This window comes from Thermatribacter velox (genome assembly GCF_038396615.1).
In the GTDB taxonomy this organism is placed as follows: Bacteria; Atribacterota; Atribacteria; order Atribacterales; family Thermatribacteraceae; genus Thermatribacter; species Thermatribacter velox.
Genome location: NZ_CP121689.1, coordinates 230686 through 288356, shown reverse-complemented (window position 1 = coordinate 288356; position 57671 = coordinate 230686). Strand labels below are relative to the sequence as shown.

The window sequence follows — 57671 nt, the reverse complement described above, 5'->3', positions numbered from 1 at the left end:
GCTGGTGGGAACAGCAATCACAGGTCTTTCGACCAGACCACCCACCACGCTGGCCAGAGCGCCCTCCATCCCTGCTACCACTATAACCACTTTTGCACCCCTTATAACGTTTAGATGAGCAAGCAATCTGTGAATTCCTGCCACTCCCACATCAAATATCCTCTCCACCCGGTTTCCCATCATCTCAGCCGTCAGAGCCGCTTCCTCAGCCACCGGAATATCGGAAGTGCCTGCAGTAACTACAGCAATATAGGTATCGCTCACTTCGATTTTTCTCCGTCGGATAACTATCGCACGGGCCAGATGGTGATACTCGGCCTGGGAGCAAATTTCTTTTACTGCCTGATACGTCTTCTGGCTGGTCCTGGTCACCAGAATGTTGCTATCCTTTTTGAGCATTTCACTTACTATCTCCACCACCTGCTCTTCGGTCTTTCCTTCCCCATAAACTACCTCGGGGTAACCCTTTCTAAGTTCCCGGTGGTGGTCCACCTTGGCAAAGCCCAGGTCTTTAAAGGGCAATTCTTTTAGATTATCCAGCACTTCATCGATGGAAATCTCATCCCTTTTTAGCTGCTCAAGAAGCTGTCTCAGTTTTTCCTCGTCCATTGCACAACACCTCATTTAAACTTCCTGTTCGATACCCTTCCAAATCAAGAGCCACATATTTAAAACCCATCCCTTTAAAATTCCTGACTACCTCATCCAGAAGCTGAAATTGGAAAAACCTTCCCCGCTCAGAAGGGGCAACTTCTATTCTGGCCAACTCTTCGTGAAGTCTCACTCGTACCACCTTGAAGCCCAGATTTCTCAGGTAAAGTTCTGCTTTTTCTATTTTTTTCAGGTCTTCTACTCTTACTTTCTGTCCATAGGGGATTCTTGAAAGAAGGCAAGCATAAGCTGGTTTATCCCCGGTGGGAAGACTTAACTCCTTGGAAATAGTCCTTATTTCCTCCTTGGTAAAACCCACTTCACACAAAGGACTCTTTATCCCCAGCTCCCGCAAGGCTCTGAGCCCGGGCCGATAATCTTTCGAATCATCTGCGTTGGTTCCATCCGCCACCCAAGCTAATCCCTCTTTCTTGGCAAAACCCAATATCTCCTTAAATAGAGCCTTTTTACACAGATAACACCTCTCAGGAGGGTTGTTCTTAACCTCGGGTAGAATTTCTTCTTTGCGCTTTATTACGTGCTTTACCTGTAACTTTTGGGCAAGTACAACAGCCTCCTCAATTTCCCAGCGGGCATGGTAGGGTGTATCCACGGTGAAAGCCACCACCCGATCTCCGAGAGCCTGCCTGGCTGCATAGAGCAAAAACGTACTGTCCACTCCTCCTGAAAACGCCACCACCAAACTACCCAGAGTTTGCAAACTGGAAAGCAATTCTTGATATTTCTCTTCTCCAGTCATCGTATTGCCCCTTTCAAAACTCGAATCGCCTCTTCCACGGTAAATGGAACCTTCTCTTTAGGAAATCCCGCCCGCAAAAAAAGTTCAGATATCCTGGGAAAAACCAGATTAGCTTCAGCAAGTACTTCTTCTTCAAGGAGTAAATCCTTGCCTCCCTCTTTTAATACCCTCCCTTCTTTCAAAATGATCACCTTATCCGCCCACTCTGCAGCCAGGTCCACATCATGAGTTGCTATAAGCAGGGTTTTTCGATTTTTACAGAGCTCATCCAGCATCCAAAATAACTCCCGCTTTCCCTGGGGGTCAAGATACGTTCCCGGTTCATCCAAAACGACAATCTCAGGTTCCATAACCAGAACCCCGGCCAGAGCAACCTTTTTCTTCTCACCGTAGCTCAGATGATAGGGAATTCTATTCCTAAGGTGCCACACACCAACAAGCTTAAGCACCTCTTCAACTCTTTCTTTTATCTCTTTTTCCTGCATACCCAGATTGAAGAGCCCAAAAGCCACATCCTCCCAAACGGTAGAGGCAAAAACCTGGTCATCAGGATCCTGAAAAACAATACCCACTTTCCTTCTCACTGTCTGCTCTGTCTTTTTGGTCACTTCCTGACCATCTACGAATACCTTCCCTTTCTGAGGAAGAAAAACACCGTTTAGATGCATAATTAAGGTGGACTTCCCCGAGCCATTGGGACCAAGCAGCACGGTCTTTGTTCCCCAATCAATAGAGAAACTAACACCCTTCAGGGCTTCAGTACCATCGGGATACCGATAACTGAGGTCTTGCACTTCTATAACTCTTTTCACATTGCTCCACTCCGCTCAAACATAAAGATGACCACTGCCGCTCCTGCCCACAACACTCCCAAAATAATCTCTCCAAACTTCAAAGAACGGTGAAAATGGTTGCTTGCCATATAGCCAGCATATCCCCGAGAAAGCATGGCCTGGTAAACTCTCCCGCTGCGCTCATAAGAGCGAATTAGAGTCCCTCCCACAATTTCTCCCAAAACCTTAAAGGTCTTGCGGTGAAAAAGGTGCCTACCCCTCACATAACCCCGGGATTTGCGAGCCAGGTTCATTTTTTCCATCTCCTGTCTGAAGAGCTCAAAATACCTGAGAATAAACTCCATAAGCACGGTCATAACTTGCGGAAGGCCCAGACCCCTCAAACCCCTGATTATCCCGTCAGCACCCGTGGTAAGAATGAGCAGCGCCATAACTGAACAAGCCACTTCCATCTTTAAAAACAAAAGGAGCGCCCGTTGCAGACCTTCAAGCGTCAAACTCAAACCCCACAAGTTCAAAACTTCTTGTCCTGGAAAGGTGAAGGGCACAAAAATTATTATCAAAAGCTCAAAGGGAAGAGCTAAAGCAAGTCTTGCAAAAAATTCTCGCACTCTTACCCTTCCCAGAAAAACACCGAAAAGCACCACAAAAAAAGACCAGAAAAGTGATGGTGGTGTCTTCAAAGACACTACCATCACTATGAAAAACACACAACTCAGTATTTTCACTCTTTCATCCATGCGGTTAAGAACGCTCTTTTCTCGCTCAGAAAGACAACTCATCTACTATCTTTTTTGGCCATTGCTTTACCAATAGCCACAGTTATTCCAAAAGTAATCGCCACTCCTACAAGCCCCGCCAGAGAAGTAGCCAGCTTCTCATTATTTATCCCAGGAAAAGTGTAATCAGGAACCAGAAAAGGGAAACGCAACTCCACTGCCCGCTCGATAAAACCCTTGTCTTCAGCCACCCGCTCCAGGCCATCCGGGAAAGAGCTGGCAAAAGGTGAAAGCAACACCCCAACTACAAAAGCCACTAAAAGTCCTGCCAGAACAAATCCTATCTTTCGCACTCTCATCCCTCCCCAAAAAGTATTTCCGGCCTGGTTTTCTTCACATAACTTACTACAAGAAGCGTTATCGCTCCCTCACCCACCCCGATGAGTAGGTGCCAGAAAAGCATGGCTGGAAGAACTACCGAAAGAGGAATGGTTCCAGACACCGCAAGCTCTATCGATGCTGCCACTGCTGCTGCCACCACTGAAACCCAGCTTCCCAAAAAAAGTGCCCAGGGTTGCAAAGCGTTTTTTCTGTCCAGAAGCCGGTAAACATAATATCCCACCCAGGTAGCTATTAAAGCCATGTTCAATATGTTTGCACCCAGAGCGGTTACCCCGCCATCCATAAACACAAAGCACTGAACTATGAGAATGGTCGACATTATGACCATGGCCTCCAGAGGACCAGCGAGAACTGCGGCAAGGAGTGCTCCTATCAAATGTCCCGAAGTCCCTCCCGCCACGGGGAAGTTTATCATTTGTGCGGCAAATATGAAAGCTGCAACGACCCCCATAAGGGGAACTTTCCGATAATCGAATTCCCGTTTCAACCTGCTTATTCCATAGCTCAGAAAAATTGCACTTACTCCAACCGTGGTGACCCAGGTTTTGGTATCTAAAAATCCATCCGGTATGTGCATTTGTAAACCTCCTTTACCATCTCATAAACCTCATCCAGAGAAAGTCCATTTTCCCTGGCTATTTTTTGGCACTGCTCGTACTCCGGCTTAAACTTGAGCACTCGATTTCCCAGCAAACCAAGCTTTACCTCCACCTCACCATAGGGAGTCTGCACAGCTACCTTTTTCCTATCCATTAGCTTCCTTTCAACCTGGTACTTTCTTACTCCCAGGGTGGTTGTTTCTCGAAAAAGGATATCCGTGATTTTTTCTGCGTCCCCATCTCGACACAGAACGCTCACTTTAGTAGCCGGCCGGTTCTTTTTCATGATTACCGGAATAAGATAAACATCCAGTGCACCGCCCTCAAAAAGCTTCTCCATCACATACCCATACACCTCCGGACTCATATCATCTATGTTGGTTTCCACAACCACTGTTCCTTGCTCCTCCTCCCAGGAGGAATCCTTTTCCTCAATCTCCCCCAGAAACACTCGCAAAACATTTGGAAGGTCTTTACTGTCCCGCTTGCCAACACCATAACCTACCTTCAGTATTCGAAAACTCTTCTTTGCGGTGAATTCTTCAGCAAAGGTAACTGCTATGGCGGCTCCAGTAGGAGTAGTAAGCTCACCAGAGATACTCTCAGAAGTTATAGGCACTCCCCGTAAAAGCTCCGCAGTGGCTGGCGCAGGTACTGGAAGCCGGCCATGGGTACACTCCACAAATCCACTTCCTACTTCTATCGGTGAAAAGACGATTTTGTCCACCTCGAGTTTTTCTCTGCATATTGCAGCGCCTACTACATCCACAATGGAATCTAAGGCACCCACTTCGTGAAAATGTACTTCATCGATACTTTTTCCATGAACTTTAGCTTCTGCTTCGGCAAGCTTCGTAAATATTTCTAAGCTCCACTTTTTCACTCGCTCACTCAGAGCACTCTCTTCCACTATCCGCCTTATATCCTGGAAATTTCTGTGCGAATGAGAAGCATGATGGTGCTGCGTAACAACAACCTCCACCCTGGTCCCAGCTATGCCTTTTCTCTGGTCTTGATATACCTTTAACTGGTAGCCTGAGAGATCGAGTTTTTTGAGTTCCTCTCTCAGATAATCAGGGTCCACCCCCAGGTCAAGCATAGCACCCAGGTTCATATCCCCACTTATTCCCGAAAAACAATCATAGTAGAGAATTCTTCTGGCGATTGGAAAAACCCCCTTTAAAAACAAAAATCACGAAAACCCCTTCGGCTTTCGAGCCGGATAGGGACCTTCGTGATCCCGTTTCCTCAAAAATTATCTCTTTTTACCTGAAGTTTATACTTCTTTTATAAACTCTTTAATTCTCTCGACCAGTTTCCCAATCAGTACACTGACCGGCTGGCTCTCAACACCGATAAACTCAACGTGAGGCTGATTAACACACAGCAAAAATTTCCGAGCAGGGCTACTTATCACTGCCTCAGTTATCCCTGCGGTTACCTCACCCATCATAGAATCGGGAATGATTATTCCTACCGGGCCAGTTATCGCATCCACTTCTTTACCAGTAACTCGAATAGCATTTTCTCCAGTGGCTCCCCGCCTGGCTCCTGCTTTTAGCATATTAACAGTCGCCCCGGCATTTATGCCCAGGGCAATTATTTCCACCGCATCCCCGAGCTCTTTTTTCAAGCTTTCAATTATCTGGCAACCCAGGCCGCCACCCAGGCCATCAACCACTGCAATTTTCACAGAAGATTCTCTTCGCTCAACCCTTCGGGGTTTTATCGGCTACTTATCGCTTCAAATTTTATTTGAACACATTGACCCAGTCAAGGAAGAGGCTTAAAAAACGACTGTTATAAACTGCCAAAAATCTTCAAGAATCGGGAACAGAAATAGAAGAATTCAAACCAAACTGACTCGTGTACAGGCGATAATAAAACCCCTCTTTCTCAAGGAGCTCCTGATGGGTACCCTGCTCAACAATTTCTCCCTGGTTGATCACCAGGATCAGGTCAGCACTACGGATAGTACTGAGACGGTGGGCAATGACAAAACTGGTACGACCCCTCATCAGGTTGAGCATGGCCGATTGAACATGTTTTTCGGTCAGAACGTCAATATTGCTTGTGGCCTCATCCAGAATAAGAATGGCTGGGTCTTTCAAGATCACCCTGGCAATGGCCAAGAGCTGTCTCTGGCCTTGACTTAGATTCTCCCCTCCATCAGTAAGGATGGTATCGTAACCCTGAGGCAAGCCGAGGATAAATTGTTCCGCATTGGCCAGGCGGGCTGCCTCTTCCACTTCTTCATCGGTTGCTGATAGCCTCCCATAGCGGATGTTTTCGCGCACCGATTCGGAAAAGAGATAGGTATCTTGTAAAACCACTCCTAAAAGAGAACGAAGAGATTCTTTTTTAATCTTCCTGATGTCAACGCCATCTATCAATATTTCTCCACTATCCACCTCGTAAAACCTGGCCAGGAGGTTCACGATGGTGGTCTTACCCGCTCCGGTTGGCCCAACCAGAGCCACCATTTGTCCTGGCTTAACATGAAAACTTACGTTTTTAAGAACCGGTACTCCCCTCTGGTAAGAAAAAGAAACGTTACGGAATTCCACCTCACCCCTGATTTCCTTGAATTCTACAGCTTCTTCTGCATCCGGAGGCTCTGGTGACTCATCGATAACTCTGAATATTCTTTCCGCACTGGCCACAGCCGACTGAAGCATATTAAACTGGTTAGCCAACTCATTCAGGGGTCTGGTAAAATGCCTGGAATAGACGATAAAGCTGGCTATGGTGCCTATGCTCACTATTTCTCGCGTTGCAAACCATCCTCCAACCCCAGCAATGATTGCCAGGTTCAGGTTGTTGATAACATTCATAAACGGACCCATTACACCAGCATATATTTGCGCCCTTACTCCTGCCTCTCTGAGAGCCTGGTTTGCCTCTTCAAAGCGCTCCATTTCACTTTCTTCCCGAACAAAAGCCTTGACCACCCTGAGGCCAGAAATATTCTCTTCAACTATCCCATTAAGGTTGCCCAATATAGTCTGTTGTGCAAGAAAACCCCTGTGGGTATGCCGGGTCACCAAGCGAGTAACCAGAAGAGTAAGTGGTATACCTGCTATGCTAACTGCGGTCAACTCAGGGCTCATCCAGAGCATCAGCACTACCGCTCCCAGAATGGTGATTATTCCGGAGAACATCTGGGTAATGGTGTTGCTCAAAGAGTTGCTAATGTTGTCGACATCGTTGGTTAACCGACTCATCAGGTCACCGTGAGGCCTGGTGTCGAAAAAACGGAGCGGCAAGGCCTGCAAAGTATCAAAAAGGTCTTTCCGTAGCCGAGCAACACCCCGCTGAACCACATTAACCATGAGGTAGCCCTGAAGCCAGTAAAAGAGAGAGCTCAAAAGATACACAAAACCCATGAACACCAGAAGGCGTACCAGGCCTCTGAAATCTCTGGGAACGATGTATTCATCGATGGCTTTTCCAATGAAATAAGGGCCTGCCAGCATCAAAAGCGAAGAAAAGCCCACCAGGATAAAAACAACGATCAACTGCCACCGATAACCCTGAAAATATTGCCAGAGCCTTTTCAAGGCATTCAGGGAGTCTTCCGGTTTGCTGGTTACTACAGCAAAATGCCTCCCTGGACCCAGCCCAGGCACAGCCCTGGTTTCAGAAGAAGTGGAATCCGGCTTTCTATGGTCAAACGCCAACACCCTTCGCCTCTCTTTCCTGTAGTTCATACATCTCCCTGTAAATAGAGCAGGTATTCAGAAGTTCCTGGTGGGTACCCTGAGCCACCAACTCACCCCTATCAAGAACCAGAATTCTATCAGCATTCATCACGGTATAAATTCTTTGAGTGATAAGAAAGGTAGTGCACTTCTTACTTCGTCTTTTCAGGCCTTCCAGAATAAGCTGTTCAGTAACCAGATCGACAGCGCTGGTGCTATCATCGAGTATTAAAATGGCTGGGTTTTTCACAATTGCCCGGGCTATGGCAATGCGCTGCTTTTGGCCCCCTGAGAGGTTAACGCCCCGCTGGCCAAGAGGTGTGTCATAACCTTTGGGAAAACTCATGATGAAATCGTGGGCCTGGGCAATCTTGGCTGCCTCCATTATCTCCTCGAAAGAGGCATCCGGCCTTCCCCAACAGATGTTCTCCCGGATAGTACCTGAGAAAAGTACCGGCTCCTGAAGAGCCATACCGATAGCTGCTCTCAGGGTTTTGAGATCTTTTTTGCGGACATCTTCCCCGTCGACAAGGACTCTTCCTCCCGTTACATCGTAAAAGCGGGGAATAAGATGCACCAGAGTGGATTTTCCTGAACCAGTAGTGCCCACGATGGCCACCATTTCTCCAGGCCTTACAGAAAAAGAGATATTTCGGAGCACTGGTTCCCCTTCTCGCCCAGCGTAACTGAAAGAAACATTCTCAAATACTACCTCACCCTCCCTAATGGGTTTTGTGTCTGGATGGGGAGGATTGACTATATCCACGGGTTCTTGCAACACCTCTTGAACTCGGTTTGCAGAAGCGCCAGCCCTGCTTACGAAAATGAAAATGTGTCCGATCATCATTAGCGAAAAGAGAATCTGAGTTACATAGTTGGTCAAGGCCATTACTTCCCCAACCTGAATCGCGCCCCTCTGCACCAGAAGTCCCCCAAACCAGAGAACAGCAACAATGCTGAGATTCATAACCAGCATTATGAGGGGCATCAAAGTAATGATGGGAAGGAAAGCCTGCACGGTGGCTTTCATAAGCTCCTGATTAGCGGAATCAAAACGCGACTTTTCCCAGGAAGAGCGGACAAAAATCTTGACTAACCGGATACCGGCCAGATTTTCTCGAATGATGGTATTTATTCGATCTATTTTCTGCTGCACCAGAGCAAAAAGGGGTAAACCTCGCCTGAGTAAATAAAAGAAAACCGCAAGCTCAATAGCTACAGCAACCAGGAGTACTGGGGCAATCCGGTAGTTTATGGCAATGGCCATCACAATGCCTCCCACAAAAAGAAGTGGGGCTCTCACCATAATGCGCAAGGCCATGAGAACCAGGTTCTGAAGCTGGGTAATATCGTTAGTTATGCGAGTTATTAGAGTAGGAGGAGCAAAGCGGTCCAGACTGGAAAAAGAGAAAGACTGAACTTTGCGAAACACTGCAGACCGCAAGTCAGTTCCAAAACCCTGACTGGCACGACTTGCAAAAACAGTACAACCCACTCCGCCCAGCATACCCAGAAGAGCAATTCCCACCATGAGTATGCCGGTTCGGGAAATTAAGTGAACATCACCCTTCACAATTCCCACGTCGACCATTCGGGCCAAAAGACGGGGTTGCATCAAATCACAAATTACCTCCACCACCATAAGAAGCGGAGCTAAAAGAGCCTCCTTCCAGTAAGGCCGTAGATATGGTAAAAACTCCTGAAAAGCTGTTTTTCCCGAGCTATTTTCACTGCAAAGCGTTTTCGGTTTCATCGTTTAACCTCTTCAAATTGTCCCGTATTTTCATCAAAAACCCTTTAAGCAGCATTTTTTCTTCAGAAGTGAAACCTGAAAAGCACTCTTCATTTAGTTGTTTTTCGATTAGTTCCACTCTTTCACGAAGGCGTTGCCCTTTTTCAGTCAGATAAACCCTGGAAAACCTCATGTCCTGTTGGTCGGTTTTACGCTGCAGTAGCCCCGCTTTTTCCATTCTCCGAAGCATAATGGTTACCGTAGAAGGTCGCAGACCCAGGGCCTCAACTATTTCCTTCTGGGTCAGACCATCTTTTTCCCAGAGCAAAGCCAGGATGAGGGGTTGACCTTTATGTAGTCCAACCTTTCTGAATAAAAAGTGGGACCTGATGAAGTGTTGCCTTATTACCTGACGTAACAAACCGTGCAAGGAGTCTTCATTTTCGCCAAACACAAGCTCATCACCAATTATTTAGACGTCTAAATAAAATTGTAAAGAAAAAGGAACGCTTTGTCAAACCAAAAATGATTCTGAGCTAAAGACTAAAGAAAGAAAATTTAAAGCAATAAGCGAGTGATCACTCGCTTACCAGCTCTTGACCCAGAGAAAAAGCTTTATTGAGCAAGTCGTCTCTGTTTTTCACAGCGCCCAGTTCGTTAAAACCATTTCCACCAACAACGCCCCTCACTTCTATACCCAGAACTCCTCTGAGAAATTTAGCCAGAGAGTCCATAACCTCGGGATTATTACCTCCTCCCTGAGAGTAAACAAGTACCGCTCGCTTACCAGAATAAAGGGTGGGGCGAAGATCTGGACCCAAAAAGGCAAAAAGCCGATCCAAAAACAGTTTGGTTTGTGCACTTAGATAATCCATATAAATAGGAGAGCCAATCACCAATCCTTTAGCTTCTTTTATCGCCTTGTAAAGTTGCACCATATCATCCTGCTGACGACACTCCCCGTGTTCCTTACAGTAATTACAAGCCTGACAACCCCGGATGTTTAATTCGTTTAAAAAGTAAATCGAGGTTTGAGCTCCTTTAGAGGAAGCTCCGGATAAAACCCTTTCTACAAGAAGCTGGGTGTTTCCACCTTTTCTCGGACTCCCCACGAATCCCACTACCTGCATTGTATTCACCTCCCGTGAAAGTAAACTTAAAGTTTTATCTATATGCATTTTACATTTAATTAAACACATTTCCCAAAAAGTTCCTGTTGACAAACATTTTTTTCTATGTTTTAATTCAGCTAAACGTTTAGCTAAACGTTTAGCTGAGGAAAGGACAAATGCAGAAAAAAGAACGAACTCCAACCATCAAAGATGTAGCCAAACGAGCAGGTGTCTCAGTTGCTACGGTTTCTGCGGTTATCAACCGCAACCGTTTTGTAAGCAGTGAATTGGTAGAGAAAGTTTTTAAGGCTATTCAGGAACTGGGTTACCATCCCAATCGGATAGCCAGAGGCCTAAAAAAAAGACAAAGTTTTAACGTGGTTTATATAATACCTGACATTACCAACCCCATTTTTGCCAGTGTAACCAGAGGAATTCAGGACGTCATGGAAAAAAGCTGCTATGATGTCTCCATTTACAATACTGACTTTTCAGACAAAAAGCTCTTCCATCAACTCACCAATGTCCTGGAAAACAGACCAGACGGGATAATACTTAGTGCTTGGCACAGTCCTGAAATTAAAAGAGCCATATCCTTAATTCAGCAATTCAACATTCCCTTAGTGTTAGTCCACGCTCCCCGCAACGTGGAAGGAATCGATGCCATTTTTGTAGATGACGAAAACGGAGCTTTTGAAGCCGTAAACTATCTTCTAAGGTTGGGCCATCGTAAGGTTCTCTCCTTGGGAGTCAAAAACAGTACCACCAGCTCCCTGCGTGAGGCTGGCTATCGCAAAGCATTTAAAAAAATGGGCTTATCAATTGAAGAAAAATTAGTTCTTAAAAGCGACAGCTTTGCACCGCAGAGTGCCTGTTTAAGTATTTATAAAGCCCTTAAAAGCAACATCAACTTTACAGCAGTATTTGCACACAGTGACTCCCTGGCCGTGGGTGCCCTGGAAGCACTCAATGATAGAGGCATCCAGGTTCCTGAAGAAGTATCCGTGATGGGCTTTGACGGCACCTACTCCTTTTGTACCCTTCCCCGGCTGAGCACCATGCTCATACCCAACTATGAAATGGGCAAAAAAGCTGCAGAAATCCTTCTGAAAAGAATTGCTGGTAATAGTTCCGGTGTAATCAGAGAAGAAATAAAGCCCCGCATAGTAATACAAAAATCGACCCAAGCAACCCAGAAAAAACCATAAAGAAGGCGAGGTAAGGAAATTGAGCTACGAAATAAACCCTCAAGAAAGGTTCTACAAATGTCTCAACAGAGAAAAAGTTGATCATCCACCGGTTCTGGCTTATCACTTCTTGCTCCCCCGGGGCAAGTCAGAACGGGAACTCCGAAACGCTGGGTGCGTTTTAATAATGGGTGTTCCCATTTACGAAATAGCTTTCCCGTCTGAGATAACCGTGGAAGAGAAAAAAACCTGGAAAAATGGAGAAGCTCTAACCATAAGAACCTATTCCACACCCGTGGGTTCTTTGCAAGAAGTGTTTAAAATAGGACCCTATGGAAGTGAATGGAAACAGGAACACTTTATCAAACAACCTCAAGATTATCAAACCATGACCTATCTCCTAGAGAAGGCCATTTTCCGTGAAAAGATAGCGGATTTCTTACAAATCGCCCAAGAACTGGGTGAAGACGGTGTAGCGGTTCCCATGTTACCCCTGTTTGAGCGCTCGCCATTTCAGAAGCTACTGATCGATCTTGCTGGCCCTGAAAGAACTCTTCTGGACCTTTACGATCACCCCAAAGATTTGGAAATGTTCATTAATTGTTTATGCCAGAAAATGGAAGAAGCAATGCATATCTACCATTCCCTACCCGAAAAGAAACTGTTCTGGTGGGTAGATAACATTACCTCGGATTTCACCTCTCCTCGGCTTTTTGAGCAGTTTTGTCTTCCTATCTACCAGAAATACCTCACCCCCCTCCGCAAGGAGGGAATTACCTGCATGCTGCATCTTGACGGGAAATTATCAGCGTTGAAAGAGTTGATAAGCAAAGCCCCGATAGATGTTGTAGAATCCTTTACTATGCCTGAACAAGGGGGTGATCTGGAATTAGAAGAAGCTCACAAAGTGTGGAAAGATAAGGTGATAGCAGCCAACATTCCCGCGAATCTTGCCTATCGTCAAGAAAAAGAAATTGCCGAATTCTTCGAAAACTTGATGGGAAGGAGGTGCCTTAAAGAAAGGTTTGTTCTGGAACTCAGTGAAGATTTACCCCGCGAACACCTGGGGAAAGTGCTGTCAGCACTTTCAAAAACTTTGAGCAACTTACAAAAAGGAGGAGAGTGAGCCATGAAAAAAATCACAACCTTGATGCTCGCCATTTTGATGACTGTGATTCTCCTGGGAGTCAATGGGGCAAGTACCAAGGAAGAAATAACTATCTCCATGTGGACCCACGACAATCTCTATGTGGAATTTTTCACAAGAAGAGGCGAAGAGTGGGCCGCTATGCATCCGGAATACAAAATAAATTTTGAATTCACCCAGATACCTTACAACCAGCTCTGGCCCAAAATCCTCACCGCTCTCGCAGCTGGCAAAGGAGTGCCTGACCTAATCGGTATTGAGATAAACGCCTTCTCTCGCTTCATGAAAGGAGATATTGCCGAAAAAACCTTGGTAGATCTCACTCCGCTAATTGGAGAAGAAAGGGACAAATTCTTGCGCTGGGAACCTTATATGTATAAAGGAAAAATTTATGGTGTAGAAAGCGCACTCTGTCCAGTAGTTCTATACTACCGGAAATCGGTCTTCGATGAAGCAGGAATTGCTACTCCTCTTGAAACCTGGGAAGATTTTATTGAAGCAGGTCGCAAACTTAAAGAAAAAGGCCATTACATAGCAGCCGTTGAAAGCAGTGGAGACGCTCCCCATCACTTCCTTGCTCTTTATTACCAACAAGACGGAGTGCTCTTTGACAGCGAAGGCAATCTGATGGCCGAAGACGATCCCCGCGCAATCCGGGCTTTGCGTTTCCTCCAGGAAGGAGTTCAGGAAGGCATTCTGTGGCCCACTTCTTCTTACTATGATGCACCTCACTTCGCTGCTTTGAAAGAGGGTAAAGTGGTTGGCAATTACATGCCTGATTGGTGGTCAGTATATTACCAAAAACCCCAGGTGCCCGAGCAAGCTGGAGAATGGCGGATTCAGCTTCTACCCGCTTGGGAAGAAGGTGGCAGACGTAGTAGCACTGCTGGTGGAACCGGTTTTGCAATAACTAAATACTCCAAAAACCCGGAGCTGGTCTTTGATTTCCTGCACTACACCTACATGACCAAAGAAAACCAGATCAAGCGCTTCTTAGAGCTTCAGTACTTTCCGACTATGATTGAAGCTATTACCGATCCCCAAATCACCGAATTCTCAGATCCTTACTATGGAAATCAGAAAATTGGAAAGGTCTTTTCCGAAGCCGCTTTACAGATTCCGGTGCAATGGCAAAGCCCTTACTGGTCAGAAGCTATGCAAGCTCTCTACAAAGAAGCTGTCACCCCAGTAATAGCTGGCCAAAAAACTCCCGAACAAGGCTTGAAAGACGCAATCTCTAAAATTCGCAGTCTTATGAAATGACAAGTTCCACCCCCTCTGGTTTTTTTCAACCAGAGGGGGTAAGGAGGTAAAAATGTTGAAAAACATAGCCTGCCTTTGGCAAAACAAACAACACAGAATAGCTCCCTACCTTTTCATATCGCCTTTTTACATCCTCTTTGCTGTCTTTATGGTGTATCCCCTTTGTTTTGGTCTTTATCTCAGTCTACACGAGTGGTCAGGAATTGGCGAAATGACTTACGTAGGGCTGGGGAATTACGTGAACCTCCTTAAAGATCCGGATTTTCATCTGGCTTTTTCCAATACCCTCTGGTACATGGGAGCCAGTCTGGTGATTAACCTGGTCTTTTCCCTACTCCTTGCTGTGTTGCTTAACTCAGCTCTGATCAAGGCTAAGAAGTTATTCCGCACCATCTATTTCGTCCCTATAGTTACCTCAGTAGTTGCAGCCGCTATCGTATTCACACTTTTTTATGACCGAGATTATGGTCTGTTCAACGTGCTCTTTATGGCCTTAGGTAGAAAGCCCCTTGACTGGTTAGGGAGCACTTCACTTTCCAAACTGGCAGTAATAGGGCTTATTGCTTGGAGATGGACTGGTTTTAATATGGTTTACTTTCTGGCGGGATTACAATCCATACCCAGGTCACTTTATGAGGCCGCGGTAGTGGATGGAGCCAGCCCGTTGCAGAGCTTTTTGAAAATAACCCTTCCTCTTTTAAAGCCAGTAATTTTATTCGTGGTGGTCATAACTTTAATTGGTTCCATCCAAATCTTTGACGAACCCTATATCCTCACCGGTGGTGGTCCTGCCGACTCGAGCATGAGTTTGGTCATTTATCTTTTCCGCACTGGCATGGAATATCTCAACCTTGGTTATGCAGCCGCCATAGGCTTTATCATCTTTGGAATGACCTTTATCCTTTCCTGGATTCAGATCAACCTGATGGGTGGTTTTGAAGGTGAAAAAAGTTAGAGTAACGCAAGGCAAAATTCGATTAGATCAACCTGGGAGGAACAATTATGCCAACTAAAAACTTACCCGCTCAAATCTTCTTGCATCTTCTTCTCATTATGGGAGCCATATTCATGCTCCTTCCTCTTTTTTGGTGTGTTTCTTCTTCTTTCAAAGTTTCAGGAGAAATCTTCAACTACCCTCCCACCCTCTTTCCTAAGCAACCCATTCTCGACAATTACAAAGAGCTCTTTTCAAAATTCCCCTATGGAAGGTGGTATGTAAACAGCATCTTGGTTACCACTCTGCTTACCATTCTTTCTGTTTTCTTTTGCTCATTAGCCGGCTTTGCTTTTGCCAAATATCGTTTTGCCCTGCGCAAACCCCTCTTTGCAGTGGTTCTGGCTGCGCTTATCGTACCTTTTCAGGTAATTCTCATACCACTTTACGTGATTACCATTAAGTTGGGTTGGATGAACACCTATTACGCTCTGGTCATACCCTTCATGGCTTCGCCCTTTGGAATTTTCTTGATGCGCCAGTTTATGGTAGACAGCATACCCAACGAAGTTATGGAAAGCGCTCGTATCGACGGCTGTAGCGAATTTGCGATTTTTCTCAAATTCGCCTTGCCTTTAAGTAGGCCAGCACTCGGTGCTTTTGCCATTTACCAATTTGTGTTTTCCTGGAACAGTTTTCTCTGGCCCCTTATCGTTCTTAACGAAACGGAAAAATATACCCTTCCAGTCGGCTTACAAAGCCTTTTTGGGATTTTCTATTTGAAAGAATTCGGCACTCTTATGGCTGGATCGGCATTAATGATCATTCCAGTAGTGAGCTTGTTCGTTTTCATGCAGAAACACTTTGTTTCCGGATTGACTGTAGGTGCTGTTAAAGAGTGAGTCGCTTATGTAAATTCAATACACCAAAGGAGGTATTCTTGAATGTGTAAATTTCCTTCAAATTTCATTTTCGGGGTAGCCACTGCAGCCTATCAAATTGAGGGAGCATGGAACGAAGATGGAAAAGGAGAAAGCATCTGGGACCGCTTTGTTCACACTCCAGGAACCATCAAAGATGGAACCACAGGAGACGTAGCCTGTGACCACTATCACCGCTTTGAAGAAGACGTTGAACTCATGAAAAAGTTGGGAATAGATGCCTACCGCTTTTCCATCTCCTGGCCAAGAATATTTCCTGAAGGAAAAGGCCAAATAAATGAAAAAGGAGTAAGATTCTACCAGCAACTGATAGAGAAACTCAAGGCAGCCGGCATAAAACCAGCAGTTACCCTCTACCACTGGGACTTACCTCAGGCTCTTCAAGATAGGGGAGGATGGGAAAGCGAAGAAACAGTCGAAGCTTTCCAGGATTATGCAGCGTTTGTATTTCAACAGTTCGGCAAAGAGGTGTTTATGTGGATAACCCATAATGAGCCCTGGGTGGTAGCCTTTCCAGGGCACTACGAAGGCTGGATGGCACCGGGCAAAAAGGATTTCTTAGCTGCTTTACGTGTGAGCCGCAACCTCTCGCTTGCCCATGGTCTGGCAGTACAGGAATTTCGCAAGCAAGGTATTTCCAGTCCCATAGGAATTACACTTAACCTGTCTCCGGTCCATCCTGCATCAAAAAACGAGGAAGATCTCCTGGCTGCTAAGCGCTATGACGGATATTTGAATCGCTGGTTTCTTGACCCAGTATTCAAAGGCTTTTTTCCCGAAGACATGCTCGAATGGTATAAACAAAAGGGATTCGCTTTGCCCCAATTTAATGAGGAAGAAGCGAAATTGGTAACCCAACCTCTGGACTTTCTGGGTATCAACTACTATTCGCGTCACATAGTCAAAAAAGGGGGTCATCCCCTCTTAGAAATCGAGTTTGTCCACCCTGAAAACAGCAAATATTGTGAAATGGGCTGGGAGATATATCCTCCTGGCATGTATGAAATCATAAAGAGGGTAGCTGAGGATTACCATCCACACGAGATATACATTACCGAGAACGGAGTTTCTTTTGCCGATCAACCAAATCAGGAAGGCAAAATCGATGATGAAGAAAGGGTGGTGTTTCTTAGGGAACACCTCAAGGAACTGTATCGCGCCATCAGAGAAGGATATCCCGTAAAGGGATACTTTTTATGGTCACTTCTCGATAATTTCGAGTGGGCACAGGGCTATGCTCAGCGCTTTGGAATCATTTACACCGATTATCAAACTCTGCGCAGAATTCCCAAAAAAAGCTTTTACTGGTACCAGCGGGTGGTAAAAGAAAAAGCGTTGCCTTAGTAAATGCTGGTTTTGTGGGGAGCTAAATTCAAAAAGAAACGCTCCCCACAAAATCTTTTATTTACTTATTTAGCTTTTGCAAGGAAAAGAAGTAGGCTTTCAAGAAAACGCTCCCGGATTTTTCGGTCCTCCTCAAAACGTCTTTTGGTTTCCTCAGAAAGCTTCTCTGCAAAACCCGGTCCTCCAAACTCGACCAGTTCATCGCGATACACTTTGCACCATTCATCCACCATCTCTGGGGTTACCTCAAGATGAAATTGCAAAGCCAGAAGACTATTCCCCAGCAAAAAGGCCTGGTTTTTGCAATTCACTCCTTCTGCAAGGAGCGTAGCCCCTGAAGGCAAAGCAAAGGTATCACCATGCCATTGAAAAACCCAAAGTTCTTTAGGAAGTCCCTCAAAAAGCCAGAAATCTTTGCCTTCTGGAGTTAAATAAACTTTTGACCAACCAATTTCTTTAACTGTGTTTGGACCCACCCAGGCACCCATCGCCCTGGCAATGGTTTGAGCCCCAAGGCAAATACCCAGCGTGGGGATCTTCCGTGCATAAGCATCACGTATTAAGTTTTCAACCTGATAAAGATAGGGATAGCGCTCTTCCTCATAAGCTCCCATTGGACCGCCCAGGATTATCAATGCCTGATAACCCTCCAGAGAGTTGGGAAGAACTACTCCTTCCTCACTCATTACCCGTAAATCAAGCTCCCAACCTGCAGCAGAAAGAGCCGGGTACAAAAGACCCGGACCTTCACAAAGCACGTGCTGTATAATCAGCGCCTGCAACCGTCTCCCTCCCTAAGTCAGAATTACCTCAAATTGTAACCAACACAAAGAAACTGTCAACTTTGCTTTTGAGGTGCCACGAAGGAGCTTGTAAGCAGGTTCTTTGTCTTCTGTCCAGACTACCGGGAGGAGTTATTAAACATTAATCCCACTTCCTCTAACCCCGCCGACTCTGAAACAGAATCGGATGAAAAAGTAAATTCACACTCCAAGCATTGCTCGCTCCACAGCCTTGTGCCATCCCGAAAGGTATTGATTACGAAGTGCCAGATCCATCCGAGGCTCATAAAGCCGGGAAGTTAGCGACAATGCTTGCTCATCAAGTATTCCAACTTTTTGTGCTGCCAGCAAAGCCACACCCCTTGCCGAACATTCCTCTATACTGCTTACTGCAACCGGTACACGCAAAAGGTCGGCCTGAAACTGCATCAAAAAATCATTCCTGGTAGCCCCACCATCAGCTCGCAAAAGCTCGAAACGAAATCCTCCTTCCTTGGCAATGGCCTCAAAAAGATCAAAAACCTGATAAGCAATGGACTCAACTGCTGCCCTCGCAAAATGCCTCTTATCAACTCCCCGAGAAAGACCACAAATCAAAGCACGTGCACCGCTTTTCCAGTAAGGAGCTCCCAGTCCCACGAAAGCAGGCACAAGATACACTCCCTGATTATCATCCAGGGCTTTGGCTAATTGTTCCACTTCTTCATAAGCTGAATATAGCCCCACTTCCTCTATTAACCAGCGGATGGTATCTCCAGAGCTATGGATGTTACCTTCCAGCACAAAAGTCGGCTTTTCATTTACAAACCAACCAACCGAGGTAACCGCTGAGCGAGCGACATACTTTGTATTGCCGGTATTGACCATTATCGAAGTTCCTGTCCCATAAGTCGCTTTAACTGCCCCAAATTCATATCCCAGTTGACCATAAAGAGCAGCACTTGAGTCACCCATAACCGCAGCAATCGGTAAAGGATTAGGCAAAATACCTCCCAGATCCGTATATCCGAACAGGGCATCAGAAGGAAGAAGTTCAGGAAGAACCGAACGAGGTATGGAAAACAACTCCAAAATTTCTTCATCCCATTCCAAAGTATCAATATTTAAAAGCATGGTCCGACTGGCATTGGAGTAATCGGTGGCATGCATCTTTCCACCAGTAAAATTCCACACCAACCAGGAATCAATGGTCCCAACCAGAATCTCATCCCATTGCAATTCACGGCTTCCTGGCCAACTCTTAAGGTTACTAAAAATCCAGGCTATTTTACTTGCTGAAAAATAAGGATCGAGCAAAAGACCTGTTCTCTCTTTTACGAAATTCCCATAACCAGCTTCCCTCAAACTATCACAAAGCTCTTTTCCTCTCTGACACTGCCAAACGATAGCATTATAAATTGGCCTCCCTTCCCTGTCCCAGGCAACGACTGTTTCTCTCTGATTGGTAATACCAATAGCTCTTATTTTTTGCACATCCACTTCAGCTTTTTCTATTAGTTTCTTGCAAGCTTCGTAAGTACAATTAACGATTTCTACCGGGTCGTGTTCCACCCATCCAGGGCGAGGATAATACTGTTTATGATGAGCATTAGCTCGCTCTACAGGTCGACAACTTTCATCGAAAAGGATAGCCTTGGTCCCTGTAGTACTCTGGTCAATAACCAGAACATAAGACGCTGACAAGCTCATCACCCAACTTTCCCAAGAAAATCCATTACTGCACCCTTTATGCCTTCAGCATGGAAACCGTAATGCCTATATACTTCTTCCTGGGTTCCGGTAACCGGATACTCATCAGGAATACCCAGAATCTTTACCGCTACCGATGGCAGCTCGGAAAGACAGTGGGTAACCGCCTCTCCCAACCCTCCATACACGCTGTGTTCTTCAATGGTAACCACTCGCTGAATCTGCGAAGCCACTTCAATTATCAATTCTTCGTCGAGAGGCTTTATAAAGGGCATATCCAGAACGGTGGCATCAATGCCTGCCTCGGCAAGCAATCTGGCTGCCTCAAGAGCGTGCCATACTACCTCTCCGGTGGCTATTAAAACCACGTCTTGACCTTTTCTCAAAACCACTCCTCTCCCATAATTGAAAGTGCTCTTTGGACTATCATAGATAAGCGGAACCGGATTTCTACCCACTCTCAAATAAGCTGGGTTTTCCCTTTCGCAAAGCATCTTTATTATTGCGTTAGCCTGAAAAGCATCGGAAGGTAATATAACATCTATACCCGGTGTAGCCCTAAAGAGAGCTATATCGTGGAGAGTGTGATGGGTACTTCCAAGTGGTCCATAACTCACCCCTCCGCTTACCCCAATAATTTTAACGTTACTTCCCGTGTAGGCAACATCATTTTTAATTTGCTCAAAGCTGCGTGCAGAGTAAAAGCAAGCAGGACCAAAAACAAAAGCCTTTTTACCGGAAAGTGCCAGGCCAGCAGCTATTCCTACCGCTGACTGCTCTGCTATGCCCACTTCTACAGCCCTCTCAGGCATTTGGTCAAAAAACATACTTATCCCCGCAGAACCTCGAGCATCGGAAGTTACCACTACAACCCTGGGGTCAACCTGAGCAATCGAAAACAAAGCCTCGGCAATGGCATGTCTCAAAGCAATTTTATTCATTTTCCTCAAGCTCCCTCAACTTCGTACTTAGCTCTCCCAAAGCTTTCTCAAACTCCTCTTTGCTGGGAACCCGGTGATGCCAGCTCCGGTCGTTCTCCATAAAGGATACACCCTTCCCTTTTGTGGTGTGAGCGATAATCACATGAGGTTTATTTTTAGTCAAGGGTATTGCTTTAAAAATTTTCAATAACTCTTCAAAATTGTGTCCGTCAACATTCAGAACTTCCCAGCCAAAAGCACTCCACTTATTCATCAAATCTTCCAATCGCAAAATATCCTCAGTGCAGCCACTTATCTGAAGTTTATTTCTATCCACGATACCAATCAGGTTGTCCAGTTTGTAGTGAGCAGCAATTTGCGCCGCTTCCCAAACCGAGCCTTCTCCCAACTCGCCATCACCCATTAAGACATAAACTTTGTAACCTTTCTGATCCATCTTCCCAGCCATGGCCATACCAGCGCCTACTGCCAAGCCATGGCCCAGAGATCCAGTGTTAACTTCAACCCCGGGCACTTTGGTGGTAGGATGACCAGTCAAGCGAGAACCAAAACGGCAGTAGTTACGCAATTCTTCTCGGGGAAAGAAGCCCAGATCAGCCAACACGGCATAATAAGCCTCAACACTGTGCCCCTTACTGAGTATAAACCTGTCCCGTTCTTCCCAAAAGGGGCGGTGAGGGTCAAATCGCATAACTCCATAAAAGAGGCTCACCAAAATATCCAGCGAAGAAAGAGAACCTCCGATGTGGCCAGAACCAGCTTCGTAGATCATTTTGAGTACCTCGATTCTCAACTGAAGTGCTTTCCTCTCCAACTGTTTCATCAATGCGTTCCACGCCCTTTCTTTCAACAATTACAAAGTCGAAAAATAGCATGATACGGGCCATTTTCCGAAAATATTTTCAAATTTTGAAAACATTTTAAAAATAACCACCAGCGATGTCAACCATTGGATAAAAACCTAATCACCGAGGAACATCTCTCAGAATCAAAGTAGCGTCTTAGCTCTTGTGAATTCTTACTGAAATAAACTGTTTTTCCTCTGTTTAAAAATAAGATATAATTATGCAAAATGCTGAAAGGGATTAGATCAATCTGGTGAGTAAAAGACTCTTTTTGAGGTTCTTTGTACTTACAGTTTTAGGGTTCATCATTCTCGGCATCTTATCTATTAAGAATCCATCCGCCTCAGCTTCCCAACAACCCTGGAAAACCGCATTTGTTAGGCGGGGAGGTTTTCAGGTATCCTTTCCAGCGGACTGGGAGGAAATAATGGTACCACCAGATAGCCCTGATCCCTTCACGGCAGTAATCCTTATCAGCCCCTCTGATTCACCAGAAGATCATTTTCGAGAGCAGGTGGGAATCTCTATAGAGTATCGTGCTTATTCTTCGCTGAAAAGCTTCTTTGATACAGTAAGCCGGGAAGTTCGGAATACACCAGGAGTAACTCTCACCAATTCAGGAACCTCCACCATCGATGGTCAACCTGCTTACTGGCTTACTTACCTGTGGGAAAAAGAAGATGACGAAATTGAAGGCCTGGTTTATCTTCTGTATGGCAAAAACGCTTTCTTCCGCATTATATGCCTTTCTGAAAGCAAAAAGTTTGAAGAATACCAGCCACTTTTCCAAAACATAGCTCACAGTCTCATCCTAAACCCTCAATCTGAAAGTAACAACCCTCTTTCTTCACAAAGTCAATGAACTCTTGGTAAACTTCCTCCCGAGAAACCGTAGCACTATCCCCTATAACCACCAGCTTACTGCAGGCTCGGGTCAGAGCAACATTGAGCCGCCTGGTATCTTGCAAAAAACCCACTTCACCCTTCGAGTTACTTCGAACCAGCGAAAGTAAAATGATTTCCTTTTCTCTGCCCTGAAAGCCATCCACGGTACTCACGCGAACATCAGGCAAACTTTTTCTGATCAAGTTCACCTGGTCATCATAGGGAGTAATCACCCCTATCCAATCTTCGGGAACTCCCAGCTTCAGAAAGTCCCTCACTATCTCCTGCACTATACGTGCTTCCAGGGGGTTGTAATAGGAAGTGGAACCCGAATACTGCTTCTCTTCTTTCCCACTGCACAGCACAGTATCCATAAAAACAAGTGGTAATTCTGGATCCACAGCCACTTTCCAACGTGGATTTCCTCTCAGTGAAATCCCCAGCCGAGAGAGGGTACGCTGGGCAACGCTGGGATGGGCAACCAGGCGATTCTGGTAAAATTTCGAGTTAGGAAAAGCCATAATTTTTTCGTTCATGCGGTACTGCACCTTCAAAAAAGCAGAATGCTCAGGATAACACTCCATCATGCGCTCAAAAAGAGTTCTCGAAAGAACCGGCCGGGCTTCCTCACTGAGAATAGTGGGGGGAAGCTGCAAGTGATCGCCACTCATCACCAGTTTACGTCCCCTCAACAACGCCACCAGACAAGAGGGCTCAGTTGCTTGCGAACCTTCATCAATTACCACCACATCAAAACTTTTGTTTTTCAAAAGTTCGCTACCTGATCCAATATTGGTGCTCACCACCACTTGTGCATCACCGAGTATCTCCTGAATCGCCTGATTCTCAAGTTCCTGGGCTTCTTTAACCAGCTCACGAATACGTTCCTCTATTTTTAGCCAGCGAGCCATGGAGACAATTTTAGAAGCCGGCACCCCTCGCTTACTCTCTCCCTTTTTCGCTGCTTCCAGAATATCTTGATCTTCCATACCCCGTCGCCACTGGGGAAGTGGCTTGAGATGCCGCTCCTGTTCCCTGCGCAGGCGAAACACTTCTTCCCAAACTTTTTCAACCCGCCCATAAACCGGTAATTTCTTTACCATAAAAAACAGGGAATGTTCCTCGAGCTCCCGCTCCACCCGGGCAGGATGACCCACCCTCACCACCCGCACTCCCCGCTTCACAAGCCCGGAAAGCAGGTTGTCACAGGCAGTGTTTGAATCTGCAACAGCCAGAATCCTCCGCTCTCTCCGTACTTCCTGAACTATGTACTCAACCGCAGTCCGGGTTTTGCCAGTGCCTGGTGGTCCATGAATCAGAAAAAAGAGAGAGCTGTTCAAAGCCTTCTTAACCGCTTCCTGCTGAGAGGGATTAAGCTCGGTATCCACAAAGATGGGGCCAAAAGTGCTCTCTTCCCGAGGAAGCTCGTCTCCATAGCTTTCAAGTAAAACTCTTTTCAGCGGAAAAGAATCTTCGCTCTTCGCTGCAAAATCAAAAAGGGCTTCTTCCATGCGGCGGAAAGTGGTGTCATTCACATAAAGGTCAACTCTCAAAAACCCTTTTCCAGAAACCCAGCGAGGGGGGAAATCTGAAAAAGCTACAGTTATCGAGCGCGGGGTAAGCTCCACAACGGTAGCTTCGACTCCCTCTTTGAGGGGATTCTTGTTTTCTCTACTTACCAGAACCACATCGCCCACCCGGATTTCCAGGTCCCCAAAGGGTTGTGATCGACCCAGGCGAACAAGGTAAAATCCCCCTGCTTCTCTACCCAAGTAACGTCCGGAAAGCGAAAGCAGGGCTCTTCCTTTTTGTTCCCGTTCGCGAGGAGAAAGAGAGCATATCTCTTGCTTCATAGCTTCAATTTCCGCCTTGCGTTCCCAGGCAATGGCCCTCCGAAATTGCTGCAAATATTCTTCCAGTTTCACCAGTTGTCTCTTCCCACCTCAAAAAGATCAAAAGGTTCTTCCTCGACAAAGAGTGAGCGGTCCTTGGGAGGAGCATCGAAACCAATCAAGGTAGCGTCCAGGTAAAAGGTCTGTTCCTCGCTGAGATAAGAAGCTTCGACCAAAATAGCATCGGAGATCTTTTTACGTATAAAGTAGCGGCGCTCAAGGACTTCATTGTCCACAAAGGAATATTGCTCTTCAAAACCCACCGCAAAATCTTTGCTACCCAGATTAAGGCCAAAAATAACCTCATCAAAGCAACCTTGCAAGAGGTCATAGGCACCACGTACCCGAAGGTGGCTTTCCTCTTCTTTCCCCAGCGAAAATTCAAGCGACAGCGAATGTTCTCTCTCTGTATCAAAAGAAAAGGGAGAAGCAACGTTATCACTCAAAAAAGTATAGGTTGCCCCATAAGAAAAATCCGGATTCACTTCTTCAAGAAAGTGTACCTTACCACCCCACAAAAAGCGGTCCGGATAAAATCCAAAGCTGGTATAATGAGCAAGCAGAGAAATCCCCAGGTTTTCGTTATTCCAGTCCAGCGTACCCCGCACATCGAAACGGGCATCGGAAACCGATTCTTCCTTAAAAAAGCCATAACTCAAATCCAGTCCCCACGAAGCTCTTTCTTCTTCCCCATTAAAACGAGCCACTACCTGAAGAGGTCGACTCAGAAAGCCGTCTCTCGCATCGTCAAGAGGCTGGTTAAAGTAAGATAGTACTCCTCCTTGAAAGTGGTTTCCTTCATAGAAAATATACCCACCAAAACTGTCTTTGTCCTGCTGTCGAAAGTCATAAAAAAGGCTTCCCGTTAAAGGACTATTTTCCCAGAAAAGGTTACCGCTACCCAGAAAACCTGTTTTGGAAGTGTATTCGGCCTCAAAAAGCAACCGCCACTTCTCAGCGAAAAACAGCTCATAATTGCCCCCTATAAAAAACCCTTTCTCTCTCTGGTGGCCAATTTGAGGAAGAAAGCTCGAACCTTTGCGGCGCAGGTCTTTACTTAAGGCTGGCAAATAGAGAAGCCGGTGTTTGTTAATAAAAAAGCCCACTTCCTGCATCTCGATTCTCTCATTAGGATACACAGTAATCTCGTCAGCCCTGAAGCTGTAGGCAGGGGGCTCCTTTTGAGAACCAGTCAGAAGCAGGTCCTTTCCCCACCATTTCCCTTCCTGATAACGTATCTTGCTACCCCGGAAATAGAGCTTCCGTTGTGCATCAACTACGTAAAAAAGTTCTGCATCCTCTATCCAGCCGGCGTTCTTTTGAAAATCGAAAAAGAAACGCTTTGCTTTAGCCCGATTTTTACCCAGAACCACCTCTAAAGGCTCGGGAACCAGAAGTGTATGGTCAGAAAGAAAGTAGAGAAGCCGATAGGTAGAAAGCGCAAGGTCCTGCCAGGTGAGTTTCACTCCTCCCCGGGCTTCGATAACCTGGTTTACCTCGTCATAGGTTATCTCTCCAGCCTCAATGTGAATACCCTCCTGGGCACTGGAGCAGGAAACCCACACCAGTCCAAGAAAAACCAGAATCAGAACTCCCCAGCGCTTCATACTCTCAAGATTGGGCGCTCTTTTGAGCTTCGAGCTCCTTAATTCTCTGCTGCAGTTCCTCTATTTTGGCCTCTATTCTCTTTTTTTGCTCTTCAAGATTTTCCTTCTGAAACTCCAGCTCTTTAATCCGCTCTTCAAGACGCAGGATCTCCTCTTCCAATAAAGGCCGCCATTCTGGCTTCGAGTAATCGGGCGGAAGATAGGGCTTGTCCCATCGAAGCAACACTTCTTCACTAATCAAGCTGGGACTTATTGAAATTTTGGCAAAGTGTAGCGCGATATATTCTGTATCCTGATTAATAATCGGATTACCCTCTTTATCAAAGCGAGCAAAATAGATCTTTCCAGTAAACTCACGGTGAATTTTTTCCTCAAAACCCGGGTCATACTTCACAGGATACCATTTGTTGCCTTTATCGTCGACAAGGTAAGTGTTCTGGGTAAAATCCATGGGATACAAAGCAGGACCCTTCAGTTTACGTAATGTAACTTCAAAAACAAGATAGCGGTTTAAACCTTCTCTTTGAAGGTAATCCCGATGATACGCCTCCTCCTCTTCTGAGGAAAGAAGATTTTCACTCCCGTATTTGGCCACCCAGGCCTGCACCAGTTCCTCACTCCAGTACACTGCTTCTACTGAGAACGTATCACGGACCGTTTGCGTCCTCGTCCACTTAGCCAGCGTATCTCGGTATATGCGGTCATAATCAACCTTTGCCCAGGCTCCAGCTTGAAGGAAAACCAGCAAAATGCAAACAGTAACAAAAAGCAGTACCTTTCTGTAGCTCATTTGGATACCTCCTCGCCCCATTCTTCAAGGGGCCTGATTTCAACTTCCACCTGGGGAACTTCTTGAGTATCAAGGGAAGAAGGAGCTTGTTCGGTATCGGTATAAGAAGGAGTCTGCTCACCCCAGGGAGCTTCCTCAGCAGTAGGCACAAATTCCTGCGCTCCGCCAGGCACATACTCACCGGCTGCAAGTGGACCAGAAACCTTCACTTCTTTGGCTACCTCCACAAAAAGCTCAGTTCCCGCCTCCACCTTTGCCGGCTCACCTTGCACAAAAATACCAGCCACAGCTCCTATGGGGCCAAAAATAGCCAGCCCGGCGATACTTGCACCCACTGCATAGGCAACCGACTTGTTCTCCTGAATAGCTTTCTCTCCCATGGTAAGCTGAACCATGGTTCCGTCAATAGCCGGAACTTCCCCGAAGTCAATCTCGAGCAACCCAGGTTTTCCAAAACTGCCCCGGCGTTTCAATTTAGTAATAGTACCTACGCCTTTTGTTCCAGCTGGGATAACCAGAATATCTTCCACTTTCACATCTTCGACCACTGTAAAGGGTACTGCATCTCCCTTGTTGTTTCTTTCTGAGTGCAGCTCCGTATCAATGGATATCTTGACCAGAGTTCCTGCAGGCACAGTAACCGTGAAAGCCTTAATTTTGTTAATGTCCACACAGGTGCGGTACAGGTGGTCAACGCGCACTCCTATGGGCTGATCACTGGTAACTCCGAAAACCAGTCGTTCCAACTCGTCAAGCTCTGCTGTCAAAATACCACTTTCTGAAGGTTTGGCATTGAGGGTAAGGCGTACTGCCTTTATCTTAAACTCCAGCGAAGGCTCCTCAGGAGTACCCGTAAGAATGAAACGCTTCAGCGTGTCCACCCGCTCAGCAAGTGTCCCCGAAAGAGTATCTCCAATTAAATCTCTTTCAATTTGTTCAATACGCGTCAAAACCCCTCCACTTTGAGGCACTCCATAGAGAATGCGCTCCATTTTTTCGAGTTCTTCAACCAGGGGCGAAACCACTCTTTCCTGCGAAAAAACAACCGAAAAACTCATAAAAAGGAAAACCACGAGAAAGAGGATTACCCAGCTAATCTTTTTCAAGAATCGCACTGACCTCACTCCTTAAAATTATTGCCAGGGCATCAATCTACCACCACTATTATAACCCCTAATTCTTCTCGAGGGGAAAGGAAATTTTGAGTTCCCACACAACAACCAATAATAAAAAAGCCCCCTTTGCCAGAAAGGGGGCTTAAAATTAATATCAGATAATCCCGCTATTTTCTTTTCACCACGTTTCCATAGGCATCATACTCCACATAAGTGCCTGGAACTTCTTTCCCCGCTTTATATTCAACTTCGGCAAACTTTTTTTCTCCACTGGTGTTTGCATATTCGACCCAGAGGCCTTCCTTTAAATTCTGATGATAGTTACCTTCCCAGTGCTTATGACCACTTCCATAGTAAATGATCCATTTACCCTCTTTTAAGCCATTCGCGTAAGTTCCTTCAGATTTCAGTACGCCGTTTATAAAGTATTCTTTCCACACTCCGTCTTTCTTTCCATCCCGATAAGTGCCCTGAATCCTAACCTTGCCGTTTTCGTACCATTTAGTAAACAATCCGTGATAAACCTGTTTTCCGTCAACCTCGTAATAGGTGTACTCAAGTTTCTTGTTCCCACCGGGATACAATTCCTGAGCAACAAGTACTTCCTTGCCCTCAAATTGGTCGGGTAGCGACGTAACTTCTATGGGGGTTTCTTCTTTTTCTACCTCAACAGCCTCCTCAGAGGGTTGCTTTTCCTCAGCATAAACCGGTTCTTCAAAATTGACTTCTTCGCTCTCTCCAGTTGTCAGTTCTTCAGTAAGTAGCCTCTCAGAAAATTCTACAGACTCAGCTTCTTCTCCAGAAAGCACTTTCACCGTGTACTCCTTGTTAACTGGTTCCCTTGCTTGCGTTAAAAACACTTTGGAAACCCGATCGCGCACTTCAGCCACCATACCCTCAGCAACAGGAATAAGCTCCTGATCCAGGGTCTCTCCAGTTTTGGGATCCACAATGCTTTTTCCAGGTTTAAAAATGCGCACTCTACTGCCCACCTTTATTCCAGTAGCCTCACCCAGGTTAAGGTAAGCGGTCTTCCCGCTACTCTCCACCACATATCCCTCAAGAGGAATATCGGCAAGCTCTCCAATACCCTCGTCAATCTTGGAAACAAAATCGGCAACAATCTCGTCACAAAGTTCCTTTACGGCAGAAATAACACTCAAACTACTGTCAGAATACATCGAAACATCTCCAAAGCCCAGACCCACTTTGGAACGACTGGCTTTCTTTTGCTTCACAGCTGAGTAAAGAATTTCTCCCGTTGTTACATCCACAATACGTACCGTCAAGGTTGCCCGGATTGAAGATTTGCCCAAACTGACAGAACCCAATCTCAAACCGCCACCACCGCTTTTTGATATGTCGGTTATACTTCCTGTGATCACATAGTGCGCGCCAACCATGCGTCCCAGTTGAACGGCAGTCTGGGTATCTACCAAACCTGAAAAATGTTGAAAACTCTGTTCAGTTACCAAACTGGAAAGCTTACGACGTTCAAACACCCGAAAGCGCCCACTGTTAATGAGAGAATCAATCATGAGATCCGTCAGGGCATTGGGAAGGGTTTCCTCATACTGAAAACCGGGAACGGTTATGTCGAAACCAACCACTACTACTTTCGGTTTAACCTCGGCATTAGCAAAAGACGCAAAAGAAAAAATCAAGAAAGCAATTAATAGCAAAAAATGAGCCCGCTTGCACAACAAAATTATTCACCTCCCGAATTCTGACTTTCAATGCCTACCTTCACTTCAACCTTAGAAGGGCTTGTTGACTCCACAGGCTCTTCCCGCAAAGTGGCCATAATTTGTAAACCAGGCATCACTTTGACCTTTTTGGCCCAAACCGTGTAACCAGGCAGGCTGACGGTTATCTCTACGACACTGTCTTCATTGAGGAGAAGCTCACAAGGAGTGTTGCCGTAAAATATTCCTCCCACTTCTACATCAGCACCTGAAGGGTTGGAATTTACCACTATTTTTACTTTCTTGGGAGCTTCAGTGCTTGCCTGCCATTGCTTTGCTAAACGAGTGTCAAAACGATTAACCAGATTTTGAACTGCTTCGCGTAACAAGTTCTCAACCACGTTAAGAGACTCTTCTTCTACAGTTACCCCCAGAGATTTCAAGGGCAGACCTTCTCGAGAAAGTGAGCACTGGTCGGCAAAAAGCACCAAACCTCTTTCGGCATCTATGATTCGTAATCCCACAGTTACTGAAAAACTGCTACGTCGGGTTTTGATGCCATATCCCTGAAATTCGGTGGTCTTAGAAGCTACCTCTATAACATCACCCATGGCGAGATATCTTGCTCCCAGCATCTTTCCAAGCTGAATGGCATAAGCAGGATCGACTAACCCCGAAACACTGCTGAAGCCTATCTCAGTAAGCGATTTCTGCACAGTAAGGCGATCGGCAAGGGTGAATCGCCCCATAGAAAGAAGAGCATTTTCAAGGTATTGTAGTCCCATGTTACCGAGATCGGGCGTTTTTATATCAGAGTGATTTTCAAACCCCACCACCGCAATAACCGGATACTCCTGAGAACAACCAAAGGAGGTAAAAGAAGCAAGTAATAAAAAAGAAAGCAAAAAGGATACAAGCATTTTCATAAAAAATCTACCCCCCTTATTAAAGGTAAGTTTTACCCGAAGATAAGGTTATGTGTTTTCCAGAGGGAAAATAACCCTCAACCGTTAGCTCAAGGCTTTCCAGCCGACCATAGATTGGGTCCACCAGATAAAGAGTTTCAGTAGCCGAACGTACTTCTCCGGGATAAAGCGGGTCAGAATAAGTGGGAACACTTATTGAAAAACACTGGTTACCTGCAAAACAAGCTTCCATACTCGCCTGATTCATATAAAAAGTCTCTGTACTATAGTTGGCGTAAACTAATCGCACGTCTGCGCTGTAAGCATTTCTCTCCAGCACCTCAAGGCGCAGAACAACATTTGAAGAAGTAGGAGCTACTCCGCCACAGCCGGTTAAAAAAAGCACAGCAACCAGAAGCACCGAAAAAAGCAAAAGAAATTTTCGGTCCAAGCAAGACACCTCCTTTAAAGGATATCAATGCTTAAAAGTTTAAAAACCAGCGATGTCAAAATCTGTCGCCGTGGAAGAAAAATCGCAGGTTTTCATATAGTGAAATAGAAATTGTTGAAACAATCAGTCTCAAACACAAAGAGGGCAAATCCATCACAGGATTACCCATTACACCTGGCTTAATTGGTGCCACCAACGAAATTGCCCTAACTGAAAACTTGCAAATTATAGGTTACAGTAACGACGGTCTTGACCCGGAAGGTATTGCACTCGACCACGAAGGCAATTTCTGGATCTGTGATGAGTATGGTCCTTTCGTGGCCAAATTTGATAAAAAAGGCAAGCTCTTAAAAGAATACGCCACTGGCAATGGTTTGCCTGAAGTGTTAAAATACCGCATTCCTAATAGGGGATTTGAAGGCATCACTGTAGCACCAAACGGGAAAATCTATATTGCAGTGCAAAGTGTTTTAAACATAGAGGAAAAAACAGCTGTCACCGCCCAGTTCACAAGGATTGTGGAACTTGATCCTCTTACGGGTAAAACCAGGATGTATGCTTACCCCATTGATAGAGAAAATTATAATTCTCCCAAGGACGCCAAGATAGGCGATATCTTCGCTATCTCCAACGACAAGCTTCTTCTAATTGAACAGGGCAAAGACAAGGAAAAAAAGATGCGCAATATCATCTATCTCGTTGAATTACAAGGCGCCACAGATATTTCAAACTTAAAAATAGACGGGAAAGAACCAGAATTCATCACCGATAAGAATAAGCTCTCCACCATTAAGTTTGCATCCAAAACAATGATAATCGACTTAAGAACAAATGGATGGAAAGCCGAAAAAGCGGAAGGAATAGCCATGCTCCCTGACGGAAAAACCATAGTAGTGGCAAGCGATAACGATTTCGGTATTACCATTGATGTTCAGGATAGCGAAAATCAAGATACCGAAATTCTGGACTACACACTTTACCCGGACGGTAGCCTTAAACACAACAACAAAGTTGCCAAACCAGTTTTTCGAATCGTTCCCAACCCTGACGCGGTTGAAAGTAACACTCAACTCTGGCTTATCAAACTCCCCGAAACATTAAAATAATCTTGTTTTTGCTTTACAGCTTATCCACTCTTAACAGCGGGTGGATAAGCTGTGCTTCAAATAGCGGCGATATTTCAAACTCTGGAGTCATCGCCACAAGTAAGCAACCTGCGGTAAAAATTGCTTGTTCTGGACCACCATACTTTCCAGAACCTTTTCCTTGACAAACACCCCTCTTTTTGCTAAAATTTTCGCAAATTTGGAAATTTGGCAAAGAGGAGAAAAATGGCCACGCTTAAAGAAATCGCTCAAAAAGCAAATGTTTCGATTACTACTGTTTCCCACGTAATTAACGGTACAAGACCTGTCAGTGAAGCCCTGCGTCAAAAGGTCCTTAAGGCTATGGAAGAGCTGGGGATAGAAATACCTGTTAACAAAAAAAGGGCCCACTCTCACTTGATTGCCATGCTCATCGACGACATCTTTAACCCTTTCTTTACTGAAGTTTTTGCAGTTGCAGAAGCAACAGCTCGGAGCATGGATTATAACCTTCTCATCTTATCATCCATCAAGCAGGGCGAAGATATCCTGTATCTGAGAGATCTGGAAAACCGGAAAGTAGATGGGGTAATTGTGGCTACACGTCTTTCTCTCTCTCATCTAAAGAGAGCCTTTTCCACTCATCTACCCATGGTGTTTTTGGGTGGCAACCTGGAAGTTCCTTTTTCTGCCAGCGTCCTCCTTCCTGATGAGCAAGGATCTTATCTGGCTACCAAACATCTCACCGAACTTGGACACTCAAAGATTTTATGCGTGGGAGGCCCCAGGAAATTCTCCATCTTTCGAGATCGTTTCCGAGGCTATACAAAGGCGCTCGAAGAAGCTGGAATTACTGTGAATTCCCAACTAATGGTAGAAATACCGCTCACTTTCCAGGCAGCCTACCAGTTCGGCCTGGAGTTTCTGAGCAATGCTCACCAAAAAGTGACCGCAGTGTTTACCCACAATGACCCTACCGCATGCGGGATGATGAAAGCTGCCCAAAACCTGGGCATAAAGGTACCGGAAGAGCTTTCCATCGTTGGATTCGATAACACCTTTGTAACCAGGCTCACTAATCCCACTCTCACCTCAGTTAACATCCCCAAAAAACTCGTTGGAAAAAGGCTGGTAGAAATGCTCATTCGGCTCATCAGAGGAAACAACATTCCAAACTGTGTTATTGAAGAAGTTAGCCTGGACATCAAGGAATCAACAGCACCAGTAAATACAAGGTGAAAGGAGGACGCGTTATGGAAAAGACCAAGGTTACCATCATCGGTGCAGGAAGCGCTGTTTTCGGTCTTTCCACATTAGTTGGCATACTCCGTCATCCCAATTTGCGGGGTATCGAGTTATTCCTGCACGATATAAATGAGGAGGGGTTGCGAAAAATTCATCAATTAGCGGAAAAAATGAACCAGACTTTTGGCTCAGAAGTAACGGTGAAAAGCTCGACCCACAGAGCCTCAGCCCTTGAAGGCGCTTCTTTCGTTGTGCTTTCCATTGCTGTTGACCGAGAAAAATGTTGGAAGCTGGATCGGGAAATTGCTCTCAAATACGGAATCAACCACTATGCGGAAAATGGAGGCCCGGGGGCTTTCGCCCATACCGCCCGAAATCTTTCAGTTATCATGCCCATCCTGAAAGACATGGAAAAGTACTGTCCCGACGCCTGGCTTCTCAACTTTACCAACCCGGTTCCTAAAATATGCACAGCAGCATCCCTCTATACCCGGATAAAAACCATTGGCATCTGTCATCAAATAAACTTTGGCTACTACATTCTGGCCGGGCTTTTCAAAGAGGAACTGGGGTTGAAACTCCCTCGCGACTTTGGTTTTCGCTGGAACGACCAGTCCCTGGCTCTCTTTCGGATGATGAGCAAAAAGGGGAAAGAGCATTTCCAAATCCGGGCTTGGGGGCTCAACCATTTCACTTGGATGATCTCGGTAACCGACCGCAAGACTGGAGAAGATCTCTACCCTAAAATCCGGGAGAAGGTAAAAAAAGTTCCTTCCTTTTTCGAACCACTAACTATGGAAGTATTCCGCATCTTTGGGATTATGCCAGTACCAGGCGACTGTCATCTTTGTGAATATCTGCCCTACACTCACAGTGTAAATCGGAAAACCTGGGAAAGATACGACATTCAAATGTACGACTTTGAATGGGCCGAACAAAGCCGACAAAAAATGTGGGAAGAAATAGAAAAAATCCTGGAAGGCAAGACACCGCTTGAGAAGATGGAAGAAGTAGAAACTGAACGAGGCGAGTTTATCATTGCTGGAATCTTGAAAAACCTTAATTCCTACGAAGAAGCGGTCAACATACCCAACCGGGGATATATCGAAAATCTTCCCGAAGGCGTCATAGTGGAAGTGCCAGCTTTGCTTGGAAACACTGGCCCTCTGGGAATAGCTCTAGGGAAGCTACCTGAACCTATTGCTGAGCTCTGTCGCAGACAGGCACTAATTACAGAACTTACCGTACGGGCCATTGTAGAAGAAGACCGTTCTTTGGCCTTGCAGGCCTTTGCTTTGGACCCAATGATCGATGACCCAGCACTTGCTCGAGAGCTTCTTGAAGAATATTTAAAAACCTTTGATTCTTATCTTAAGTTCAAACTTTAAAGGGAGGTGAGAGAACGAGAACTCAATCATACATAAAGTACCACCCGTCTAATTAAACTACTTTGAAAGGGAGGGTAAAACATGAAGGGTAAATTATGGGTTTCTCTTCTGGTGTTAATCGTTCTGGGAGCATTCTTGACAACCGGTGTTTTAGCTCAAGAAAAGGTCACCATTCGTTGGCTCTTTGAAACCGACTTTGGCGGAGGATGGAAAGTACTCATCGAAAACTTTGAAAAAACTCATCCCAACATTAAGGTAGAAATGCAGGAAGGCCCTTCAGCAACCAACACCCGGGAAGACATGTACACCACTTCTTTTATGGCCGGAGAAAGTACCTATGACATGGCTTACGCTGACTTGATTTGGGTGCCCAAGTTCGCCGCTGCAGGCTGGATCATTCCTCTGGGAGATCGGTTAACTCCCTACGAAATTGCACAGTTCCTCCCCGGAGATATTGCAGGAGGAATGTACCAAGGAAAGCTTTATCGTATACCCAGCCAGTCCGACGCCGGCATGCTTTACTACCGCAAAGACCTCCTGGAGGAAGCAGGTTTTGAGCCACCGCTGACCTGGGACGATTTGGTAGAACAGGCACAGAAACTTCAGAATCCACCGGATCTATGGGGATTCGTATGGCAGGGCAACCAATATGAAGGTCTAATCTGTGACTATCTGGAGCTTCTCTGGGGAGCGGGAGGAGAACTCCTCGACGCAGAGGGTAAGGTAGTGCTCGACCAGGGTACCGCAGCAGTAGAAGCGTTACAGTTTATGTATGACGTGATCAACACCTACAAGATTTCTCCACCAGGGGTCACCACCTACCAGGAAGAAGAATCACGTCATGTGTTCCACAACGGACAGGCCGTGTTCCACCGCAACTGGCCCTATGTATGGACTCTGGCCCAGAAAGAAGACTCACCCATAAAGGGCAAAGTAGGTATCACTCCCATGGTTCATAAAGAAGGATTTCAGAGTGCAGCCACCCAGGGAGGCTGGGGATGGGTAATTTCCAAATTCAGCAAACACCAGGAAGAAGCCTGGGAATGGATTAAATTCGCCACCAGCTATGAATCGCAAAAAATTCTCCACTTCTATAATGGCTACATCCCCACCCGCCATGCTCTCTTTGCAGATCCCGATATTCTCAAGGAAAGCCCTCACTATCCAGATCTGTGGAGAGTACAAATTAATGCTCGAACCAGACCACAACATCCTCAATATGCACAAATCTCAGATATTCTCCAGAGAAACCTCCATGCTGGACTGACTGGAACCATCAAACCTGAAGAAGCGATAAAGCGTGCTGCCCAGGAAATCAGAGAACTGTTAGGCCAATAAGACACGTAGGGGGCGGAAAAATCCGCCCCCTACAGTTGGGGGATAGTCATGAAGCACGGAAAAAAACCATTTCTTACCGATCGGCGTTTTGGGTATCTTCTCTTGCTTCCGGCTCTTCTTCTCTTCGGATTGGTTATCATCTATCCAGTAGCCAGAAACGTCTATCTTTCCTTCCACGAAAAAAGCATCGCTACTGGCATGGTAGAAAGTTTTGCAGGATTCAAGCATTACCTGAAAATATTCACCAGGGACCTTCGATTCCGCCAGGCTTTAGGTAACACACTTTATTTCACGGTGGTATCAGTAGGTATAGAGTTTTTGTTGGGACTTTCTTTTGCACTCCTTTTAAACCTTAATTTTCGCTTTCGAAACTTTGCCCGGGCCAGTGTCATCCTTCCCTGGGCTCTGCCCACTGCGGTGATGGCCATGGCCTGGCGCTGGATTTACCACGACATCTATGGTGTAGCCAACGATATCCTCCTTCGTCTGGGCATCATCCGCGAAGCAGTGGCCTGGTTAGGAAAAAGTCCTCTGGCAATGCATGCTGCCATCTTTTCCGATGCTTGGAAAACCACCTCTTTCATGGCTCTGATGCTGCTTGCCGGGCTACAGTCCATCCCTCAGGAACTTTACGCAGCTGCCAGTATCGATGGCGCCGGTGGTTGGGCGCGGTTTCGATATGTTACTCTCCCTCTCCTGCGACCGGTTATCATTCTGGCCCTCCTTTTTCGAAGCCTGCAGGCCTTCGCAGTTTTTGACCTGATCTGGGTCCTGACTCAGGGAGGCCCTGGGGGAACAACCGAAACCCTCTCGGTATATCTTTACAGTTACACTTTTCGATACTTAAATCTGGGCTACGGTTCTGCTCTCTCGGTGGCCATTTTTGCTCTTTCGCTGATTATCATCTTCGTTATCCTCTTTTTTCAGAGAGAGGAGGTGGAACTGGGATGAAAAGCAAAAAAGGCAGGATGGTCTTCTTCTACTGCTTGATAGCTCTTGTGGTTCTATTCAGCCTTTCTCCTTTTCTCTGGCAAGTTATCACCTCTTTTAAGCCTTCACAGGAAATCTTTTCACGCCCCGTGAAATATCTACCCAGCCACATCGACCTGAGTGCTTACTCACGGATTTTCATTCGCCACCCTTTTGGAAGACAAATACTCAACAGCATCTTCATAGCCTCCATCAGCACTTTTTTGTGTCTTTCTGTAGCATCACTGGCAGCTTACGCTGTGGCAAGATTTAAAATTATGGGAGGACGGGGGTTTTTGCTCTTTATCCTCCTTCTATCCCTTTTCCCTCCGGTAGTCCTTATTGTTCCGCTTTATGAAATGGTTAGCTCCTGGGGTTTGATGAACAACTGGCTGGCACTAATCATTCCCTATGCATCTCTTAACCTTCCCTTTGCCATCTGGGTCATGAACAGTTTCTTTCAGCAGATACCGGGAGCACTGGAAGATGCTGCCAAGGTTGATGGTCTGAGTCGTCTGGGAATTCTGGTACGCATCATCCTTCCTCTTTCTGCCCCAGCTCTGGCTACCACCGCCATTTTGGTCTTCATCTTCTGCTGGAACGAATTTCTACTCGCCTTGACCTTTATGACCCGGGATGCTGCCCGAACTGTGCCGGTGGGAATTGCCATGCTTTCCGGGGCTTCACAATACGAAATACCCTGGGACCAGATTTCTGCAGCTACCGTTCTTACCACTCTACCTCTGGTGACTTTCGTGATTCTTTTCCAAAGAAAAATTGTAGAAGGGCTTACTGCCGGGGCGGTTAAAGGGTAATCCAGAGTTGAAGTACTCAAAACTCGACCTTCTCCCTCCAGAAAAATTGTGCTATCTTGTTTAAAAAAGCAAGCCCACCAAAGGAGGGAAGGAAATTTGAGCCCCAAGGAGCAAAAACCGGTAATCGCTGTAGTGGGAAGCAACATGATGGACCTTATCACCTATTACGAAAATGCTTTTCCGCGTATCGGCGAAACTGTACTGGGTAAAGATTTCGAAATTGGCTTTGGTGGAAAAGGAGCCAATCAAGCGGTAGCTGCGGCAAAGCTGGGTGCAGAGGTCATAATGGTCACTGCAGTTGGTGACGACCTTTTTGGCCCCCTGGTGCGCAAAAACTTTGAAGAACAAGGAATAAGTTCCCGTTATGTAAAGATTGTACCTGGAAAAAGCAGTGGCGTGGCTCCCATTTTCGTCGATCCTCAGGGCAGAAACAGCATCTTCATAATCCCCGGTGCAAACCACTATCTGGACCCAGAAGATGTAACCAGAGCCCGCGATGCGCTGCGCCGGGCCTCATTTTTGCTCCTGCAACTGGAAATCAAAATGGAAACCACCTATTATGCGATTGAACTTACCCGAAAACTGGGCATAAAGACCATACTTAATCCAGCACCTGCTCAAAAACTGGACTGGGAAAAGCTGCAAGGAATTTATCTTTTTGCTCCCAACGAAACCGAACTTGAGAACCTGACCGGTATATCAGTAACCTCCAAAGAAAGCATTCAAGAAGGAATCGAAAGGTTGCTTGAAAAAGGACTGGAAAATGTGGTAGTCACCTTAGGCGATAAAGGAGCCATGTTGGGCAACCGCGAAGGCTTTCAATTTTTCCCTGCCTATCAGGCAAAAAGCATAGACACAACTGGAGCCGGCGATGCTTTTCTGGGTGCTCTGGGCCTTTTCCTGGCAGAAGGAAAACCTCTTGAAGAGTCCATAGACCTTGCCTGCGCCTATGCAGCACTTTCCACCGAAAAACGAGGCACTCAGAAATCCTTTGTAAAACGCCAGGAATTCGAAGAATGGCTTGCTAACGCTTCCCAAAAAAGCGAAACCTGGTGAAATCAGCCCTTTACAGCTCCCAGGGTAAGTCCACGCACCAGATAACGCTGCAAAACGATGGCCATGATAATAATCGGCACGCTGGCCATAATGGAAACAGCCGATATTTCAGCCCATAGTATTTCGTGTCCACCAATCATCCCGGCAATGTTCACGGTGATCGGGGTTACGCGTGAACGTCCTAAAATTAAAGCAAACAAAAACTCGTTCCAGGAAAACATGAAGCAAAAAAGAGCCGTAGCCACGAGACCCGGAGCAACCAGAGGCAAAGCCACGCGAGCGAAAGCGCCAAGCCTTCCACAACCATCCACCAAAGCTGCTTCCTCAAGCTCCTGGGGCAGTTCTTCAAAGAATCCCTTCATCATCCAGACCGCAAAGGGTAAATTCACCAGAGAGTGGGTTAGAATTAGAGCCTGGTAAGTATCCAGCCAGCGCAAAAAACGGAAAAAGAGAAAAAGGGGTAGCACCGAGGCAATGGGTGGCATCATGCGCACCGACAAAATCCAGAAAGCGAGGTTATCGCCACCAATCCGAAAACGTGCCAGTGAGTAAGCTGCCAGAGAGCCCAGCACAATGGCTATCAAAGTAGTTGAGGAAGCGATAATCAGGCTATCCCGCATGCCTTTTATGCCACCCAATTTCCCACCCTGGACGTAATGTTCCAGGTCGAAAGAACGTGGTATGAAAACAGGTGGATAGGTAAAATATTCTCCCTTGTCTTTGAAAGAAGTCATAACGTTCCATATGAAAGGGCTTAACATTATAAGGAGGACAACGAAAATAGTCAGGAAAATTGCCACTTTCATTCCATCCCTGATTTTCAAGACACTTCCCTCCTTTTCCAGGAAGCAAGGAAAACATTGGCAATGATGACAATAACGGCCAGTTGGAAGTAGGCCATTGCCGAAGCATAACCCATGCTAAAGTATTTGAAACCTGTAGTATAGTTGTAAAAAGCAATAGTTTCTGAGGATTGGCCTGGTCCACCGTGAGTGAGAAGCACCACGAGGTCAAATATCTTGAAAGCATCCATCACCCGGATTAAAACAGCAATAATGATTACCGGACGCAAAAGAGGAAGCACAACTCGGGAGAAAATCGCCCAGCGCCCTGCTCCATCTACTCTCGCTGCTTCATAAAGTTCATCTGGTATAGCCTGCAATCCAGCCAAAAGAGTAATCAGCATAAAAGGTGTCCATTCCCAGATATCGGCAATGATAATCGAATAAATGGAAACCTGACTGCTCCCCAGCCAGTTTACCGGATTTAAACCCATCCGGGCGAGAAGGAAATTCAACGGACCATACTGATAGTGATAGATGATTCTCCAGATGCATCCCACCACTACCGGAGAAATCATCATGGGAAGAAGAAAGAGGGTAACCACCAGGTTTCTTCCCCGAAAATATCTGTTCAAAAGTAACGCCAGACCAAGTCCCACTAAGAATTGGGTACCCACACCAATCAAAAGCTCTAACCCGGTGTTCTTCATGGCTCCCCAGAAACGCTGGTCAGAAAAAAGCCTCAGGTAATTCCCGACCCCGATAAAAATCCTTCTTCCTCCCATACCAACGTCCCACTGGCAAAGACTGAGATAGAAGGAATAAATCAGTGGGAAAATGGAAATGGCCAGGAGGATCAAAATGGTAGGGAGAACAAAAAGAACGGCTATCCTTTTTTCTCTCCTTATCACGCCTGTCCCCTCCAAAATAAAAAGGCTGAGCGAGTTGCTGCTCGCTCAGCCTGAGTAAGCTACCTTACCACAGTCCAGCAGCTCTCCATCCGGCAACCAGTTCCTGATAAAGCTTCTTTTGCTGTTCCTTACCAAACCTGTTCAGAATATCTCGCCACGCAGCTGCGGCATCGTTGAGAGCCTGTTCAGGAGTTTTTTCTCCAGCCAAAGCACGGGTCAGCTCTACACCTAAGGTCTCTTCGTATTCTACAGTTCCAGGGAGCACCATTTCAGGATATCCCTTTTCCATATTTTTCTGCACACCCTCAAGATAAATTCGGGCATCTTCCACGTTGGCAAACATCTCATACTCTTCAGGATGCGCAAAGTGAGAATAACGATAGGGATCCAACCCGGTCTCTGCGGTGGAAACATCGTCCATGCTGGTTTCAACCGAGAGGTAATGAATCACCTGGTAGGCTTTCCAGGGATCTTTGGCTTCCGCTGCTACAGCCAGCACCCTTCCACAAGGCATGAGTGCCCGGTAATAAACTTCTCCATCTTTCTTAACACCGGGAACATGACTTACGCCGATTTTGCCAACTATTTTGGACTGATTGGGATCTGCTCCTTTTTTACCTACGCAGGGCCACTGGATTACCATGAAACAATCGCCTTCCAGGAAAACATCCTTTAGTTCCTCATAACCGTAAGAAAGAACATCCGGTGGGCAGTATTGATGAATTTGCTTGAAAATTTCCAGGGCTTTTACGCCGGCTTCAGAGTTGATAGCGGGCTCCATGGTTTCTTCGTCGAAATACACACCACCCAGGCTGGCAAAAATATTGCCCCACCAGGCAAAAATCTGATCCTTCTGGCCGTAATAGGCAGTGCCATAAAAATCGCGCTCCAGGACCTGGCCGGCAAGCTTCTCACCAGCTTTACGGGTAAAGAATTCAGCCACGTCCAGGAACTCATCCCAGGTTTCAGGAACCTTAAGGTCATACCCATATTTTGCCTTAAACGCCGCTTTCTCTTCTTCGTTTTCAAGCAAATCCTTGCGATAGTAAAGGTTTAAAACATCGCCGTCATAGGGGAGAGCATAAAGCTTACCGCTATACTTGCAGTAAAAATCCCGGTAACCAGGAGTGACGTCATCGAGTTTGGGATCCAGCTTCTGAGCAAATTCATCAAGCGGATACAACCACCCATTAGCAGCGAACTCTGCCAGAAACTTCGGATAGACAATCATAATGTCATAAGCACCGGTTGCCGCAATCAATTCCATCTTTTCTTTTTCGTAAAGCTCACCGAAGGGAACACCAATTACCTCAAGTTCTACATCAAACTTTTCTTTGAAATCCTGCGCATACCAATCGAAGGGCTTCAAGTTATGGCCTGCGTCTCCTACCACAACCAGTTTGAGCGAATAAGCTAAGGAAGCGCAACTCAAAAGAAACACCAGAGCAAGAAGCAAAACCAAAAACTTCTTCACTGCTACCCCCTCCTCATTGAGGAATTACTGCATATTTATTATAGCACTTCACCGGAACTGTGGCTTTCGAATGAAAGAAAGGAATAACTTCTGAAAATGTTATAATGAGAGAGGGAGATGAAGGATGAAGATATATGGTGGGAAATGATCTTTGGGATTTATCGAATAGACCTGCAACACAAATGAAGCTTAAAATATTGAAAAAGGTTTTTGAAGTGTGGCTCACCATCTGGAACAAGCAGAATTGGGCATCTAACGAGTGGTACGTAATAGACTTGTTTGCTGGAAAGGGTAAGTACAATGATGGAAGCAGCGGATCTCCGCTTATCTTTCTTGATGCAATTAACACCAAGGCGGAATTGCTAAGAACCGATCTGGAAATTAAGTTATTCTTGGTGGAAAAAAATAGGAATAATTATCACGCATTAAAAGTACACATTGACGATTTTCTTAATCAAAATAAAGAACTTAAAAAAAGCGTTAAATTATTCTACTTTAATAAAGATGCAAACTCAGCAATAAACGATATTATTAAGCAGATCAAAAACACTCCCAAAAACCCACTTTTTGTTCTGATCGATCCAACAGGCATTCAGCTTAAGAAAGAAAACCTTAAGAAAATCCTCGAACTAAAAAACCGTAAAGACATCCTTTACAATTACATCTTAGAGGGCGTTCGAAGAACAGGTGGTGTAGCAAGAAAAGCACTTGAAGGAAAAAGTTTAACTCATAGGGAAATAAAAACAGTGGAAACGTTTATAGAATTTATGGGAGAAGATATAGATTTTGTTAAAAAAGACGATGTAGAGCTAATGAAATCCTACTGTCAAATTTTTACGTCCGATAATATGGAAGTAGTTGCTTATGACCTGCCGTATTCGAACCGAAATGATGTCCTCTATTATTTACTGTTTGCTTCCAAGAAATCCAACATAACCAAAATAGTGAAAGATATTTATGCAAGGGAAAAAGAAAGACAACGAGGTAAAACCTTGTTTGGCGGTAAAGAGTTTTACAAAAACGCCCTCATAACGTTTTCACAAGAAATAGAATGCATCGCAAGAAAATCTCTCCTATACAAAACCAAAGTTGAATATGGAGATTGGACTATAAACCACATCGTTGGTTGTAAACACGGTTGTCGGTTCCCCTGCTATGCAATGATGATGGCAAGGAAGTTTGGATGGATTAAAGATTACGAAGACTGGAGAAAACCAAAACTCGTTAAAAATGCCTTAGACTTACTAGAAAAGGAAATCCCAAAGTATAAAAACCAAATTGATTTTGTCCACCTATGTTTTATGACAGATCCATTTATGTATGATGCAGAAAAAGACAGGATTATTCCAGATATCAAAGACCTAACTCTCAAAATAATTGAACGATTAAATCGTGACGGAATAAGGGTCACAATCCTCACAAAGGGTATATATCCCGATGATCTCCTAAACACCCAAAGATTTTCCAAAAATAATGAGTATGGAATAACCCTTGTCTCACTTAACAATAACTTTAAAGAACAATACGAACCTTATTCATCCTCATACGAAACAAGAGTAGAAAGCCTTAAAAAACTTGCGAAAGCTGGACTAAAAACATGGGTTAGCATAGAACCATATCCTACACCCGAATTAGACCCTGACGCTGCTCAAATCGAAAAAATTCTTGAAAAAATTCATTTTGCAAAAAAAATAATATTTGGAAAGCTAAATTACAACAAACTGGTCAATTATTGTGGTAGAAATTCGCATAACTGGAAAAATAGCCAAGAATTCTATGAAGCAATAGCCCGTAAGGTAATAGATTTTTGCAATACAAACAACATTCAATATCACATAAAAGCAGGAACACCCCTAAGTAATGAAGACCATAGAAACATTTTCAAATAACTACGAAAATGCCCCTGCCCAACTCCTGGAATTAAAGCTGATCTATGACAGACCTATATATAAAGCAAATTAAATTTCCAAGAAAATGAGAAACAAGAAAGAGGCAAGCTTTTATGAAACCTTGCAACTCACAAAATCTGACAAACTCTCAAGGTGAAATCCTGCACAAAAGCCCAAAAGAGTTCTTGCTTCGATTCTGCTCATTACCCCAGATGGATTACTTTCGCTTTGCAAACGCTTGAAACCCCTGCGAATGGTAGCTGCGATGCACTTGCCTCGCTCGTTTGGAAAATCAAAATAACTCATGTGATACTACCCTTTCGGCAGAGCATGATAGCGGTACATCTTCTCGAGATCCTCTTTTTTAAAGCGACCTTCGAGCAAAGGTACATACTCGTGTGGAGCCTTGTCACTTATAGCAACGTTATCCTGCCACTCCACTAAGGCGTAATTGGCAACCTGGTTAACATCCCGTTTCTCTATTATTCCCACCCGCCGCAATTAATCACGGGTAAAAAGATGGTGCCGTTCCAGGGAGCTTTTGACAAAACGGAAAGCAGGATTCAACATTTATCGCACCTTCATATTTGAATAAAGTACCAATACGTCCGAAATGCAAAGAGCCGCATAATAGGTTAGTTGGGCTGTATTACGTGCTGACGCGCTGTTTAGCTCGTTGGGAAGAGTTACCTCCCAGTAGTCAGGAGTGAGCACAGCGCGCATTTCTTGCTCAAGTGCATGAATAAAGTCCTCTTTACTGGCTTTGCCACGCAATAAAGAAAGATCTTGCTCCATCCTCGTCTCAGGCGAACTGGAATAGCGTCCCGTCAATGAAGACATAAAAAACCATCGAGCCAAAAGATTTCGTAGAGTGTAATGATCTACACCAAAATCACGCTTACCAATAAGTCATAAAGCATAAGTATACACAAAGGCTGTTTGTGAAGAAATAAGACGAGGATGCACGCATCCATCCCGGTTAATAACTTGAAGAAAGTCATGCCAATTTTGAAGGTCCAAAACATACCCCTGAGCCTCACGCAACAATGCAAATTGCTGTTCACGACGTTCCACAGAAAATTCACCAGTTTGAAGGTCCTTACCACGCAATATAGAATAAACGTGCTCCAATCTGGCACGCCGAAAGGCCAACACAATACCTACTCTAAGCAGCTGATCTGGAAGAGGTTGAAAAAGGGGATTATACGGCGAGAGCCGACCATCAAGAGAATGTGTTTTAGCTTGACGAGCAAAATCCTCCAGTTCTTTACGACCATCATCCCAGAAAACCGACATCAAAGTAAGGATAAAATCCGCCTGGTTAAGAGTACGACCCTGACTGTTAATTCGCACAAAAATTTCAGAAACCTGCTCCTCGTCTGCTGAAGCCGAAATTTCGAGAGCAGTTATAGGATAACTTTCTAAAAACTTTTCATATAAAATACCGAGAATGAATAACCTTAAAACAGCTCCTAAAGCACTTTAGGACATTAGACTCAAAATTTCCAGCATTTCATAGGATTTGTCAAGTAATATTTTGTTCTTTATAAAAGTGTTCACCGTAAGCTCTATCCCAGCAAAACTTTGCATTTATCTGCTAATACAACCAATCACTCAAAAGCAAAATTCCAAAAATTCTTCCCGGGAGGGGGTCTCTCAAAAAGCCCCTCAGGAAATTTACCCAACCAAAGTTCCTCATTTAAGGTCGAATCTGTCCAGGTTCATTACTTTATTCCAGGCTGCGATGAAATCACGTACTAACTTCTCTTTGGCATCATCACTTGCATAAACCTCTGCAACCGCTCTCAGTTCGTCGTGATGCCCAAAAATCAGGTCTACCCTGGTTGCACTCCACCGCAGCTCTCCACTCTTTCGGTCATACCCTTTAAAGAGGTAACGGTAGTCATCAGCTGGTACCCATTCAATGTCCATGGAAAGCAGGTTTACAAAGAAATCGTTGGTCAAAACCCCCGGATTATCGGTCAAAACTCCATATTTCTCGTACCTGTAAGTAGCCCCCAGAACCCTCAGGCCACCTACCAGCACCACCAGTTCTGGCACGGTAAGTGTCAGCAGTTGGGCCTTATCAACCAGGAAGTATTCAGGAGTGGTGTAAACGTCCCCCTCATTAATGTCAGCAGGATCTCTGAAATAGTTCCGGAAACCATCAGCGAAGGGTTCTATCTCTTTATAGAACTCTACATCAACCTGTTCTTGCGAAGCATCTACCCTACCCGGTGTAAATGGAACCTGCACGTTGAAGCCCGCTTTCTGCGCAGCAGCTTCTAAAGCCGCACAACCACCAAGCACTATCAGGTCAGCTAAAGAAACTCGCTTTCTGGAACCCTTTTTCTCCTGCTCCTGATTGAATTCCTGCTGAATTTTCTCATAGGTAGCAATTATGTCTTTCAACTCATCCGGGTGGTTTACTGCCCACTGATTCAAGGGATATAGCCTGATTCGTGCTCCATTGGCTCCTCCCCGACGGTCAGAATTGCGATACGTTGACGCTGAAGACCAGGCAGTATAAACAAGCTGAGGAATACTCAAACCCGAAGCAAGCACTGTCTTTTTGAGTTCAGCCACATCGGTATCATCAATCAGCTCATAGCTACGCGCGGGAAGAGGATCCTGCCAGATAAATTCCTCTTCGGGAACGTAAGGACCAGCATAACACGCTTTTGGACCCATATCACGATGAGTAAGCTTGAACCATGCCCGGGCAAAAGCCTGTTCGAACTCCTGTGGGTTTTCAAGAAATCTCTTGGCTATCTTTGAATAAACGGGGTCAAATTTCAAGGCCAAATCGGCGGTGAGCATTTTCGGTTTGTGCTTTCTTTGCGGGTCGTGCGCGTCAGGGACGATTGCCGGACTATCTTTGGCAACCCACTGGTTCTTGCCGGCAGGGCTTTTTTCAAGTTCCCACTCGTTTTCTAACAGAATGCGCAGATACTGAAGCCCAAACCGGGTTGGTGTGGGTGACCAGATAACCTCAAATCCTGAAGTAAAGGTATCAGGGCCTTTACCGCTTTTATAACCGTACTTCCATCCCAATCCCTGGGATTCAATGGGCGAAGAGCTGGGGTCTGGACCAAGGTGCTTATCTGGACCTGCACCGTGACATTTCCCAAAGCTGTGGCCACCAGCAATGAGCGCCACCGTCTCTTCATCGTTCATGCCCATCCTGGCAAAAGCAACCCTGATTTCTTTGGCAGATTCAACCGGGTCTGGATTCCCTCCTGGACCTTCTGGGTTTACATAGATAAGGCCCATCTCAGTAGCGGCATAGGGTCTTTCAAGTTCTCCTCCTCTGAAGCGCTCTTTCCCGGTAAGCATCTTTTCTTCAGGTCCCCAATCCGGACTTTCATCGGGTTCGTAAATATCCTCTCTGCCCAAAGAGAACCCAATTATCTTCACACCCATATCCTCAAGTGCTACAGTTCCAGCCATGATGATTAAGTCTGCCCAGGAAAGTTTTCTGCCATATTTTTTCTTAATCGGCCAAAGTAACCTTATGGCTTTATCAAGGCTGATGTTGTCAGGCCAATTAATCCGGGGTGGAAAGCGGATACTGCCGTCCCTCGCTCCACCTCTTCCATCATGAATCCTATAACTTCCAGCGCTGTGCCAGGCCAGACGGATAAAAAGAGGGCCATAGTGCCCAAAATCAGCCGGCCACCAGTCCTGAGGCGTCTTCATGAGCTCCTTCAGGTCCTTGATGACGGCATCAACATCCAACCCCTCCACTTCCCTAAGATAGTTGTAGTCAGGGCCATAGGGATTGGAGTTGGGGCAATTCTGGCGGAGAATTTTGAGATTTAATCTGTTTGGCCACCAATCGGTAAGCCATCTTTTCCTCGGTTTTACCTTCCGCTCTTCCACAATGCATCCCTCCATTTTCAAGTTTCGCTTAAAACATCTCCTTTTAAAACACTCAACTGACCGGCAAGTTCAAAACACAACGTAACCGGATATAAAAGTTCCCTTGTGCCAATACCACCTCCTTGCAAATATTAAGCACAAATTCCTTTCCAGAATTCCCGATAACGCAAAAAATCAAAAGTAGCCACAATCTGGAAGCCCATAAAGGTTTTCCCGTCAACAACAAAAACTCAACAAAATATTCACTGCAGAACAAAAGAAGAACGCTCGAAAACTCACTTTTTGCTTCTCAAGGTGAGAATTTAAAATAATTATTGTAAAACCTGCGCAGCGTCAAAAACCGACGCTGGATGCTGGCGAAACCCATTTTTCAGCAAAAATTCGGACAACCCCCCTACCGGGGGAAGAATTTTTCCTTTTTTCGGTTTTAAATAGAAAATAAAAACCTACAGAAAGGGGAGAAGGCAATGCCAACTTACGAGTATCGTTGCAAGCAGTGTGGAAGTTCTATGGAAGTTAAAGCCTCGATTGAAGAGAAAGAACGGGGTCTTGACCTCACCTGCCCTCAATGCGGGAGCAAGGAGCTCACTCAGGTATTTGGAGGTTTCATGCTGGGTTGTTCCCCAAAAGGCGGCCACAGCGGAGCTTTCGGCGGCTGCTCTTGCTGCTCGTAAAAAACTGCCCCAGAAAACCCCAAGAAAGCAGGTTTTCCGGGGCTAATCCTTGCTCAAATACTAACTGCGTTCCCATTTTAATACTTTCCGGCCATACGATGCATCCTGCCATAAGCGCATAGGTAGCTTTTTCCCCAAAAACAGAAAGGTTTGAAATCTGAAAATCTCCTGCACTCACTACAGTTTAAACTTTCCGCTAACCCACCCCAACCTGATTAAAGCTTCAGAGATGATTGTAAAAAGTAAACACTTTTACTTCTAAAAAAATCTTTTGCTGAGTGTCAACATTTCAGACATACTCTAAAGATAGACGAAGCCCAGAAGTGAAAACGTGGCAAATTTGAGTGGAATAAAAACATACATCCCTGTTTTGGACTCATAACAAATTTTTCAGTTCTTCTCTGGTGATACCTGCTTGCTTCAAAATTTCGAACAAGGTGCCTTTTGGCAAATCCTTTTTGTGCCGGGGAACAGTAACTCTTCTTTTCGTCTCCGGGTGATAGTAAATATGGTGGCTTCCCCTCACTCTATCCAGCACAAACCCTTTCTTTTCAAGGATCCTGATAACTTTTTCAGGGGTGAGTGATGGGAAGCTATGCATGGGTTTCCACGGTTAACATGTACTCCAGGGTCCCTTCTTCTGTCGGTATTTCTTCCCCATGTTCCCGCAGGCTCTCTACATAGAGTTCTATAGCTTCCCTTGCCATTGCTATCGCCTCTTCTATTGTTTCACCATAAGTAACACACCCTGGAAGAGAAGGAACTACCACTGTGTAACCCCCTTCCGGCTCCCTTCGAAGCAAGACGCGATAACTTAACCTCAAACTCATCACCTCTTTATCCACTGAATATTCCACTGAATATGAGCGCTCACTTCTCCAGTAACTACTATTGTCCTCTACCCAAAGACTTCCTATTTAGGGTAAGCTTCCTCTATGCTCGAGCCAGTGTTCTACAAAACTATACTCCAAAGCATAAACTAACACAATCTCTCCTGCTTTAGCCAATTGCCTGCACCACTTTCACCCGTACCTCGTCCCGGAGCTATTCTCTCCAAAATCCAGTGGCTCAATACCCATCAGCTACAACATATCGGAGTACTTCCCAAAGGCAGCCAGAGGCTTTGGCGGCTGCTCTTTATAGCAAGCGAAAAAGCGCCACAAAGCAAACTACAACCTACCAACGCCTACCAGTACCCCGACAGTAACGGCAAACGCCCGTGCCATAGCACCAGGGACAGGGATCCTTACTGTGCGGCCTTCCGTAACCAGAGTAATATTTGAGACCCGAACCACGACAGTGGTGGCAGCGTCCGGTTCCATTGCAGGTTCTGCAAATTCTCTTTCCGTTATCATCCGAGCGACCCCAAACAAGCATGATACCACCTCCCCTGGACGCTCTTTCTTTGTCTTCATCATCTCTCAAACAAGTTTTTCTTTTCTACTAACTGCTCCCGAAAAAGCATTCTCAAACCCTGTATAAATTCAGCATCTTCCCGACTCATTTCTGCCTGCAAGGCCAGTGCCCGCAAGGTCTGAAACAAAATCTCTTCACAAAAAGAAGAGCGCTTCTCCGACAAGGTCCGCGGAGTCTCTCCTTCGCCATCTTTTCCAAGCGCCAATCATGCCTATAACCTTGATGGAAAGGAGCATAGACAGCCACAGTACACCCATTGTGTACTTGATTCTACCGGTAAGCAATGTCAATTTCTGACGTTCTGACGGAAAAGATAAAAATTTTTGTAAACCGACAGCAAGGCTCGAAGAAACGTTCACCAGCTTTTCAGATTCCTTTAGCCCCTAAAAGAGCCACAAAACAAAGCAGTGAGAAGCAGAGAAACACTTCCTTCAATAAAGAGAACGCAAGACAAAAACGACATTCAATTATAATTTTCTTTCTCGAAAAAGTATGAGGCAAAAATCCCGATAATTTGGGGCTTCAGCAAACCAGAGTAAGCGATATTGCTATGCTGGTTAAAACTGGAAAAACATAGGGTTTGGATTCTTTGAGTTATGGAATGCACTGGAAAATGTGCCGGAAGTGAAAACGTGTATCTTCAATCTGAAAAGCCGTCGCACAAAGCTTTTGCGCTAAATACCATCACTCATCTACAGCCAGGACGTCCAACCTTCGGTAAAGCCTGAGCTCTCTACCCTTCCAAGCCAGCTCAAAACCAGGGAGACCCAGCGAGTTTTCAGAGGTTATCAGATAGTCATAATTAGCAAAATCAGCGTAAAAAGAATTATTGGGATTCCTTAGTTCGGGAGTCCAGACTCTGTCCATATCTTTCCAGGAAGAAACCAGAAAAGAAGCAGGCTCCATGACCAACACTTTACCCTGTACCAATTCCTCGAGTTTGCGATACTCAGCCAGCTTCTCCTCAAGCCGGGGATAGAGATGGAAAAAGAAACCCCGGCTATCAACCACAAACCTCCCCCAGCTCAGAATCACAAAAACGCAAAGCAACAACACGTTGACCGCTTTTACCCATCCCCGCTCACCCCGCCACTCCAGCACCCCGCTAACCTGAGTTAGAAAAACTACCATCAGAGAGAAAACAGGCAAAGCAAGAATGCCCGAAAAAAGCGCACCCAACCCCCAGAGAAACCTTTTCCTTTCGGAAAGAATTGCCCACACAAAGGGTAAAAAGAAAGGCCAGAATTTGCTAAGTTCAGCAACTGTTTTTTGAAGCCCTCCCAGAGAAGCAAAATTAAAGTAGAAAGCAAAACTCTGGGAATGCAGGTCCAGAAAACCCAGCGGATTACCGTCGTAAATCCAGTAAAGAAAGGCAAGGGTGCCCAAAAGCGAAAATATAGGGAAAAAGAGCACCAGCAAAAGACCCAGCTTTTTGCTCCAGCTACCCGGAAAAAGCAGCACAATAGCCGCCAGAGCCACCATGATGCATCTGAAGCGGGGATAAGTTAAGGTGACTGCCCCCAGCAGAAAACCGCTTGCAAACAAGCAATGGGTGAGCCCCCACTCTCTATGGCGCAAGATGGCAAAAAAAGCTCCTGCCAATAAAGTAACAAAAAGAGTAAGTATCGGAGAACTGCACAGCGAAGAAAGAAAAAGCGGGGAAGTAAAAAAAGCCATAAAAAGCAGGCTCTCAAGCAGTGTGTCCTGGCCGAAGACCCAGCGTGAGGCAAAGGCCACTCCCAGAACCCCACAGGCAGAAACCACAAAGGGTGCCCCGGGAGCAAAAATAGAAAGCAGGAAAGGAAGGGTGGGATAAGTCAAAAAGAAGGTTTTAAGGTTAAAAACCCCCTCGCGGTGCACCGCATTAGCCCAGAAAGATAGGAAATAGGCCTCTGGAGACAGTAAACCCTCCCTTTGTGCCCAGAGCGCAAAAAGCGAAAACAAAACCCAAAAACTCGCCAGAAAAAGCACAAAAGCCGCAATCCTCAGGCTTTTCTTCATGGATTACTGCTTTCCTCCCAGACCGTGAACGGTCTTCTCCCAGAAAAAGGGCCGGGTAAAAAGCTGAAAAATGCCTTTCCAAGCCGCCACTCCAGCCAGAAACCAATAAAAGAGGTTGAGCAAAGCAAAGGGAAGCAGCTCATAAAACCCTCTACGGAACACAGCAAGCATGGAAAGGTAAATGCCCAGGAAGTTGCCCAAAAGAAGGTTCAAAAGGCCGATAACCATTATGAAATCCGGTAAAAAGGAAAAGCCAAACGCCCGTTTTGTAAAAAGCCAGAAGACAAAAAGTAACCACAGAGGAACTGATGCTGCTTGACCCAGAGGTGTCCCTCCGATAAAAAGCTGTAGCGTAAGCCAACCAGAAAAACCAGAACTACGTAAAACTCGCAAAGGCCTGCGGTTGTGAACCAGAAAGGTCTGCAAGTATCCCTTGAGCCATCGGGAACGCTGCCTTATCCAGTTGCGGAGCTTACTGTTGGCCTCTTCAAAGGTAGTGGAATTGATGATCCCTACCCGGTAACCGCGGTAACTGGCCCTCATTCCCAGGTCAGCGTCTTCAGTAACGTTGAAGGGATCCCAGCCTCCAAGTTCCAGCAAGGCCTGAGTCTTGAAATGGTTGGAAGTTCCACCCAGAGGTATGGGCAGGCGAAGCACGAAAAGGCCGGGCAATAAATAGTCAAACCAATAAGAGTATTCCAGGGTGAACAATCTGGTAAGCAAGTTCTGGTTGCGGTTGTAAAAGTTGAGCGCTGCCTGAAGACATACAAACTCCGGGGGAGCGTTGCGGAAAGCAGCTACCGCCTTTTTGAGCTGGTCTGGTTCAGGAACATCTTCGGCATCGTAAATGGTGAGCAATTCTCCCCGCGCAAAGAAAAGACCAAAATTGCAAGCCCGGGGTTTCGTCTTGGGAGCACCTTCTGGAACAAGAATAAAGCGGACGTTATAAGGGGGGTGGCTTTTCTTGCAATTTTCCAGAGTTTCCCGGTCATTTTCTTCAATAAGGAAAAGAACATCCAGCTTCTCGGGTGGATAATCGAGTTGACGAATGCCTTCAACCAACTGTTTAATCACCGAAAGTGGCTCCCTATGGAGGGGCAGGAGAATGGTATACACAGGGAGCTCGTTTTCTCTCAGGTCTTTAAAATCACCCTCAAAGGTGATGCTCTCTTTTTCTATCCTTGCTCCCCAGAGGCTGATTACAAACTTGAACAGCACATTGGCAAAATAGGCCAGGTTAATTATAGAAAGGAGAACACTCAAAGTGGGAAGGGTGAAGAAAATCAGTCCCCAGAGAAAGGCAACTAAAGAGGCAACTCCCACCAACCACTGCAGAGGTGTGAAAACTCGTGATGCGGATTCCTGGGGAGAACGGAAGAGAAGACCAGCAGTAGCTTCATGAAGAATCGACTTTCCAAAGAAGCGATGGATAAGGTGGTCAAGTTCGTAAGGGGTAATCAATGCTTTCTCGACGTAAACCAGACCGAACTTTTCTCCAAGTAGCTTTTCCACCGAAGAATCGTGCTGAGAGACCACCGCTACCAGAAAGTGTCCCCCATCCCTTTTGATGGGGAAAAAGCGGAAGTGGATTAATTCCCGTACATTAAAAGACTTCAATAGCTCTTCATCAATAAGCCCGTAGAGCTCTTCCAGGTTCCTGCCTATGTAAGAAAGGTCTCCCTGTTCAGCCAGAACTTCGTAAAGCTTTAGCGGGCTAATCAAACCCCGGGAGACTAATATTTCCCCCAGGGGACTGCCACTAATTTTCTGTAGTTCCAGAGCTTCGCTGAGATCCTGCTCACTAATCAAGCCCCGTTCAAGAAGTATCTCGCCTAAAAGTTTTCTACTCTTTAAAGAGGTGGACGGGTCAGGCGGCGATACAGGAACCCGGCCAGAATCACGATTAGTGAAGCTCCCACCAGGAATATCACCAGACGGAAGCTCCGAAAAACCTCCCTCCAATGAGAAGGAATCCTCCACCCCGAAGGAGGTATCTCCACGGTCAAAAGCCTGGAAAGGCCTCCTTTTCCGATTATCGCCACGTTCCCGCTCAGCCACCGCAGGGTTTCAACTCCTTCAAAATTTTCCAGGAAGTAGCTCCGGGCAATATCTTTCTCCCGGTAAGGGATAAAAATTATTGCCGGGAATGCTCCTTCCCTGAAAACTGAAAGAACACCCAGCGGCTGGTCAGGAGAAGTCTCCAAAAGGCGTTCACTTTGTAACCCAGACCGCAAAACAATTGTCCCCTCATCAATCACTACCGGGGAAGAAAGAGACTTTAAAAGGGTATCTGGAGGGTCTACAAAAACCAAGAAATTTCGGGGGGAAACGCTTTTTTCCAGAAAAGGAAGGCAAGGCAAAAGAACAAAATCCCGCAGGGTGTAGATAAAGTTCTCGCAGGCAAAAGCAAGCGAAAGGGCCATTCTTTTTGCAGTCGGGGTACCGCGCAACCTGAGGTGGTCGCTGTATTCCCTGACACGTCGGGGAAGATAAAAAAGGTTGAAAAATGGCCTCCTAAAAACAGAGAGATTTAGCGAAGGGTCAAGCAAATCAGTAACCTGGGAATATTTGAGGACTTCTACCAAAATGGGCACCCGGTCTATCGTGCGCAGAGAAGCCACTATTTTAGAGGCAACCATCAAATCCTCAAAAGATGCTTTATCGGGAAGCACCACCTGAGCCTTGCCTGCAAAAAAAGTGGGAACATCCCCAAAGGTTAAAAGTTCTGGAAGAGACGCCAACTCCTCAACTTCAAGGTAGGACTTGCCACTAATGAAACCTTCAAAAGGTGCTTCACTTCGCCGACAATGACCCACTTCGGGGAAATAAGAAAAGCGGAACTCCAGAGAGTTTTCTCTCCCAAGAAGAGCAGTGGGAATCTGGACGGTAAGGGGAGAAAGCTCTTTTACTCCACCCATGTCAAGTTTTTCGCTGTAAACCATTTCTCCATTGAGCTTAATCGAAAAGGTAGCCTCATAACGCGAGGGAAGGTGGTTGCGGTAAAGGACCAGTTTGAGGCTACGGGGAAAACCTCCCAAATCAGAAAGCGTAAAGTAAACTGTTTGTTTCATTTCTCCTAAACCACGGAAAGTAAGCCCATCTGCTCCTAATCCACTCAGGGTTACCCTTTGTTTAGAATAGGAAAACTGCTTGTCCACTTTTTCAACCTTCGAGGAAGTAAAGACGAAAAACTCCGGAATACGCGTCAGGGCATCAACTCCCTGCGGAGTAAGATAAAGGGATTTATCATAAATTTCAAAATCCCGGTAACCTTCTTCTAACAGGAAAATGCGGCGGTGATCCGAGGACTCCGTTGTTTCTCCCTTATACATTCCAGCAGTTATCCGGACAGGCAATCCTCGGTAAAATCGACTCAAAAAAGCATAGAGCTCTATAAACGCCCTTTGAAGGTCCGGCGACCATTCACCAGAAGGAAGCAAAATCTCCACTTCATCCTCAGGGAAATGCAGGAAATCCTCGAGGCTTTTAAGGGGGGTATCTTTTCGGTAAAGGTTGAGCAAACTGTCTTTCCTTATAATCACAAACAGGTTGCCTGAAGCCAGGTCCTCACAGAAGTCATCGCTGATTACCAGATGAGCCTTGACTTCTATACTGTGTACATCTTTATCCGTAGAAAGAGCAGCAAGTGGGATACGAAAGCTGTTTTCACCAGCCCTCAAAGCGGCATTGAGGAGGAGCTCTCCATCGCCGTATATCGATACCGACGAAGGAGAACGAATAAGCTGAGAAGCATAAAGGTTAAGATAGAGAAAGCTGCGGCCCCAGTCCACGCCGGTGAAGTCAGGAAGGTAAAGGGTGTAAGCGGGATTGCCACCTTCGAGTTTCACGCTTTCTTTCCAGCCCAAGCTTGAAAAGGGTATCTGAAAGTAGCCCTCTCCTTCCCGAGCACCAAAGCTCAGCTCCACGAAAACAAGAGAAAGCAACAAGCAAATGCCTACCAGAAACAGCCCTTTCCTCATACACTCTTCCCCCAGAGAAAATCTTTCCCCATCCTTATTGAACAAGAAATTTATATCACCATAAGGAGAAACTGGCAAGAAGGGTAACAGGAAGGCTTCTCAGCAGCCAACATTTATGGTTTTTTCAATCCCTTATAGGGACGCTACAAACAATGGAAAAGCGAGGCCTATTGAAAATAGCTGAAGTGTTTCAATCCCTTATAGGGACGCTACAAACAGTTTTGGCAGGCAATAAAAAAAGGAGAACGAGAGTTGTTTCAATCCCTTATAGGGAAGCTACAAACCCGTCTCGGGTTGGAATATAAGAGATTGCGTGGTATCGTTTCAATCCCTTATAGGGAAGCTACAAACCCTTTTTATCATTTTGAAAACCCCCTTTCTTAATCTCGTTTCAATCCCTTATAGGGAAGCTACAAACCTTCTCCAGAGCTTTCCCATAGTCCCTGCGAGCAATGTTTCAATCCCTTATAGGGAAGCTACAAACCGGTAACTCCGTTTTCAGAAGGACCTTCTTCATCGGTGTTTCAATCCCTTATAGGGAAGCTACAAACGAACCCATTCGCTGTCATGAGGGTCTGTATGTAGATTGTTTCAATCCCTTATAGGGAAGCTACAAACATCAATGCAATTATCCATCAATGAATTAAAAGAACTAGGTTTCAATCCCTTATAGGGAAGCTACAAACCTTCCGATAGTGAATTCACAGATATAGAGCTGTGGTGGTTTCAATCCCTTATAGGGAAGCTACAAACGCTGTTTTTGCCTCTCTTTCTCCCTGTAATAGATTTGTTTCAATCCCTTATAGGGAAGCTACAAACGTTTATCGAGCTTCTCAATCTGAGAAACCCTTGAGAAGTTTCAATCCCTTATAGGGAAGCTACAAACCATCCACGCTTTTTCGATTTCGTCATCACATTCATCGGTTTCAATCCCTTATAGGGAAGCTACAAACCGTCGATGGATATTGCTCAACCTGAGGCCTTCATCCTGGTTTCAATCCCTTATAGGGAAGCTACAAACAAGCTCGACCGGGAGCCACCGTGGAAGGAGAAAAGTGGTTTCAATCCCTTATAGGGAAGCTACAAACTCCTCGGAGATTGAGCGCATGAAGCAACTCTTAGCGTTTCAATCCCTTATAGGGAAGCTACAAACACGAAAGAATCCTTCAGGCCGTAAAGCGGAATGGCGTGTTTCAATCCCTTATAGGGAAGCTACAAACGATGCTAAATACGAAATGGTCCACGATTCCGAAGGGGTTTCAATCCCTTATAGGGAAGCTACAAACGATACAAAACGGCGAAGTTGCTCGTCAGGCTCTTTTGTTTCAATCCCTTATAGGGAAGCTACAAACGATAGACGAAGAGGCAACAAGGGAACGCCGAAAACATAGTTTCAATCCCTTATAGGGAAGCTACAAACCGTATACATTGATTTTATCCCCAAAGTCTGGTTTCTGTTTCAATCCCTTATAGGGAAGCTACAAACTCGGGTTTAATCTTCTGTGCATAGGAACACCAAAGATGGGTTTCAATCCCTTATAGGGAAGCTACAAACATCGGCGAAACAAGCAGGAACTGAACCTGCCACTGTTGTTTCAATCCCTTATAGGGAAGCTACAAACAAGATCCCGCTCGGGAGCAAGCTTCTACAAACACGCCTGTTTCAATCCCTTATAGGGAAGCTACAAACTTGTGAGCACAAGTTCTTCGGTAATCTCTGTGCCCTCCAGGTTTCAATCCCTTATAGGGAAGCTACAAACTTCTGGAGATTTTCTACAAGCACAACCTTCAGTTCCTGTTTCAATCCCTTATAGGGAAGCTACAAACAAGCAAGGGTTCAAAGTTTTCAAGCGAGCAGTTTCTAGTTTCAATCCCTTATAGGGAAGCTACAAA

Annotated in this window: 54 protein-coding genes and 1 CRISPR repeat array (2 of these 55 only partly in view); of the genes, 16 read left to right on the top strand and 38 right to left on the bottom strand. The window is 45.5% G+C overall.

Annotated elements, in window-relative coordinates:
- The 12 genes from larB to QBE54_RS01395 all read right to left on the bottom strand — a co-directional run.
- Positions 1–609 carry the 5' portion of a nickel pincer cofactor biosynthesis protein LarB gene (gene larB / locus QBE54_RS01450; RefSeq protein ID WP_369018587.1) on the bottom strand. Its footprint begins 138 nt before the window's first position, so the window shows 609 of its 747 coding nt (coding positions 1–609); the start codon lies at positions 607–609; its stop codon lies beyond the left edge, outside the window.
- The gene (gene larE, locus QBE54_RS01445; RefSeq protein WP_369018586.1) at positions 578–1411 is read right to left on the bottom strand and encodes an ATP-dependent sacrificial sulfur transferase LarE; all 834 of its coding nucleotides are present in this window, start codon (positions 1409–1411) and stop codon (positions 578–580) included. Before larE ends, larB begins: the two co-directional genes overlap by 32 nt.
- Positions 1408–2223 (bottom strand): ATP-binding cassette domain-containing protein, encoded by an 816-nt coding sequence (locus QBE54_RS01440; RefSeq protein WP_369018585.1) that lies wholly within the window; start codon positions 2221–2223, stop codon positions 1408–1410. The genes larE and QBE54_RS01440 overlap by 4 nt, the downstream gene beginning before the upstream one ends.
- Positions 2220–2945: a cobalt ECF transporter T component CbiQ gene (gene cbiQ, locus QBE54_RS01435; protein WP_369018584.1), complete on the bottom strand. Its 726-nt coding sequence runs from the start codon at positions 2943–2945 to the stop codon at positions 2220–2222. The genes QBE54_RS01440 and cbiQ overlap by 4 nt, the downstream gene beginning before the upstream one ends.
- A 38-nt stretch (positions 2946–2983) precedes the next feature.
- On the bottom strand, positions 2984–3277 hold the full coding sequence (locus QBE54_RS01430) for a PDGLE domain-containing protein (RefSeq protein ID WP_369018583.1): 294 nt from the start codon (positions 3275–3277) through the stop codon (positions 2984–2986).
- A 2-nt stretch (positions 3278–3279) separates the two neighbouring features.
- Positions 3280–3903 (bottom strand): energy-coupling factor ABC transporter permease, encoded by a 624-nt coding sequence (locus QBE54_RS01425; protein WP_369018582.1) that lies wholly within the window; start codon positions 3901–3903, stop codon positions 3280–3282.
- The gene (gene larC, locus QBE54_RS01420) at positions 3879–5039 is read right to left on the bottom strand and encodes a nickel pincer cofactor biosynthesis protein LarC (protein WP_369019372.1); all 1161 of its coding nucleotides are present in this window, start codon (positions 5037–5039) and stop codon (positions 3879–3881) included. The genes QBE54_RS01425 and larC overlap by 25 nt, the downstream gene beginning before the upstream one ends.
- A gap of 162 nt (positions 5040–5201) precedes the next feature.
- Positions 5202–5618 carry a DUF3842 family protein gene (locus QBE54_RS01415; RefSeq protein ID WP_369018581.1) on the bottom strand — a complete coding sequence of 139 codons (417 nt, stop codon included), beginning with the start codon at positions 5616–5618 and terminating at the stop codon, positions 5202–5204.
- Between the two features lie 127 nt (positions 5619–5745).
- Positions 5746–7605 carry an ABC transporter ATP-binding protein gene (locus tag QBE54_RS01410; RefSeq protein ID WP_369018580.1) on the bottom strand — a complete coding sequence of 620 codons (1860 nt, stop codon included), beginning with the start codon at positions 7603–7605 and terminating at the stop codon, positions 5746–5748.
- Complete coding sequence (locus QBE54_RS01405) at positions 7595–9379, bottom strand: ABC transporter ATP-binding protein (RefSeq protein WP_369018579.1); 1785 nt, start codon at positions 9377–9379, stop codon at positions 7595–7597. The genes QBE54_RS01410 and QBE54_RS01405 overlap by 11 nt, the downstream gene beginning before the upstream one ends.
- Positions 9354–9812 (bottom strand): MarR family winged helix-turn-helix transcriptional regulator, encoded by a 459-nt coding sequence (locus QBE54_RS01400; RefSeq protein WP_369018578.1) that lies wholly within the window; start codon positions 9810–9812, stop codon positions 9354–9356. The genes QBE54_RS01405 and QBE54_RS01400 overlap by 26 nt, the downstream gene beginning before the upstream one ends.
- Before the next feature lie 124 nt (positions 9813–9936).
- Positions 9937–10488, bottom strand: a complete 552-nt coding sequence (locus QBE54_RS01395) for a flavodoxin family protein (protein ID WP_369018577.1) — start codon at positions 10486–10488, stop codon at positions 9937–9939.
- A gap of 158 nt (positions 10489–10646) precedes the next feature.
- Between QBE54_RS01395 and QBE54_RS01390 the strand changes: the two genes are divergently transcribed.
- From QBE54_RS01390 to QBE54_RS01365, 6 genes are read left to right on the top strand one after another with little or no spacing between them, the layout of a single operon-like run.
- Positions 10647–11678, top strand: a complete 1032-nt coding sequence (locus QBE54_RS01390; RefSeq protein WP_369018576.1) for a LacI family DNA-binding transcriptional regulator — start codon at positions 10647–10649, stop codon at positions 11676–11678.
- Positions 11679–11697: 19 nt separating this feature from the next.
- Positions 11698–12783 (top strand): uroporphyrinogen decarboxylase family protein, encoded by a 1086-nt coding sequence (locus QBE54_RS01385; RefSeq protein ID WP_369018575.1) that lies wholly within the window; start codon positions 11698–11700, stop codon positions 12781–12783.
- Between the two features lie 3 nt (positions 12784–12786).
- Positions 12787–14067 carry an ABC transporter substrate-binding protein gene (locus QBE54_RS01380; RefSeq protein ID WP_369018574.1) on the top strand — a complete coding sequence of 427 codons (1281 nt, stop codon included), beginning with the start codon at positions 12787–12789 and terminating at the stop codon, positions 14065–14067.
- A 52-nt stretch (positions 14068–14119) separates the two neighbouring features.
- Positions 14120–15022: a carbohydrate ABC transporter permease gene (locus QBE54_RS01375; RefSeq protein ID WP_369018573.1), complete on the top strand. Its 903-nt coding sequence runs from the start codon at positions 14120–14122 to the stop codon at positions 15020–15022.
- Between the two features lie 47 nt (positions 15023–15069).
- Complete coding sequence (locus tag QBE54_RS01370; protein ID WP_369018572.1) at positions 15070–15903, top strand: carbohydrate ABC transporter permease; 834 nt, start codon at positions 15070–15072, stop codon at positions 15901–15903.
- Positions 15904–15945: 42 nt separating this feature from the next.
- Positions 15946–17286: a GH1 family beta-glucosidase gene (locus tag QBE54_RS01365; RefSeq protein ID WP_369018571.1), complete on the top strand. Its 1341-nt coding sequence runs from the start codon at positions 15946–15948 to the stop codon at positions 17284–17286.
- Positions 17287–17351: 65 nt separating this feature from the next.
- On the opposite strand, the gene QBE54_RS01360 is transcribed toward QBE54_RS01365, so the two are convergent.
- The 4 genes from QBE54_RS01360 to QBE54_RS01345 all read right to left on the bottom strand — a co-directional run bounded on the left by QBE54_RS01360 (position 17352) and on the right by QBE54_RS01345 (position 21521).
- Complete coding sequence (locus QBE54_RS01360; RefSeq protein WP_369018570.1) at positions 17352–18068, bottom strand: type 1 glutamine amidotransferase; 717 nt, start codon at positions 18066–18068, stop codon at positions 17352–17354.
- Positions 18069–18269: 201 nt separating this feature from the next.
- Positions 18270–19757, bottom strand: coding sequence for an FGGY family carbohydrate kinase (locus QBE54_RS01355; protein ID WP_369018569.1), 1488 nt, complete (start codon positions 19755–19757; stop codon positions 18270–18272).
- Entirely contained in the window at positions 19757–20698 is a 942-nt protein-coding gene (locus QBE54_RS01350) for a transketolase family protein (RefSeq protein ID WP_369018568.1), read from the bottom strand. Before QBE54_RS01350 ends, QBE54_RS01355 begins: the two co-directional genes overlap by 1 nt.
- On the bottom strand, positions 20691–21521 hold the full coding sequence (locus QBE54_RS01345) for a transketolase (protein ID WP_369018567.1): 831 nt from the start codon (positions 21519–21521) through the stop codon (positions 20691–20693). Before QBE54_RS01345 ends, QBE54_RS01350 begins: the two co-directional genes overlap by 8 nt.
- A 275-nt stretch (positions 21522–21796) precedes the next feature.
- Between QBE54_RS01345 and QBE54_RS01340 the strand changes: the two genes are divergently transcribed.
- Positions 21797–22405: a PsbP-related protein gene (locus QBE54_RS01340; RefSeq protein ID WP_369018566.1), complete on the top strand. Its 609-nt coding sequence runs from the start codon at positions 21797–21799 to the stop codon at positions 22403–22405.
- On the opposite strand, the gene QBE54_RS01335 is transcribed toward QBE54_RS01340, so the two are convergent.
- The 7 genes from QBE54_RS01335 to QBE54_RS01305 form a co-directional block, all read right to left on the bottom strand.
- Positions 22350–24353: an IGHMBP2 family helicase gene (locus QBE54_RS01335; RefSeq protein ID WP_369018565.1), complete on the bottom strand. Its 2004-nt coding sequence runs from the start codon at positions 24351–24353 to the stop codon at positions 22350–22352. The two genes, QBE54_RS01340 and QBE54_RS01335, sit on opposite strands and share 56 nt — an antisense overlap.
- Positions 24350–25927: a hypothetical protein gene (locus QBE54_RS01330; protein ID WP_369018564.1), complete on the bottom strand. Its 1578-nt coding sequence runs from the start codon at positions 25925–25927 to the stop codon at positions 24350–24352. The genes QBE54_RS01335 and QBE54_RS01330 overlap by 4 nt, the downstream gene beginning before the upstream one ends.
- Before the next feature lie 4 nt (positions 25928–25931).
- Positions 25932–26717, bottom strand: a complete 786-nt coding sequence (locus QBE54_RS01325; protein WP_369018563.1) for a coiled-coil domain-containing protein — start codon at positions 26715–26717, stop codon at positions 25932–25934.
- Positions 26714–27832, bottom strand: a complete 1119-nt coding sequence (locus QBE54_RS01320; protein WP_369018562.1) for a hypothetical protein — start codon at positions 27830–27832, stop codon at positions 26714–26716. The genes QBE54_RS01325 and QBE54_RS01320 overlap by 4 nt, the downstream gene beginning before the upstream one ends.
- A 167-nt stretch (positions 27833–27999) precedes the next feature.
- Positions 28000–29538, bottom strand: a complete 1539-nt coding sequence (locus QBE54_RS01315) for a CsgG/HfaB family protein (protein ID WP_369018561.1) — start codon at positions 29536–29538, stop codon at positions 28000–28002.
- 2 nt (positions 29539–29540) lie between these two features.
- Entirely contained in the window at positions 29541–30443 is a 903-nt protein-coding gene (locus QBE54_RS01310) for a PEGA domain-containing protein (protein ID WP_369018560.1), read from the bottom strand.
- A 19-nt stretch (positions 30444–30462) separates the two neighbouring features.
- Entirely contained in the window at positions 30463–30873 is a 411-nt protein-coding gene (locus QBE54_RS01305) for a hypothetical protein (RefSeq protein WP_369018559.1), read from the bottom strand.
- A gap of 62 nt (positions 30874–30935) precedes the next feature.
- Here QBE54_RS01305 and QBE54_RS01300 point away from each other — a divergent pair, with 62 nt between their 5' ends.
- From QBE54_RS01300 to rbsK, 7 genes are all read left to right on the top strand, one after another.
- Entirely contained in the window at positions 30936–31979 is a 1044-nt protein-coding gene (locus tag QBE54_RS01300) for an esterase-like activity of phytase family protein (protein ID WP_369019371.1), read from the top strand.
- Between the two features lie 225 nt (positions 31980–32204).
- Positions 32205–33197, top strand: a complete 993-nt coding sequence (locus tag QBE54_RS01295) for a LacI family DNA-binding transcriptional regulator (RefSeq protein WP_369018558.1) — start codon at positions 32205–32207, stop codon at positions 33195–33197.
- Positions 33198–33211: 14 nt separating this feature from the next.
- Positions 33212–34591 (top strand): hypothetical protein, encoded by a 1380-nt coding sequence (locus QBE54_RS01290; protein ID WP_369018557.1) that lies wholly within the window; start codon positions 33212–33214, stop codon positions 34589–34591.
- A gap of 81 nt (positions 34592–34672) precedes the next feature.
- On the top strand, positions 34673–35929 hold the full coding sequence (locus QBE54_RS01285; RefSeq protein ID WP_369018556.1) for an ABC transporter substrate-binding protein: 1257 nt from the start codon (positions 34673–34675) through the stop codon (positions 35927–35929).
- A 48-nt stretch (positions 35930–35977) separates the two neighbouring features.
- Positions 35978–36880: a carbohydrate ABC transporter permease gene (locus QBE54_RS01280; protein ID WP_369018555.1), complete on the top strand. Its 903-nt coding sequence runs from the start codon at positions 35978–35980 to the stop codon at positions 36878–36880.
- Entirely contained in the window at positions 36877–37713 is an 837-nt protein-coding gene (locus QBE54_RS01275; protein ID WP_369018554.1) for a carbohydrate ABC transporter permease, read from the top strand. Before QBE54_RS01280 ends, QBE54_RS01275 begins: the two co-directional genes overlap by 4 nt.
- 96 nt (positions 37714–37809) lie before the next feature.
- Positions 37810–38769, top strand: a complete 960-nt coding sequence (gene rbsK, locus QBE54_RS01270; RefSeq protein ID WP_369018553.1) for a ribokinase — start codon at positions 37810–37812, stop codon at positions 38767–38769.
- A gap of 2 nt (positions 38770–38771) precedes the next feature.
- Here the strand turns inward: rbsK and QBE54_RS01265 are convergent, their stop codons facing one another.
- From QBE54_RS01265 to QBE54_RS01255, 3 genes are all read right to left on the bottom strand, one after another.
- Positions 38772–39593, bottom strand: coding sequence for a carbohydrate ABC transporter permease (locus QBE54_RS01265; protein WP_369018552.1), 822 nt, complete (start codon positions 39591–39593; stop codon positions 38772–38774).
- Positions 39590–40462 carry a carbohydrate ABC transporter permease gene (locus QBE54_RS01260; protein WP_369018551.1) on the bottom strand — a complete coding sequence of 291 codons (873 nt, stop codon included), beginning with the start codon at positions 40460–40462 and terminating at the stop codon, positions 39590–39592. Before QBE54_RS01260 ends, QBE54_RS01265 begins: the two co-directional genes overlap by 4 nt.
- A 64-nt stretch (positions 40463–40526) precedes the next feature.
- On the bottom strand, positions 40527–41936 hold the full coding sequence (locus tag QBE54_RS01255; protein ID WP_369018550.1) for a sugar ABC transporter substrate-binding protein: 1410 nt from the start codon (positions 41934–41936) through the stop codon (positions 40527–40529).
- Between the two features lie 137 nt (positions 41937–42073).
- On the opposite strand from QBE54_RS01255, the gene tcmP reads away from it, so the two are divergent.
- Positions 42074–43825: a three-Cys-motif partner protein TcmP gene (gene tcmP / locus QBE54_RS01250; RefSeq protein WP_369018549.1), complete on the top strand. Its 1752-nt coding sequence runs from the start codon at positions 42074–42076 to the stop codon at positions 43823–43825.
- 312 nt (positions 43826–44137) lie between these two features.
- On the opposite strand, the gene QBE54_RS01245 is transcribed toward tcmP, so the two are convergent.
- The 4 genes from QBE54_RS01245 to katG all read right to left on the bottom strand — a co-directional run bounded on the left by QBE54_RS01245 (position 44138) and on the right by katG (position 47707).
- A complete protein-coding gene (locus QBE54_RS01245; protein ID WP_369018548.1) occupies positions 44138–44326 on the bottom strand; it encodes a hypothetical protein in 189 nt (62 codons plus the stop codon).
- Positions 44327–44395: 69 nt separating this feature from the next.
- Positions 44396–44620 (bottom strand): hypothetical protein, encoded by a 225-nt coding sequence (locus QBE54_RS01240; RefSeq protein ID WP_369018547.1) that lies wholly within the window; start codon positions 44618–44620, stop codon positions 44396–44398.
- 114 nt (positions 44621–44734) lie between these two features.
- Positions 44735–45178 (bottom strand): hypothetical protein, encoded by a 444-nt coding sequence (locus QBE54_RS01235; protein WP_369018546.1) that lies wholly within the window; start codon positions 45176–45178, stop codon positions 44735–44737.
- Positions 45179–45520: 342 nt separating this feature from the next.
- Positions 45521–47707, bottom strand: coding sequence for a catalase/peroxidase HPI (gene katG, locus QBE54_RS01230; protein ID WP_369018545.1), 2187 nt, complete (start codon positions 47705–47707; stop codon positions 45521–45523).
- Positions 47708–48174: 467 nt separating this feature from the next.
- Between katG and QBE54_RS01225 the strand changes: the two genes are divergently transcribed.
- Positions 48175–48381 (top strand): zinc ribbon domain-containing protein, encoded by a 207-nt coding sequence (locus QBE54_RS01225; protein WP_369018544.1) that lies wholly within the window; start codon positions 48175–48177, stop codon positions 48379–48381.
- Positions 48382–48757: 376 nt separating this feature from the next.
- On the opposite strand, the gene QBE54_RS01220 is transcribed toward QBE54_RS01225, so the two are convergent.
- The 8 genes from QBE54_RS01220 to QBE54_RS01185 form a co-directional block, all read right to left on the bottom strand.
- Positions 48758–48982, bottom strand: coding sequence for a type II toxin-antitoxin system HicA family toxin (locus QBE54_RS01220; protein ID WP_369018543.1), 225 nt, complete (start codon positions 48980–48982; stop codon positions 48758–48760).
- Complete coding sequence (locus QBE54_RS01215; RefSeq protein ID WP_369018542.1) at positions 48975–49211, bottom strand: type II toxin-antitoxin system HicB family antitoxin; 237 nt, start codon at positions 49209–49211, stop codon at positions 48975–48977. The genes QBE54_RS01220 and QBE54_RS01215 overlap by 8 nt, the downstream gene beginning before the upstream one ends.
- A gap of 339 nt (positions 49212–49550) precedes the next feature.
- Positions 49551–49736: a hypothetical protein gene (locus QBE54_RS01210; protein WP_369018541.1), complete on the bottom strand. Its 186-nt coding sequence runs from the start codon at positions 49734–49736 to the stop codon at positions 49551–49553.
- Between the two features lie 59 nt (positions 49737–49795).
- On the bottom strand, positions 49796–49924 hold the full coding sequence (locus QBE54_RS01205) for a hypothetical protein (protein WP_369018540.1): 129 nt from the start codon (positions 49922–49924) through the stop codon (positions 49796–49798).
- Positions 49925–49931: 7 nt separating this feature from the next.
- A complete protein-coding gene (locus tag QBE54_RS01200; RefSeq protein WP_369018539.1) occupies positions 49932–50156 on the bottom strand; it encodes a hypothetical protein in 225 nt (74 codons plus the stop codon).
- Between the two features lie 325 nt (positions 50157–50481).
- Positions 50482–51798: a hypothetical protein gene (locus QBE54_RS01195; protein ID WP_369018538.1), complete on the bottom strand. Its 1317-nt coding sequence runs from the start codon at positions 51796–51798 to the stop codon at positions 50482–50484.
- Positions 51799–51801: 3 nt separating this feature from the next.
- Complete coding sequence (locus QBE54_RS01190) at positions 51802–53607, bottom strand: glycosyltransferase family 2 protein (protein ID WP_369018537.1); 1806 nt, start codon at positions 53605–53607, stop codon at positions 51802–51804.
- Positions 53608–53648: 41 nt separating this feature from the next.
- On the bottom strand, positions 53649–55778 hold the full coding sequence (locus QBE54_RS01185) for a cellulose biosynthesis cyclic di-GMP-binding regulatory protein BcsB (RefSeq protein ID WP_369018536.1): 2130 nt from the start codon (positions 55776–55778) through the stop codon (positions 53649–53651).
- 121 nt (positions 55779–55899) lie between these two features.
- Positions 55900–57671: a CRISPR direct-repeat array (repeat unit 30 nt; unit sequence GTTTCAATCCCTTATAGGGAAGCTACAAAC) (it continues 267 nt past the right edge of the window).

Bases quoted from the DNA above. Each gene is read 5' to 3' on its own strand.
- larE (WP_369018586.1), bottom strand. From the start codon at position 1,411: ATGACTGGAGAAGAGAAATATCAAGAATTGCTTTCCAGTTTGCAAACT.
- cbiQ (WP_369018584.1), bottom strand. From the start codon at position 2,945: ATGGATGAAAGAGTGAAAATACTGAGTTGTGTGTTTTTCATAGTGATG.
- QBE54_RS01425 (WP_369018582.1), bottom strand. From the start codon at position 3,903: ATGCACATACCGGATGGATTTTTAGATACCAAAACCTGGGTCACCACG.
- larC (WP_369019372.1), bottom strand. From the start codon at position 5,039: ATGAACCTGGGTGCTATGCTTGACCTGGGGGTGGACCCTGATTATCTG.
- QBE54_RS01405 (WP_369018579.1), bottom strand. From the start codon at position 9,379: ATGAAACCGAAAACGCTTTGCAGTGAAAATAGCTCGGGAAAAACAGCT.
- QBE54_RS01395 (WP_369018577.1), bottom strand. From the start codon at position 10,488: ATGCAGGTAGTGGGATTCGTGGGGAGTCCGAGAAAAGGTGGAAACACC.
- QBE54_RS01390 (WP_369018576.1), top strand. From the start codon at position 10,647: ATGCAGAAAAAAGAACGAACTCCAACCATCAAAGATGTAGCCAAACGA.
- QBE54_RS01380 (WP_369018574.1), top strand. From the start codon at position 12,787: ATGAAAAAAATCACAACCTTGATGCTCGCCATTTTGATGACTGTGATT.
- QBE54_RS01375 (WP_369018573.1), top strand. From the start codon at position 14,120: ATGTTGAAAAACATAGCCTGCCTTTGGCAAAACAAACAACACAGAATA.
- QBE54_RS01370 (WP_369018572.1), top strand. From the start codon at position 15,070: ATGCCAACTAAAAACTTACCCGCTCAAATCTTCTTGCATCTTCTTCTC.
- QBE54_RS01365 (WP_369018571.1), top strand. From the start codon at position 15,946: ATGTGTAAATTTCCTTCAAATTTCATTTTCGGGGTAGCCACTGCAGCC.
- QBE54_RS01355 (WP_369018569.1), bottom strand. From the start codon at position 19,757: ATGAGCTTGTCAGCGTCTTATGTTCTGGTTATTGACCAGAGTACTACA.
- QBE54_RS01350 (WP_369018568.1), bottom strand. From the start codon at position 20,698: ATGAATAAAATTGCTTTGAGACATGCCATTGCCGAGGCTTTGTTTTCG.
- QBE54_RS01345 (WP_369018567.1), bottom strand. From the start codon at position 21,521: ATGAAACAGTTGGAGAGGAAAGCACTTCAGTTGAGAATCGAGGTACTC.
- QBE54_RS01330 (WP_369018564.1), bottom strand. From the start codon at position 25,927: ATGAAGCGCTGGGGAGTTCTGATTCTGGTTTTTCTTGGACTGGTGTGG.
- QBE54_RS01325 (WP_369018563.1), bottom strand. From the start codon at position 26,717: ATGAGCTACAGAAAGGTACTGCTTTTTGTTACTGTTTGCATTTTGCTG.
- QBE54_RS01310 (WP_369018560.1), bottom strand. From the start codon at position 30,443: ATGAAAATGCTTGTATCCTTTTTGCTTTCTTTTTTATTACTTGCTTCT.
- QBE54_RS01295 (WP_369018558.1), top strand. From the start codon at position 32,205: ATGGCCACGCTTAAAGAAATCGCTCAAAAAGCAAATGTTTCGATTACT.
- QBE54_RS01290 (WP_369018557.1), top strand. From the start codon at position 33,212: ATGGAAAAGACCAAGGTTACCATCATCGGTGCAGGAAGCGCTGTTTTC.
- QBE54_RS01285 (WP_369018556.1), top strand. From the start codon at position 34,673: ATGAAGGGTAAATTATGGGTTTCTCTTCTGGTGTTAATCGTTCTGGGA.
- QBE54_RS01280 (WP_369018555.1), top strand. From the start codon at position 35,978: ATGAAGCACGGAAAAAAACCATTTCTTACCGATCGGCGTTTTGGGTAT.
- QBE54_RS01275 (WP_369018554.1), top strand. From the start codon at position 36,877: ATGAAAAGCAAAAAAGGCAGGATGGTCTTCTTCTACTGCTTGATAGCT.
- QBE54_RS01240 (WP_369018547.1), bottom strand. From the start codon at position 44,620: ATGGAGCAAGATCTTTCTTTATTGCGTGGCAAAGCCAGTAAAGAGGAC.
- QBE54_RS01225 (WP_369018544.1), top strand. From the start codon at position 48,175: ATGCCAACTTACGAGTATCGTTGCAAGCAGTGTGGAAGTTCTATGGAA.
- QBE54_RS01220 (WP_369018543.1), bottom strand. From the start codon at position 48,982: ATGCATAGCTTCCCATCACTCACCCCTGAAAAAGTTATCAGGATCCTT.
- QBE54_RS01215 (WP_369018542.1), bottom strand. From the start codon at position 49,211: ATGAGTTTGAGGTTAAGTTATCGCGTCTTGCTTCGAAGGGAGCCGGAA.
- QBE54_RS01210 (WP_369018541.1), bottom strand. From the start codon at position 49,736: ATGATAACGGAAAGAGAATTTGCAGAACCTGCAATGGAACCGGACGCT.
- QBE54_RS01195 (WP_369018538.1), bottom strand. From the start codon at position 51,798: ATGAAGAAAAGCCTGAGGATTGCGGCTTTTGTGCTTTTTCTGGCGAGT.
- QBE54_RS01185 (WP_369018536.1), bottom strand. From the start codon at position 55,778: ATGAGGAAAGGGCTGTTTCTGGTAGGCATTTGCTTGTTGCTTTCTCTT.